Consider the following 57,671-nt stretch of genomic DNA (forward strand, 5'->3'; position numbering starts at 1 on the left):
ACATCGCCTTACACAGCTACAGCTGCAGGAACTTATGTTTTCAGAGTATCAGACAGCCAGGGATGCCAGGCGGTTTCGATACCTGTAGAGGTTACGCCGACAACGACACCGACAGCGACATTTGCTCAGACGAATGTTAGATGTATCGGAGGAAGCGACGGAAGCATCATCGTTACGGCTTCAAACGGCATTCTGCCTTATGAGTACAGCAACGATGGAGGAACGACATTCCAGGCTTCAAATATCTTCCCAGGATTGGCGGCAGGAACTTACAACATGGTTGTAAGAGATGCTAAAAACTGTGAGTACACAACTGGAACGGTTACCATTACCCAGCCGTCTGCTCTTGCTGCGACAGCAGCGTTGACTCAGGGCTTGACATGCGGAGCAGGAAATGCTTCTCAGGCCGCAGTGGTTACGGTTAATGTTACGGCAGGTACGGGAACATCGCCTTACTATTACAGCTTCAATGGAGGAGCAGATTACACTTCGACAAATACGTACACGACTTTGACTGCAGGAACAGTTACTGCCTACGTGAGAGATGCGAACGGATGTGTGATCGCAGTACCGGTTTCTGTAACGATTCCGGCACTAGATGCACCAGTAATCGATACCATCACAGGTACTCCAATTTACTGTGCACCTTCAGCAAGCACAACAAGTACAGTAACTGTAGCAGTTTCTCATGGTGTTGGAGCATTGAATTATGAAATCCTTTCTCCTTCTACTGCAACAGGAAATGTTACAGGTGCTTCTAATGGAATATTCACAGGCCTTACAGCAGGTACTTACATATTCCAGGTAACAGATGCGAACGGATGTAAAGACGAAGCATCATATACAGTTGAACCATTAGTAAATATTACTATCGCTGGTCAGTTGGTAAATGATGTAAGTTGTAACGGAGGTTCTAACGGTTCTGTTAAATTTGATGTAGACAACTTTGATGGTGCTTATACAGCAACATTAATAGGAGGTCCAACAACAGGAACACTTACTCAGACAGGAAAAGTAGTTACTTTAACTAATTTACCTATCGGAAATTATACAATTGAAGTTGTTGACAATACAACTCAATGTAGAGCTTCAGCTTCAGTAGCTGTAACTCAACCACCAGTATTGACATTAGCACTAGCAACAAATGTTAATGCAAATTGTAACTCTGGTGCAAAAGTTACTGTTACAGCTGCAGGCGGAACTCCAAATTACCAATATGCATTTATAGCAGGTACTGGTACTCCGACAGCAGGAAGTTATACAAACAGTAATAACGCAGTTTTAGATCCTGCGGTAAGTACGACATGGAGAGCCTATGTGATAGATGCTAAAGGTTGCGAAACTTTCATACCTATTACAATTGGAACAGATCCATTACCAACTGCAGTAACTGCAAGTGTACCAAGCCAGTGTCCATCTGCAACAGGTGAATATACATTTACTGTTAACGTGGGTTCAGGTGTAGCGCCTTATGAATACAGTATCGGAAATGGTTTCCAAACTAGTCCGACATTTACTGTAAACGCTTCAGGAACTTATGATGTAACAGTGAGAGATGCTAATGCATGTACGGTAACAGTACCAGCTTTAGTAAACATTTCTCCTGCATTGCAAGTGCAGACAGTTGTTACGGCTTTACCAAGCTGTACACTTAATAACGGTAGTATTACTGCAACAGCAACCGGAGGTTCTGGAACAGCTAATTACAGATACACATTAGACGGTGGTGTTATTGTAACAACAACTCCGGCAGTATTCAACAACGTAGCACCGGGAACACATATTATCCGTGTCCGTGATGTGGCTACTAACTGTGTTGTTAATGTTACTATCGAAGTAGCTCCAGCTACGGTTATTACAGGATTTGCTTTACAACCAACACACGTATCTTGTAGAGGTGGTTCAGACGGATCAATCACAGCTACTTTAGCACCAAATGCTTCAGGAGTAAATGATAACCCAGTTTACACTTACACATTAACAGGAACATCAGTTTCTGGTGCGGCTGTAAACAGACCAGCTCAGACAAACAATGTGTTTACTAATCTTGAAGCTGGAGATTATACAGTAACAGTGACTTCAGGAAGAGGATGTGTTGATTCTGAAGATATCAGAATTTTACAGCCACAACCAATCACTATTGCAACTCCAGTAATTGCTCAGTACGGATGTCCTTCTGGATCAAATACTTCTAGTTATGCAACAATTACTGTTAATTCAGTGACTGGAGGTTCTGGAATCTACACTATTTATGAGTTCTTCAAAAATGGTGTATCAGTACAGAGAGGTGCTCAAAATGTTTATACAGAATCTGACTATACAGGAGGAGATTATACTGTAAATGTTTATGACGATAAAGGTTGTATGGGATCAAGTACAGGAATTATCAGAGTGAATCCATTCATTAGACTAGACGCTGTGAATGTTACTGTAAATGCACCAGTTACTTGCTTATCTAATGAAGATATTACCGTAACGGTGACAAGTACAGGCGGTACTCCAGTCCTTTTAAATTATAACATTGCTGGTACAGATGGCAATACATACAACCAATCAAATACTAGCGGAGTATTTACTGGATTAACAATTGGAAATTATCTAATTACAGTTACAAATCCAGCGACAGGATGTTCTATTCAAAGAGTACATTATGTTAACAATGCTAATACTTTTGAAATTAGAGCGGTTGCAACAAATGGCAAAATCTGTTACGGAACATCAGCTGGTTCTGTAGAGCTTACTTTTGTTGATACTCAATTAGATCCAACAAATGATGCAGGTGTATTTAATTATGTAATCACTGGTCCGGTTCCAAGTTCAGGAACTTCAGTAAACGCAGGGCCGGTTACTATTTCAAACTTAACTGCTGGTCAGTACACAGTACAGGCTACATTAGTAGGAAGACCATATTGTACGGTAACAACTGTGTTCTCTATCGAACAACCAAATGCAGCATTAAGTGTAGCGCTTAATAAATCTGATATCACTTGCGTATCTGGAAACAGTGACGGGGAGATTTCGGCTGCTGCAACTGGCGGATGGGATACAGCTTATCAGTATCAATTATTAAATGGAACTACTGTAATAGTAGATTACTCTACTCAGTCTACATTTACTGGTTTACCTGCTGGTAATTACACAGTAAATGTTAGAGATAGTCAAGGTTGTATTGCAAGCGCAACAGAAACTCTTGTAGTTCCTGCTCCAATTGCCTTCACTGCTGCTGCAAATGTTACAGTATTGCCTTGTTACGGTGATAACAGTGGTGTAATTACTGTAGCACAGCCAACAGGCGGACAAGGAAGCAACTACTTGTATACATTAACAGTAGTTTCTGATGATCCGGTTAGTATTGTAGGACCACAGATTGATCCAGTATTCAGTGGATTATCAGCTGGAAGATACGTAGTAACTGTTACAGACGGATTTAATTGTCAGGCAGCTCATGCTGAAATAACGATCAGCAACCCGACAAGAGTAGAAGGAGCAATTGTATTGTCAAGAACTCAAACCTGTTTAACACTGTCTCAACTTACATTGAGCGCTGTTGGAGGAACAGGTTCTTACACTTACAGTTTAGACGGAACTACAGCTTTAGGTTCGTTTACATCTGCTGCTCCAATTACATTTGATGTTCCTGTAGGTATCTACAAATATTATATTACAGATACTAACGGATGTACATCATTCGTAACAAATGAAATTGAGATTGACCCATTAACGCCGCTTAACCTTGATATCAACACTTCTAGTGCAGTCATCAAATGTAAAGGAGAAGCTACGGCATCAATCCTTGCAGAAGCGATTGGTGGTATTGGTAACTATGTTTACTCTTTACTGGATACAGCTGGTGGTGTTGTGAGACCAGACCAGGCTGATGGAAGATTCGATGACTTGTTGGTAGGAAGCTACAGAGTACGTGTAGTGAGCGGTGACTGTAATTACACTAGTGCTGTGGTTACTATTGCTGAACCTGCAACACCAATACAGGCACAGTTTAATCCACGCAACGTAACTTGTTTTGGAGCAAACAATGGTAGTATAGAAATCATTGCTTCTGGAGGAACAGGAAAAATCCAATACGCAATTTCTCCTGATCTAGATAAATTTGATTCAATCAATGTGTTCACGAATTTAGAACCAGGCGACTATCAAATAGTAGTGAAAGATGATAACGGATGTAGTATTGTAGAGACAGTTACAATTTCGCAACCACAATTATTAAGAGCTTCTGAAATTGCAGGTTCTATTGTTCCTGAAATTTGCTCTGGTGAGAGAAATGGTGCATTTGCAATTGAGATTAGAGGCGGTACTGCTCCTTACAGTGTAAGTCTAGATAACTCAAATGGTCCGTTTACTGTTGGTACAGTTACTCAGACAGAATTTGATTTCACAGGTCTAACAGGAGGTAAACATACGGTATACTTTAAAGATGCTGCAGGTTGTGAAAACTTGATTGATGTTACACTTCCAGATTCTGTAACCCTAAATCCTTCTAATGAAGTAACTTATGACTGTGTTAACAATCAAGCTGCTAACAGAGTTGAAGTTGATCCTGGTTATGCAGATCATAGTGAAATTGATTACAGCCTTGATGGTGTAGGTCCAATTCAGATGAGTAACATCTTTACAAATGTAGCTCCAGGTCAGCATTTCATTAGAGTAAGACATTTAAATGGATGTACTGCAGATACAGCTTTTGAAATTACAGCTGTTGCTCCGTTACAATTAACAGTAATCGAAGAGCCAGGTGTTTGGAATACGCTTATTGCTACAGCTGTTGGCGGAGGTGGAGATTATCAGTACAGTATTGACGGTGTAAACTTTAGTTCAGACAACAAGTTTATAATCTACAAAACTGGAACGTACACGATCACAGTTAGAGATAAAAACGGTTGTACAGATAGTAAACAACATTATATCGAATATGTTGATGTTTGTATACCAAACTATTTCACGCCGAATGGAGCAAATAGTACATGGGCTCCAGGATGTACAAATATTTACACTAATTTGATCTTCTCTATCTTTGACAGATACGGTCGTGAAATCGCGAAGTATCGTTATGGTCAAAGCTGGGATGGACGTTACAAAGGTGAAGAATTACCATCTGGTGATTACTGGTATGTTCTGAAACTAAATGACGCGAAAGATGCAAGAGAGTTTGTTGGACATTTCACTTTATACAGATAACATCATATCGCCCCTATTATGTTGTCTAAAAAAATTATTACAATGAAAAAGTTTATTTTATCCTTAGTACTCATGGCTGTAACATCAGGTTACAGCCAAGAGTTAAACCTACCAGTGTTTACCCAGTATTTGGCAGACAACCCTTTTATTCTTTCTCCTGCGTATGCCGGTATTGGTGACAACCTTAGAATTAGAGCTAACGGTCTTACACAATGGGTCGGAATAAAAGATGCGCCAGATAACCAGTCATTGTATGCCGATTTTAGGGTTTTGGATCGTTCCGGAGTCGGAATCTCGTTGTACAATGACAAAAACGGTTATACAAGACAAACCGGTGCTAAAGTCTCTTTTGCACATCACCTGATTTTAGATTATTATTCTAAACAGTATTTGTCATTCGGTATTTCGTATAACTTCAATAGCTTTAGAATTGACATCGATGAATTTAACAATACAATCGAACGTCCGATTTTAGATCCATCGGTTACCGATAATCGTTATACCAGTAACAACAACTTCGATATTAGTGCGCTTTATCGTAACAAGGGGTTTTATTTTAGTTTTAATGCCAACAACGTATTGAAGAAAAATACCAACAGATACCGTGGTGTAGAACCAGATTTGCTTTCAAACTATCAAGTGTATAGCGGTTTTACTTTTAGAGACGGAGAAAACAGCCGTATCGAGTACGAGCCGTCTGTATTCTATCAATACTTTGCGAGTGATAAACGTTCGACTACAGATTTTAACTTTAAGTACAGACGTTACAATCGTTACGAAGATTATTATTGGATCGGAGTTTCGTACCGTTTCCTAAACGATCAGTTTCCTAAGCCTTTATCACTTGGGCCAATGGCAGGTTTTATGAAATCCAAATTTTATTTTGCATACTCTTATCAGCTGATGTTTAATGATCTTGCCGGATATAATACAGGTACGCATTCTATTACAATTGGTTTCGATTTTCTACAAGCCATCAGTAATTGTCCTTGTACACAAAGTCCGGTTCACGATTAAGCAAGTTATTTTGTCAATTTTAAAACTTAATTTGTTTATTTTCATAATTTACAACGTTTTCGTTTTTATTGATTGATATTTTTTGCTTTTTTGAAATTTGAACTACTGTAAAAGTTCTATATTTGTTATTCTTTCAAAAAATTATAAAAAAAAAGATAACAGATGAAAACTTTAAACGATTTCGATTTTAAAAATAAAAAAGCAGTTATTCGTGTTGACTTCAACGTTCCGTTGGATGAAAATTTTAATGTAACTGATACAACACGTATTGAAGCCGCAAAGCCAACTATCGATGCTATTTTAGCTCAAGGCGGAAGCGTAGTTTTAATGTCGCATTTAGGAAGACCAAAAGGGGCTGAAGAAAAGTACTCTTTAAAACATATTTTAAAAACGGCTTCTGAAATTTTAGGAGTTCAGGTAAAATTTGCTGAAAACTGTGTTGGAGAACCAGCTCAGAACGCTGCAAAAGATTTAAAACCTGGAGAAGTTCTTTTATTAGAAAACCTTCGTTTTCATGCCGAAGAAGAGGCTGGAGATGTAGCTTTCGCTAAAGAATTAGCTTCTCTTGGAGACATCTACGTAAACGATGCATTCGGAACTGCTCACAGAGCGCACGCATCGACGACCATTATTGCGCAATTTTTTCCAAACGACAAATGTTTCGGAACTTTATTGGCAAAAGAAATTGAGAGTTTAAACAAAGTTCTTAAAAACAGCGAAAAACCGGTTACAGCAGTCCTTGGAGGTTCTAAAGTTTCTTCTAAAATCACCGTTATCGAAAATATACTTGATAAGGTAGATCACATGATTATTGGAGGTGGAATGACTTTTACTTTCATTAAAGCGCAAGGCGGAAAAATCGGTGAATCGATCTGTGAAGACGATAAATTGGATTTGGCTCTTGACATCTTAAAACTTGCAAAAGAAAAAGGTGTTCAGGTTCATATTCCAGTTGATGTTGTTGCTGCAGACGATTTTTCTAACACTGCCAATACCCAAGTAGTAGACGTTACTGCAATTCCTGACGGATGGCAAGGACTAGATGCAGGGCCAAAATCTTTAGAGAACTTCAAAAAAGTAATTTTAGAGTCAAAAACAATTCTTTGGAACGGTCCATTGGGAGTTTTTGAAATGGAAACTTTCTCAAAAGGAACTATTGCACTAGGAGATTATATTGCTGAGGCTACTGCTAATGGAGCATTTTCTTTAGTAGGAGGAGGCGATTCTGTTGCTGCTGTAAAACAATTCGGTTTTGAAGAAAAAATGAGCTATGTTTCTACCGGAGGCGGTGCTATGCTTGAAATGTTAGAAGGAAAAGTTTTGCCTGGAATCGCTGCGATTTTAGACTAAAATATCACAATTAACATTTTTTTACATAGTTTTTTTCAACAAACGCCTTATGTTTGCAAAAATAACAATTCTATAATGGGTTGATTTATAGAATTTTAAATAAATGTTATATGATTGTAATGAAAAGATTATCATTAGTGGTTTCGGCTTTATTCTCAATAACGATGTTTGCGCAGGAAACTGCAAAGGCAGAATTTGAAAGTAAGCCAATTGTTAAACTTTCTTATCTTGATTCTATAAAAAGTACATTCAAAAAAGACGATTTAGCTTCTAAAGTTGACAGTCTATGGATGAACGAATTAGTGAGTCTGGATATTTACGACGACCTGACAAAAGACATCCAAACCATAAATAAGGATGTATCTGTTGATCAGGAACTGCCGACAGAATTGCTGAAACAGCGTTTGGCAGCGATGAACGGGAAATCACCTTTTGAAATCGAATACAATCAAGGTTTAGAAAATGTAATTAAGTCATTTCTCAAGAATCGTAAAAAATCGTTCTCAAGATTAATGGCCTTATCAGAATATTATTTCCCAATCTTCGAGGAAACTTTTGCTAGACAAAATATTCCTTTGGAAATAAAATATTTAGCCGTTGTAGAATCTGCTTTAAATCCTAAAGCAGTTTCTAAAATGGGCGCCACCGGACTTTGGCAGTTTATGTACGGAACCGGTAAACAATACGCTTTAAAAATCGATTCTTATATTGACGAAAGAAGCGATCCTCTTAAAGCTACAGCAGCTTGTTCTGACTATATGAACAAAATGTTCAGCATCTTTGGAGACTGGGAGCTGGTTTTGGCTTCTTATAATTCAGGCCCTGGAAATGTTACTAAAGCAATTCGTCGTTCTGGCGGAAAAACTAGTTATTGGGACATCAGAAATTATCTTCCAAAAGAAACACAAGGATACGTTCCGGCTTTCTTAGCAACAATGTATCTTTTTGAATACCATAAAGAACACGGAATTAATCCGGAGAGAGCTGTGGTTAAGAATTTTGAAACAGATACGGTTTGTGTCAAAAATCAAATTTCTTTCAAACAGTTGGCAGATTTGCTAGATATGCCGCAATCTCAAATTCAGCTTCTTAATCCTTCTTATAAAATGAATGTCGTTCCGTTTTATCAGGGCGAACAACATTTTATCCGTCTTCCGAAAGACAAGATCGCGACTTTTGTTTCCAACGAAAGCCAGATTTATGCTTATGCGAAGTACGATACAGAAATGAAATCAGCTAACTCAAGACTGGCTGTAAAATATGCTCCGAAAGTGAAACCGGCCACTATAAAACCATCTAATGGAGATGCAGACGATTTTGAGTTTTATAAAGTCAGAAAAGGAGATAATCTCGGAGCTATCGCAGATAAATACAATGTCTCGGTTGCCAATATCAAGAAATGGAATAATCTAAAAACAAATGCAGTTGCAATCGGAAGAAGTTTAAAGATTAAACCGGAAGAAGAAACTCCTGCCAAAGCAGCTCCAATTGTTGATAAAAGAGAAGAAGCTATCGCTTCTAATGACGATAAAGCTAAGCCTACAGCAGTAGATATGGACTATGTTGTGGTAGCTGGTGATAATTTAGGCAGCATTGCAAAGAAATTCGGTACGACTATTGCGGAGTTAAAAGAACTTAACAATTTAACTTCAAATAATATTGGTTTAGGTAAAACGCTGATTATTTCTAAAGCTGCTATCGTTATTGAAGAACCTGCTACAACTGCAATTGCATCAAACTCGGTAGATACGTTCAAGAAAAAAGCTCCTTCTAAAAATATGAGTGAAGATTATTATGTTAAGAAAGGAGATTCTTTATACAGCATTTCTAAAAAATATCCTGGAGTAACAATTTCAGATATTAAAAAATGGAATGGTATTAAAGATGAAGATATTAAACCGGGAATGAAGCTTAAAATAAACGGATAATTCAAAATCTTATTTAAATTTGGGTTTTATTTCATAAATTAAAAAAATGAATAAAACCCATTTTTTATTCCTAATACTTTCGTTGCTGTTAGTTTCTTGTTTTAAAAGCGAGAAGCAGAATCAGCACGTTTCTGGAAAACCGAACACTATTTCGATTATTATTGACGATCAGCTTTGGTATGGTGAAGTAGGAGACAGCATCAGAAATAAATTTGCATCGCCGGTCCTCGGCCTTACGCAAGAAGAACCTCTTTTTACAATCAATCAATATCCAGCTAGACTGCTCGAGGGTTTTGTAACCGACAGTCGAAGCATAATCGTGGTAAAAAAAACGACAACTGAAAAATTCGAAGTCATTCGAAGCAAAAATTTACCACACAACACTTTTAGAATTTACGGCAAATCTGTAGACGATCTTATCTGCAGCATCGAATTGAATTCGGCAGAAATTATCAGAATGATTCGAAATGCCGAAATCCAAAAGATTCAAGATGACAATAGAAAATCGCTTTTAAACCCGGCAGTTATCAAGAATAAATTCCATATTGGTCTTGAGATTCCGACTGGTTACGAATATATGTTGCATCGAAAGAATTTCATATGGCTAAAAAAGGATATTATCAGCGGTAACACCAGTTTGTTAATTTATCAGATTCCGCTAAGGAGCTTTAATACGAAAAATAATGTTGTAAACAGCATAATTCGTATGAGAGATTCGATCGGCCGCAATATAAAAGGGCGTGAACCTAATACTAGAATGATTACTGGAGAAGCCTATGCGCCGTATTTTTCTACTACAATTCTAGACGGTAAAAAGGCTTTTGAAACCAAAGGTACGTGGGAATTAAAAAACGATTTTATGGCTGGTCCTTATATCAATTATTCTATTATAGATCCTGTTTATAATCGAATTTTGGTCATCGAAGGATTTTGTTACTCTCCGTCAAACCAAGAGCGTGATCTTATGCTTGATTTAGAAGCAATCATAAAATCGGTTAAGATTGATAGGAGATAGTTTTTTGTTTTACGTTTCAGATTTCAGGTTTCAAGTTTCAAGTTTGTTGTGCGGACTGATTAGTGCAACTAAAATTTATCCATATTTAACCGGTTGGGTCAAATAGAAGCTAAATAGCTCCATTCAAGTATTAAAATCTAATTTGATCTGCTGAAATACTTTTGATTAGAAATTTTTCACGCAGATTTATACAGATTAAAGCAGATTTAGACAGATTTTTATCTAAGCTGATTTTAGTAGAATTGAAAAAAGTAATTCCACCCAACGAAATCATATTTATTGAAAATATAGCCCAATGTTTCAACCTTAGGAAGCGTTCCAATGTTCTATGTCGTAATTTCTCTGTAAATCTCTCCCAAAGTTGAACTGCCGACTTTGTTCCCTAGAACAATATTCATTTTAACGGAGAAGAATACAATACAAAAGTATAGAAATTGTGATGAAACGTAGGTAGGGCAACAATTTCATTTAACTTTAAAAAAGCGATTGCAACTTTGTAATTACCCTATTATATTACTTAAAAAACTTATAGAGGCTCTATTTCAAAACTGGATGATGTTTCTTTGAAGCAAAGTAATTTTTTCCATAATAAAAAAAAGTTTTTAAAGTAAACTAATTTTTCTAACCAAAACCATTGTTTTTAGAACCGATTGAATTTATCAGTCGGTTTTTTATTTTGGATAATTCGAAAAATACCCAGAAACCTATTCAGCAACTTTGTTGCAATATGGTTTTTTGGCTTGGATTTGTAGAATGATAATTTTAGTATAATTATTTGGAAAATAACAAATTACTTACATTATTTTGAAGTATCACTTAACATATTAGTTTTTGAAAAAAATAGTTGTCCAAGAACGAAAACTAAACTTTCGTAATAATAAATTCAACTCGACGATCATAATTGTCACCTTTTCCTAGCGGATATTTATTCCCGCATCCTTGATAACTCATTCTATTTTTAGAAACTTTTTTAGAGCTCAAATAGTTAAAAACCATTTTAGCTCTGTTCCAGGAAAGTTTTCTATCCTTGGTTTCCTTATCGATTCCGTCGCTGTAAATTTCTGGAGTGCAACACACATGGCCTCTAATCTCAAAACGAATGTTTTTGTGCTTTAAAAGAGTGACCGCCATTTTGTCGAGTTCTTTTTTGGCTGTAAGAGTTAATTTTGCGCTTCCCAGATCAAAAAGAATGCTTTCAATGCAAATCCTATCACCGACCTTAAGTTTGTCTTTAAAAGAAGAATAAACGTCTTTTCCGAAACTGTTTTTCTTGACCACAATCAAATCGACTCTTCGGTTTTTGAGTCGTGTTTCGTGAAGATTCTCTACAGTATCGCGTCTAATTACCACACGACCTTTTCCTTCGAGAATGACGATCTTGCTATGGTTAAAACCATTTTCAACCAAAAGATCTTGAATCGTTCTTGCACGGTTGTTAGACAGCCGCATATTGTAGTCATCAGCGCCTCGGTCATCGCAGTATCCGTATATCTGAATAGATTCTACTTTGGCAGTATCTATATTTTTTATAAAATCAACAACAGCTTTTTTCTGTGAACTTGTCAAATCAAATCTGTCAAACTCAAAATAAAGGGTCTGAACAGGTTTTTGCTGTGCCGATACTGTACAAAAAAATAAAGAAAGTAAGGCCAAAGTTATCTTCATTCACTACATTTTTAAAATCGTTTTATATTCTGTCTGATTATTTAGTACACTCACTGCTCTTTTAATTTCTGAATTGTTTTTGATCAAATACTGATACAAACCTTCCTGGTACTGGTATCTCTTAATCAATTCTTCCAAAATCATGTTTTTAATCTCTTTTTGGTTTTTATCCAGCAATGTCGTTTCGCTTTTTTCTAAAGCATTCAACAATTGTTGGTATTCAGCAGTTATAGTCTCGTCTATTTTTTCTTTTTTGGCTGCTGCTAAAGTGTTTTTCAAAGCCACTTCGGTTTCAGTATCAAAAGTGATTTTGTTGGTTTTGAGATACTGTTTAAAAGCGGCATAATCTGCATCGCTAAGGGTCGGAATTTTATCGCCCAAATTCGGATTTTTGTAATAATACGTGGTGGCATAATCAAAAACACCGTCGTTTTTAATTAGGGCGTTTGCGATAGCACTTGTTTTGGCTTCTTCAAGCTCGATATCCGGCAAGACACCGCCGCCATCATAAACCGTTCTTCCTTTTCTGGTCTTAAAAGCATTATAGTTTTTGGCGTCGGTTTTCTGAGCAACGCCATTTTTATCTTTATGCGCATAATCTAAAGCTTGAATGCATCTTCCTGAAGGAGTATAATATCTCGAAATGGTAACTTTCAATTGTGTTCCATAGGTCAAATCAACTGAGCGTTGTACCAAGCCTTTTCCGAAACTTCTGCTGCCGAGAACAACTGCGCGATCTAAATCCTGCAAAGCTCCTGAAACAATTTCAGAGGCAGAAGCGCTTCGTCCGTTTACCAAAATAGCAAGCGGAATTTCGGTATCAATAGGTTCTTTCTGAGTTTTATAGGTGTTATTGTGTTTTTCTATTCTTGATTTTGTGGTTACGATTACCTCATTTTTGGGAACAAATAAGTTGCAGATATCGATTGCTTCGTTTAATAACCCTCCAGGATTTCCTCTCAAATCTAGAACGATTTGTTTTGCGCCATCTGCCTTGAGTTTTTCCAAAGCCTCTTTTACTTCTGCAGATGCTTTTCTGCTGAAATGCGCCAAAACGATATATCCTGTTTTATCGTCAATTTTTCCATAAAACGGAACCGATTTGATATCGACTTCATCCAAAACCAAAACAGTAGTATTTGGTTTTCCTTGACGCAAGTACTTGATGTTGATTTTGGTGTTTTTAGTTCCTTTGAGCAATTGTGATGCATCGTCTTTAAAATCGGCAATCAAAACATCGCCAATCTGGATAATTTCGTCTCCGGCTTTAAGTCCGGCCTTATCAGCAGGATAATTTTTATAAGGTTCACGAACAATCAGACGGTCTTTTTTTCTAGAAATTAGTGCACCGATTCCGGTATATTCTCCTGTATTGTTTATTTTGAAATTAACAACATCCTGTTCGTTAAAATAAACCGTATAAGGATCGAGGCTGCCCAGCATGCTTTTGATGGCTTTGTCCATCAAATCTCCGGGATTGGTATCGTCTACATAGTTCGTGTTTACGGCTTTGAACAAGGTCGTAAAAATTTCGATCTGCTTTGCAATTTCAAAAAAATCCTCTTTAAAACTGGTTCCAACAAACAACATTCCCGCCGCAGCGACTGGTATAATAAATTTCTTTTTGAAATACGGATACATGATTATTCTTTTTTTCTTCTTTTTAATCTTTTTCTAATAAAATAGGCTAATACAAAAAATATAATGACAAACGGCCAAATGCTGATTAATGAAATTAAAAAATCAGACAAACTGAAAAATCCCGACTTAACGGCAGTCCAAAGTTTGAAGCCATACGATATTTTAACGCCTTCTTTTTCGGCTACTGTTTTGTAAAATTCTATTGTGATCGTGCTTTCAGAAACACGGCTTTCCAAATATTTAAGTTGTCCTTCTTTGGCTTCGATTTCTTCGCGAATGGCCGAAATCTGTTTTTCAATTTCTAAAATCTCACTGACTTTTGTTGCTTTTTGTAAGATTTGCAGATAACGCTCTTCTAGTTTTTTCTTTGTTTTTAATCTTGATGTCAGGTCAATAAACTGTTCTGTGACGTCTTCTGCCGAGATGTTTTTTACTTCAAAATAAGAAACACCTTTGGAAATATCATTGATAAAACGGTCAAAATTCTGGCTTGGTATTTTTACAGTAAGGTTTCTGTAGACACTAGCATAATCTTTTCCTTCAGAATCGTTTATGATTCTTGCTTTGTTATTTGAAACTGCATTTTGAATTTGATTGAAAGTGTTTTCTAAATTATCAGTTTCAAACCTTAAAGTCGCTTCTTTAATGATTTTTTGCTCCACTTGTTCATCAACTTTAGAAGGTGGTGGAGGAGGTGCATTTTGTTCAACAGAAAGCATTTTGTCCTTAGATTCATGTTTTGGAGGAAGTTCAACCGTGGCGATAGCCATGTCATGTGATACCGATTCGTGAGATTGATTGCAACCCGAAAGAATGAAAAGAAAAAGAAATAAAGAAAAAATAGACCTCATAAAATTTCGATTTAGAGCTAAAACTACGATTTTTTTGTCTAAGTTGCTTATTAATCTTATGTTTTGGGATTTACGATTCGGTTTTCGGTTCAGAATCTGGTGTTTTGTTTATCTGAGCTGTAAATTTCTCAAATAACTGAATCGTTTTGGTATTGATTTCTTCAAAAGATAAACGGTCTTTGCTTTGATAAAAAAGCATAATCGAATACGACTGATCCAGATTATCCAAAAGCAAATGTTTGTTCAAACGATACGTTTCTCTCAACACTCTTTTGAAGTAATTTCGGTCAACGGCTTTCTTGAAATATTTCTTCGAAACCGAAACGCCAATTTTAGTCCCTTCTGAATTGTCTTTCGCTTGACGATAAACCAAACGAAGCGGATATTTGGAAACCGATTTTCCTTCAGAAAACAGTAATCCAATAGCCGTTCTGCTTTTTAAGCGCTCGTTTTTAGGGTAAGTGAAGTTCATTTAATTCAGAAAATAATTGCAATTTGAGATGCAAAGGTACAATTAAACCAGAAAAACAGTGTTTGTTTCCAATTTTAATAAGTCTAAAAATATATTTACTACTTTTGCGCATTAATTTTTTAAGCATGGAAAAAATAATTTCGTATCCAATATCCGTAATTTATTATTTGTTATTTGGTTTGTGTCTGGCGGTTTTTCATCCGATACAATGGATTTGCTTAAATTTGTTTGGTTATCAAGCACACAAAAAAAGTGTAGACTATCTCAATTTCTGTCTTTTAAAATGCACCAACCTTGTCGGAACGACTTATAAAGTAACAGGAGTAGAAGGAATTCCGAAAGGTGCTCCCATCATTTTTGTTGCCAATCACCAAAGTATGTACGATATCGTAGCAATGATTTGGTATTTTAGACGTTTTCATTGTAAATTTGTAAGTAAGAAGGAATTAGGCAGCGGTATTCCGAGTGTTTCGTTTAATTTACGTCACGGAGGCTCTGTGTTAATTGACCGAAAAGACCCTAAACAAGCGATTCCAGTAATCAAAGGCTTGTCTGAATATATAGAAAAAAATACTAGATCTGCAGTAATTTTTCCAGAAGGAACCCGAAGCAAAACAGGTAAGCCAAAGGAGTTTGCACAAAGCGGCTTAAAAATCTTATGCAAATATGCGCCTTCTGCGTATGTTGTGCCAGTAAGCATCAATAATTCATGGAAGATGGTGCGTTACGGAATGTTTCCGGTTGGTTTAGGAAACCGATTGACTTTTACTGCCCACAAAGCTTTGGCTGTAAAAGATTATAAGTTTGAAGAACTGATGGAAATTACTGAAAAAACAGTGAAAGAGGGAATAAATGAGTATAAACAGGTTTAAGTTTTAGTCCGAGCTGAAACATAAGACCCAAATTTAAAATAAGTAATGTCTATAAAAAACATTAGATTAGAAGTAATGCAGTTTTTGGAAAAAAACGTAGATAGCTTCGTTGAACAGTATTTAATTCCGGTGGAAAAAATTTGGCAGCCGACCGATTTTTTGCCTAATTCTCAAGGAGATAATTTCTTTGAAGAGGTGAGAGAATTGCGTGAAATTGCCAAAGAACTTCCTTATGACTTCTGGGTAACACTCGTTGGAGATACGATTACCGAAGAAGCGCTTCCGACATATGAATCTTGGTTAATGGATGTTGAAGGTATCGATCAGGTTGAAAATGGAGGAAACGGCTGGGCCAAATGGGTAAGACAATGGACTGGCGAAGAAAACCGACACGGAGATCTTTTGAATAAATATTTGTATTTGTCTGGTCGTGTGAATATGCGTGAAATCGAAATGACGACACAGCATTTAATCAACGACGGTTTTGATATTGGAACTGGAACTGATCCGTACAAAAATTTTGTGTACACAAGTTTCCAGGAATTGGCAACATATGTTTCGCACAACAGAGTAGCACAGATGGCTAAAAAGTTCGGAGACAATAAACTGTCAAAAATGTGTAAAATGATTGCAGGCGACGAAATGCGTCATCATCATGCCTATAGCGAATTTGTAACAAGAATTTTCCAAGTTGATCCAAGCGAAATGATGTTGGCTTTTCAATACATGATGAAACAGAAAATCGTTATGCCAGCACATTTCTTGAGAGAATCTGGACAAAAAATAAGCGCAGCTTTCGAGCATTTCTCTGATTCGGCACAGCGTATTGGTGTTTACACTGCAAATGACTACGTTGAGATTCTACAGAAATTAATCAATAAATGGGAAATCGATAAAATTTCAAATCTAACTGATGAAGCTGAAAAGGCACGCGACTATCTAATGAAACTTCCAGCGAGAATGGCAAGGATTTCTGAAAGATTGGTAATCCCAGCAGAATCTCATATTTTTAAATGGGTAGAACCAGCGAAGCTTTAGATTTTAATTAGAGAATAGAAAATAGATTGAACTTAGGAATTTAATAGAGTAAGACTCAAGAAACTATAAACTAAGAACTAGGGACTAAGAACTAAGGACTAAAAACTAAAAAAAACATATCTGTTGATTGTTGGAGATTTCACTCTTTGGCAATCAACATTTTTTATAGACGTAAAAACTTCTTTATGAGCAACTCAGAGCTTATTACTAAAACCATTGCTTTTGTAAAGGAAAAACTAAATGATGCCGAAGGCGGACATGATTGGTTTCATATTGAACGGGTATACAAAAATGCTTTGCTGATTGCAAAAGATACTGATTGTAATCTAACAGTAGTACAATTAGGAGCTTTATTGCATGATATCGCGGATAGCAAATTTCATAATGGAGACGAAACCATCGGACCAAAGACAGCACGTTTGTTTTTAGAGGCACAAAATGTTTCTGAGGACATTATCCTGCATGTAGTGAATATTATTGAAAATATCTCTTATAAAGGCGGAAATTTCGAGAGGAAATTCTCGTCGGTAGAATTGGATATTGTTCAGGATGCCGATCGTCTGGATGCAATCGGTGCAATTGGTGTTGCAAGAGCCTTTAATTATGGCGGATTTAAGAATAGAGCGCTGTACAATCCCGAAATCGCTCCTGTAACCAATATGACTAAGGAAGAGTATAAAAATAATAATGCCCCGACCATCAATCATTTTTATGAAAAGCTTTTGCTTTTAAAAGACAAAATGAATACAGAAAAGGGAAAAGAAATTGCCGCAGAAAGACATCGCTTTATGGAATCTTTCTTGGCGCAGTTTTATGCAGAATGGGAAGGAGTGAAGTAGTTTCAATAACATCACCTTACTAATAAAAAACAAACGGCTTCAAATTTTTGAAGCCGTTTGTCTTTGTGAGAGTTTGTAATGTTTCAAGAACATTATTGAATTTTAGAATCTAGATTTTAAAATGAAATTCATAGCGAAAGCGCATAGAAATCCAACGGAAAACCATAGTAGCCTTGAAACTCTATTGTCTCTTACAATTTCGTTTTTTTCGAATTGTGTCATCTTGATGATTTTTGATTTACAAAAATAATTAGCGCATATATGAAATTTGTGCCCTAAAAGTTTTTTAAACAATAGAAAAAGACATTTTTAACCAAGGTAAAAATACAAAAGCCTCGCAAAGAATTACGAATCTCTGTGAAGCTTTATATTGAATTTTGTGAATATGTGCGGAATTAAACAATTAACTACATCCGCAATCTGTACCGTTGCCGCAGTCTTTTTTCTTTTTCGATTTCCAAAAGAATTTTCTAATCAAAAAAGCAACGGCAAATCCTAATATCGCAAAGGCAATAATTTCCTGAAACATAATTTTAATTTAATAATTGATAAGCAATCAAAGCACTAAAATAGGCTAGTCCGCTCATAAATACTAGCTGCATGGCCGGCCATTTCCATGAATTGGTTTCCTTCTTGGTAATTGCAAGCGTACTGGCGCACTGCATCGCAAAGGCATAAAAAAGTAGCAACGATATTCCTGTAGCAAAATTAAAGACTTTTTCTCCTGTTTCTGGATGAATTTCAGCCTGCATTTTGCTTTTTATGGTGGTTTCGTTTTCAGTATCACCAACACTATAAATGGTTGCTAGTGTTCCAACAAAAACCTCACGTGCTGCAAACGAACTGATTAAAGCAATTCCGATTTTCCAGTCATAACCCAAAGGTTCGATAGCAGGTTCTATGGCACGACCCATTAATCCGATATACGAATTTTCGAGTTTCTGAGAAGCTACTTCATTTTCGAACTGCGCTTCATCCAAAGTTGTATTGGCAAATCTTTCTTTAACAATTGTTTCGGCCTCGTTAAATTCTTTTCCAGGACCGTATGAAGCCAAAAACCATAAAATGATTGAGATAGCTAAGATAATTTTACCGGCACCCACCACAAACGCTTTTGTTTTTTCGACTACATTGATTCCGACATTCTTAAAAAGCGGCAGTTTATAACTCGGCATTTCGACCACAAAATAAGTTTTTGATTGCAGTTTGAGTACTTTGTTTAAAATGTAAGCCGATAAAATAGCTGTTGCAAATCCTAAAACGTATAAAAACATTAAGGTTAATCCTTGAAGATTTAGAATGCCGAATACACGCTGACTCGGAACTACGAGTGAAATAATAATTGCATAGACCGGCAACCTGGCAGAACAAGTGGTGAAAGGCGTTACTAAAATAGTTATAAGACGTTCTTTCCAATTTTCGATATTTCGAGTGGCCATAATAGCTGGAATCGCACAGGCTGTTCCTGAAATCAAAGGCACAACGCTTTTTCCTGAAAGCCCGAATCGTCTCATAATTTTATCCATCAGAAAAACAACACGGCTCATATAACCGCTTTCTTCTAGAATTGAAATGAATAAAAACAGAAAGGCAATTTGCGGAATAAAGATAATCACACCGCCAATTCCCGGAATAATTCCCTGTGAAAGCAGGTCGGTAAGAATGCCGCTTGGAAGTTCTTCTGCAGCCCAACTGCTCAAAGAAGCAAAAGTGCTATCGATAAAATCCATCGGAATGGCGGACCAGCTGAAAATAGATTGGAAGATCAAAAACAAAATCGCGAAGAAAATGGCATAACCCCAGATTTTGTGTGTTAAGACACGATCGAGTTTTGCACGCACATCTTTTGCCATTGAGGCATCTACTTTTAATCCTTCTTTAAGGACATCATTGATAAACTGATATCTTTTGATGGTTTCCTTTTGCTGCAGACGTTTTAATTCTGAATTGGATTTAGTGAAAGTGTTCCTGATTTCATTTCGGTCAAGGTTCGAAAAATTAACATCCTGCGTAATCACCAGCCATAATTTGTAGATCAACTGATTCGGAAAAGCGTGCTTTAATTTTTCAAAATATTCAGGATCAATAACAGAAGCGTTGAGGCAAGGTTCGTTTGGAAGCGTTTTGTACGAAACAATAAGTTCTTTTAAAGCATTAATTCCTAATCCTTTTCTTGAGCTGACCAACGCAATTTTGGTTTTCAGTTTTTCTTCTAAATAAGGAATATCCAAACTTATACCTTTTCGTTCCATTTGATCAGACATATTGATGACTAATATGGTCGGAATCTCGAGGTCTTTGATTTGAGTGTAAATCAGTAAATTTCTTTTCAGATTTTCTACATCCGTTACAACAACTGCAACGTCTGGATATAATTTGTCGTTTTTATTCAGTAAAAGTTCGATTACCACGCTTTCATCCATCGAACTAGCGTTTAAGCTGTACGTTCCAGGTAAATCTAGGATATTGGCTTTAACGTTGTTTGGCAATTTGCAGAATCCCATTTTTTTCTCAACAGTGATTCCTGGGTAATTACCAACTTGTTGGTTTAAACCTGTCAGCTGATTAAAAACTGAAGTTTTTCCGGTATTCGGATTTCCGATAAGGGCAACATTTATATTCTGTACGCTCATTATAAATTGTTTTGAATAAGTTCAACTTCAATTTCACGAGCGGTTTCAACCCTGATTGCCACATGCGAACCGTTTATGTCCAAATACAAAGGGTCTCCAAAAGGAGCAATCTGGAGCAATTCAACTAAGCTGCCCGGCAGACAACCCATTTCTAATAATTTTAGAGGAATAAGATCGATATCAAAATCTTTGATAATGGCTTTATCGCCTTTTTTCAGGGTGTGTACTGTATTTTGCAAGCTTATTTAGATTGAATTTAGATTGCAAAAATAGGCAATTATTCTATATTTCAAGGTATTTTGCAGTTGGACAAATGCTAAATGTTTCTAAAAATAAGAGTTTTTATTCTTTAGATAAGAACTCAATATCTTCTAAAAGGCGTTTGATGTCTTCTTTGTTTGTTCCGTCATAAAATCCGCGGACACGTCTTTTCTGATCGACCAAAACAAAATTCTCGGTATGCACCATATCATAAAGCTGGTCTGGTCTTCCAAGTTTTACCGCCAAATAAGATTTTCGGGCCATTTTATAAATTTCTTTTTTATTGCCGGTAACCAAATTCCATTTGCTGTCTACCACGCCGTATTTTATCGCATAAGCTTTTAAAACCGATACGCTGTCTACTTCTGGGAAAACAGTGTGAGAGAGCAACATCACTTTCGGATTGTTTAAAACTGCCTTCTGAACTTCAGAAAGATTGGTTGACATTTTTGGACAGATTGAGCCACAAGTTGTAAAAAAGAAATCGGCAACATAAATTTTTCCTTCGTAATTCTTTTGCGTAATAGTATCTCCGTTCTGGTTTATAAAAGAAAAATCGGCAATGGTATGATATTTACTTTTATATTGAATCGTACTGTCCACCAATTCTGGATTTACATCAGAAGGATTGTAAATTGGAAGTGTTTTTTTAGGCTTTAATGCATTATAAAATAAGGATATGGTAACGGCAGAAAATATAATTAGTACAATAAAGAATGTGCGGTACTTATAGAGAAGCGATTTCATAAAAATAATTTGGCACAAAAATACGAAAAAGCACTTTTTATAACCTTAATTAAGCTTTTATTTAACGATGTTTCGCTCTGGAAAATGTAAGCAAAGAGAATTCTGTTGTTGATTTTAACGAATTAATACCACAAAGCTGTATTGAAACGTGTAACAAATAAAACAATAACGATACTAACTAATTTAATGTTCTTCAATTAAACATTTTTAAAATTAACTTAACTCGTGCTTATTGTTAAATAATGTGAAATTTTAACACTATATTCAAATTAATAACAATAAGTTTGTGTTTTACCTAAAACAATAAACAATTATGAAAAGACAGCTTGTAAAACCTGTGTTTTGTGTTGTTTCTGCAATGTTCTCTCTTGCAACGCTGCAGGCTCAAAATAGCACGCCAAAAGAACCCGGTATCAATGTTTCGAACATGGATACTAAAGTTAGTCCAAAACAAGATTTTTTCCGTTATGTAAACGGAGCATGGTTAGACAAAACTGAAATTCCTAGCGATAGAAACGCATGGGGAAGTTTCAATGAGCTTCGTCAGAAAACAGATGAGAATTCACTTGCTATCTTAAAAGAAGCTTCTAAAGATCCAAAGTATAAATCAAATACCGATCAAGGAAAAGCGATTGCTTTATTTAATACAATTATGGATACGGTTGGAAGAAACAAAAGAGGTGTGGCTCCTTTACAACCTTATCTGAAAAAAATCGATGCGATTAAAAATGTTGCAGATTTACAGAATTTCTTAACTGAAATGCAGCTTCAGGGCGGTCTCGGATTTTTTGGCGTGTATGTAAGTGCAGATGCTAAAAACAGTAACAAAAATACCGTAACCTTAACTCCAGGAGGTTTAGGTTTGTCTGATAAAGATTACTACAACTCTGATGATAAAGATTCTAAAGAAAAACGTGAGAAATATGAAGTTCACGTAGCAAGAATGCTTCAGTTTATCGGCGAGTCTCCTGCAAAAGCAAAAGAAAGCGCAAAACAGATTCTGGCTTTGGAGGTTGAAATGTCTGCTCCAAGATTAGATCGTGTCGAAAGAAGAGACAGAAGAAAACAATACAATCCGACAGCTGTTGCCGATTTGAAGAAAAATACACCTTCTATTCAGTGGGAAAAATATTTTGCTGGAATCGGAATGGCAAAAGTGGATACTGTAAATGTTGCGCAGCCGCGTTATATGATTGCGCTTGAAAAAATCTTTACAGAGAAAAAAGTAGAAGCTTGGAAAGAGTATTTAAAATGGTCTGCATTAAACAGAACAGCATCAACTTTAAGCACTGATGTTGAAAATGCGAATTTTGATTTCTACGGAAAAACATTGACGGGAGCTTTAAAACAACGTCCGCGCGAAGAGGTTGCTTTACAAGTTATCAATACCACTACAGGAGAAGCGTTAGGAAAATTGTATGTAGAGAAATTATTCCCTGCTGAAGCAAAAGCAAAAGCAAAAGACATGATTGCCAATGTAATGCTGGCTTACGAAAACAGAATCAATGCATTGCCTTGGATGTCTGCAGAAACTAAGGTTAAAGCAATTGAAAAACTGAAAAAACTTACCGTTAAAATCGGATACCCTGATAAATGGAAAGATTATTCTAAACTAGAACTTAAAAACGTTAAAGAAGGAGGTACTTATTTTGATAATATGAGAAATTTATCAAAATGGGCTTATGCTGAAAACTTAGCAAAACTAGGTAAACCAGTTGATAAAACAGAATGGGGCATGTCTCCGCAAACAGTTAACGCTTATTTTAATCCTTCATATAACGAAATTGTATTCCCTGCAGCAATCTTGCAGCCGCCGTTCTACAATTACCAAGCTGACGAAGCTGTAAATTATGGTGGAATCGGAGCCGTGATCGGTCACGAAATCTCTCATGGTTTTGATGATTCTGGTGCGCGTTACAATGCAGACGGAAACTTAGTTGACTGGTGGACTCCAGAAGATTTAAAACAATTTACTGCTCTTGGAGGAGAATTGGCTGCTCAATACAGCGCTTTAGAACCGCTTCCTGGAATTTTTGTGGATGGTAAATTTACTTTAGGAGAAAATATCGGAGATTTAGGAGGTACTAATGCGGCTTACGACGGATTACAATTGTATTTGAAAAAACACGGAAATCCAGGCCTAATCGACGGATTTACTCCAGAACAAAGATTCTTTATTTCTTGGGCTACGGTTTGGAGAACGAAATCTCGCGACGAAGCAATCAAAAGTCAGGTGAAAACAGATCCGCATTCTCCTGGAATGTACAGAGCTGTTGTGCCAATTAAAAACTTAGATTCTTTTTATGAGGCATTCGGAATCAAAAAAGGGGATGCTATGTATCTAGAACCTGAAAAACGAGTAAAAATCTGGTAATCTTATTTTTATAGATATAAAAAACGGCGCTTATTACAGCGCCGTTTTTTTGTTTATTTCAAATTCATTTATTTCAAATGACTGTTTATATAAGTTTCAATTGCTTTTAATTCTTCGTCAGACATTTCTTTTGTTATAGCAAAATTGGTTTTCATAACCTCAAACTGACTCGGATCTACAATCGGCGCTGCATTTCCTTTTAGGAAAGTAACCATATCGCCTTTTTTGTCTTTGTAGATTTTGGCAATTTCCTGAATACTTGGCCCGATTATCTTTTGATCCGGTTGATGGCAAGCCGTACAGTTTCCTCTTCCCTCAAAAATTTCTTTTCCTAACTCTTCGGGAGTTTTGGCCTTTGCTGATTGTCCTTCGGAATAATTTTCGGTTGAGGTTGCATTATTTTCGGCAGTTTCTTTTTTACAGGCTGTAAAAGCTAAAACTGCAGCTAAGAACAGTATTTTTTTCATTGTTATTTGTTTAAAAGAATAGCAGCTTCTTTTGCAAAATAAGTTGAAATCAGACTCGCACCCGAACGTTTAATGCACATTAATTGTTCCATCATGATTTTATCATTGTCCAGCCATCCTCTTTCGGCGGCAGCTTTGATCATGGCATACTCTCCAGAAACATGATAAACCGTTACCGGAACGTTTACAGCATTTTTAACTTCACGAACAATATCCAAATAAGCAATTCCTGGTTTTACCATTACCATATCGGCACCTTCTTCTACATCATACAAAGCTTCTTTGATGGCTTCTATACGATTGGCATAATCCATTTGATAGGTTTTTTTATCTTTTGGAACCACAACATCAGCTTCTCTTGGGGCAGAATCTAGAGCATCTCTAAAAGGTCCGTAAAACGCTGAAGCATATTTAGCAGCATAACTCATAATACCCACATTCTGAAATCCGGCAGCATCTAGACCTTCGCGAAGGCGCAAAACTCTTCCGTCCATCATATCGCTTGGCGCTACAAAATCGGCACCAGCTTCTGCATGAGAAACGGCCATTTTTACCAGCGCTTCAACAGTACTGTCGTTTTCGATATCACCATTTTTGATGATACCGTCATGACCATAAATTGAATAGGGATCTAATGCGACATCTGGCATTACAATCATTTCTGGACAGGCTTGCTTAATGGCGCGAATGGCTTGTTGCATCAAACCATCTTTGTTCCAAGCTTCTTTTCCGGTATTGTCTTTAAGATTTTCGCTGACTTTTACATAAATATTTACGGCACGGATTCCCAAAGCAAAGATTTCTTTTACTTCTTCTACAGTTAAGTCAATTGATCTGCGGAATATTCCCGGCATAGAGGGAATTTCTGCTTTGTAATTTTCGCCTTCTGCAATAAACATCGGGAACATAAAATCTGACGGACTTAAACTGGTTTCGCGAACTAATGAACGGATAGATTCGTTTACTCTTAATCTTCGGCCTCTGTGTAGTGGGAACATATCATTTAGATTTTAGATTTTAGATTTCAGATTGATTAATCTTTGTTTCTAAAAATGAAGTTGTGTTTTTGTTTTTTAAAGTTGTGTTGCTTTTTTAAGCGTTGCAAAGTTAAAGAAAAAGGAATAGAATAAGGCTTTTAGCACGAACTGGAATCCGTTAATATTATCTAAAATTTTACTCGTTGGGTGAAATTATTTTCAACACATAGAAACATAGTTTAACTAAACTTAAAAAAGGCGTTTCACTACTCTAAATGCACATAGTTTAGCTATGTGTGGAAACTTGTTTCTTCCATTTTCTTTTTTCGGCACAAAAAACTATGCTTCTATGTGTTAAAATACTTTTATTTTTTAATTACACCCAACGGGTTAAAATTTTGTTTTTTATTGTTCGTAGTGAAATTGTGGATTTTTAAAAAATTCCGTCTAAATTTGTGTAATGAAGAAAATTCTCGCTTTATTTTGCTGTCTGCTCCTAACAAGCTGTTTCGAGATTACAGAAAGAATCAAACATCACGACGATCAAAGTGGCGAATACACATTAATGATCGATTTCTCAAAATCGTGGTTTAAAACCAAATCGGCTATTTTTTTGGAAGAAGTTGATGGCGTTAAGATTCCGAACGAACAGGAAATTACCCAAAAATTAGATGATTTTAAAGTAAAAGCATTGAAGATTGATGGTATTTCTAATGTAACAACCAAAACCGATTTTAGCAATTATGTTTTCATTATCAAACTGAACTATGCCAACCTGAAAGCATTAAACGCAGTTGTTAATACCATAAACAATCAGCGCGACCAGATTCACTTTAGCGGAAGCGGCAAAACTTTTGAAAGAATTGCATCTTATCCGGTTCCAGAAAAAGTAGTCAATGATCCCAAGAAGAAGAAAGATCTTGAGGAAGCAAGCATTACGTCTATTTATACTTTTGATCGAGATATTTTAACTGCTGACAATGCAAACAGCAAAATTTCGAAAAACAAAAAAACAGTTTTCCTGAAACACAGTATGTACAGCGTTTTTAAGAAATCGACCCTAATGAACAATACAATACAATTAACGCCTTAATTTATGAAGCAGCTTTATTCCTTATTTTTATTATTCGCCTCAATACTGACTTTTGGTCAAGCTAATTTAGACAAATACGATTATTTTGTACAGTTTAACGGAAATCAGCTTTCGAAGAAAGTAGAGGTTGATCAAGTGCTGAATCATCCGATTATTACAAAATTTACCAGTAAAACACCCGATTTTGATTTTCGAAAATATACTTCAATTATCAAATTAGACCAGAAGATTACCATTCACGGAAGTTTTCTCGACAGCGTTCCTTATTATCAAGTTACGATTCCGATAAAAAACAAAGAAGATGTAAAGCAATTTCTAGTGGAGAATTTAAAAGCAGAACAAAATGCAATTCAGGATTTTGGGAAATATGCTGTTTTTACGCCAAAAGGAGTAAAGAGAACTTTAGCTTGGAATGATAATTTTTTCGTGATTTTCGAATTAACCAAAAGGCTTCCGACGAAATTTTACAAGGAAGAAAGTGCTATAAGCGCAGTCGATTCTGTTGCAACAATAGATTATTTTGAAAATGATACGATTGCAGAAGCTCCCGCTGTTTATGATGTTCCAGCACCGCCGGTTTATACATCTCCAAAAGATGAAGCACCAGCTGTTACTGAAGTTTCTCCAAAAGCATCAGATATTATCTTAGATGTCGATCCATACGACCAGAATCCGTATGAAACATATTCAGCAGAACAAGCAGAATTTGATAGAAAATTGGCAGAGAATCAAAGTAAAATCATAAAACAATTATTTGAAAACGGTTTTACAGCGCCAACTTCTTCTAAAATTACGATTGGAGCAGATATTTCTTCTTGGGTAGATTATGGCGGCATGATTTCGACTTTGTATTCTGCTTACAGTTATCCGATGAGACTATTCGGAGGCTTTGATAAATACCTGCCGATGCAGAAGAACTTTGGGAATTTTGTAAAAGGAATAAACCTTGACTTCTATTTTGATAATGACAATGCCAGAATCGAAGAAATCGTAGAATATTCTAAAGAAATTGCTGAAGCAGTAAGCAAAATAGGAAATCGAAAAATCAACAAAAATATCTTTAATTATTTCCCAGCCAATAAGCCATTGGGATATATGTCTTATCATTTTAACACGGAAGAGGCACTTGAGAAGTTTCCGTCATTAATGACCGATATGTTTCAAAATCCAAAATTTACAAAAGAGGATATCGTTGTTATAACTGATTTAATTTCTACCATTGTTGATGAAAAAGCCACAGCGAAGCTTTTTGATGGCGATTTAAGCGCTTTTTTGCACGATGTGAAAGAAGTTGAGGTAATGACCAAAAAATATGGTTATGACGAAAATTACGAAGAGAAAATTACGGAAGAGAAAGAGAAGAAAACAATTCCGTTGTTTACAGTAGTTTTTACCTCCACACATCCAACTTTTGGTGACAAATTGTTGCAGTTAGGTGTTCGAAAAAAACTGCTGGCGCAAAACGGAAATTATTACCAGATTTTAGGAACTAAGGAATATGGAGATATGTATATCCTGAAAGATAAAGATGTTGTAGCGGTAAGCAATACATTGGATTATTTTGGTAAAGGAAACGGTTCTTTTGTAAAAGAAACCAAGAAAGATTTAAGTAGGAATGCTATTTTCGGACAATTAAATATTTCGCAGACAATTAAAGCTTTTGGACAAAACGCTAAAGATGATGAATTAAATAAAATGAATAGATTCGCATCACAATTTTCAGATTTTACCATGGAATCACCTAAAAAGCTGATTGACAATAAATTTAAATTTGTTTTTAAATTGAATTCATTACAAAACGATAAAAATATTATTTTGCAGACATTAGATTTGGCCAATGATATGATGGCTTCAAAATAAAGTTTAAAACCAAAAAAGGCTGTGCAAAATTTAGGACAGCCTTTTTTAGTTAAAGCCCCAGCGAGGCATAATATTTATAGGCATACAGTCATACAGATTCAAAGGAGCTCCAGAGGAGCGAAATAAACAAGCATTGTGAAAAAATATACCGCTCCTCTGGAGCTTTATTATTGGTGATAAATATGATTTCTATAAATATTTAGCTTCTCCGAAGCTAATCTTTGGTTATTCAATATTTCTTCGAATTGTCTTATTTTTATTTTAAGTAATGGAAGCTTCGTAAATGGTTTTTATAGTATCGCCAAGCACGGCATTAAAATCATCATCAGACTGATTTGTGCTGAGGCCCTCGGATAATGCTCTTGAAAAACTGGCAATTAAGCCGTGATTTTGTGCGAGTTTAGTATTGGCTTCTTCTCTAGAATAACCCCCAGACAATGCAACAACACGCACCACATGAGGATTTGATATTAGTTCGCTGTAAAAATCATTTATTGTTGGGATAGAAAGCTTCAACATCACTTTTACTTCTTTGTCTAAAGCATTAAGCTGTTTTATGATTTCATCTTTAAGAATCTGTTCTGATTTTTGTTTGTCTGGACTATAAATATCAATTTCAGGCTCAATTATCGGAATAAGGCCTTTTTGATAGATTTGCAAACCGACTCTAAACTGCTGTTCTACTATATCACGGATTCCTTCTGGATTTGCTTCTTTAATTACAGAACGCATTTTGGTTCCAAATACGTTTCGTTCTACTGCTCTGGTCAGCAATTCGTCTAAATTCGGAATCGGTTTCATGAGTTGAACGCCACTGGCTACGTCGGCAAGACCTTTGTCGACTTTAAGAAAAGGAACGATTTTTTTCTTTTCCCATAAATAATCTGCTGTCCATTGGCCGTCAATTTTTCGGTCCATAGTGTTTTCAAACAAAATAGCTCCTAGTATGTATTTGCTGTCAAAAGACGGACTTTTGATAATTCTAGTTCTCATTTCATGTACAAGAGTGTACATTTCCTCGTCATTTGAATAACTTTTTTCTTCAACGCCATATTGTGATAAAGCCTTTGGTGTGCTTCCGCCGCTCTGATCCAATGCGGCAATAAATCCTTTTCCGGATTGCATGAGATTTAACTGTTCGGTATTTATGTTTTTCATAACGATAAATTTTAGTGTATAAATTCCAGTTAAATTACGCAATTTTTTTGTGACTGCTTATAAATCAATGATTAACATTTTAAAGTCCGATTTTCTTATTTACTTTTTCATAGACTTCTTTTACTTTTTTGGGAGGGTTAAATCGATAACCAACAGAAAGTTTTACAGTGACGATATTATCATTCAGACGCGGGTCGACTTTATCATCTTGTGCAAAGCTTACGGTATTAAGACTTGCAAAACCGAAGAAACGGTCTTTATTATAGGCCAGTTTTAAATTGAAATCGGCCTGATACAGAGCTGAGGTATCTTTGTCAATGACATTCAGCCCAGCGCCTAAAGCAAGTCCGGCTCCGATCAAAACTCTATCATTAATTACAAAATTATAAAAATAGGAAGGTGCCAGCGTAAATACATACATATCTCCAGGTGACGAATCGGACGTATTTAAATCGAGATTGGTATAATAAAATGAAAAAGACGGAATAAAACTTCCCGAACTTTTGGTTTGCCATTCGTTTTGACTTACTAATGATTTAAAAGAAAATTTCTCATTGAAAATATATGAAGTAGACCCGCCAATTTTTGTGGTTCGCATATTGGGCAACTGAGCCGTTATATTATCATCACTAATATAAAACCCTTTTTGATTGATGAAAGTAAATGACTGCATCCATTTTTTATAATAAAAACGGGTGTTGAAATTAAAGTGTTTGGAATTAGAGTCGCCTTTGTTTTGACTTAGAAATTTAGGAGCAAAACCAAAACTAATGTCAATGATTTTGTAATTGAGGTTGAAACCAATCTGCTCTCTTCGATTCGGAATAAGATTTACAAATATTTTAGGGTCTTGAGTGTCTGAAGCAATCTGAAAACTATTGGAAGTGTCTAAATAATAGATACTGGCAGTAATTTTATCATTGTAGGATTTGAAATAGGGGTTTTGCAAAGTGTCATTTTGGGCGAAACATCCAAAAATGCTGATAAAGAATGTAGTGTAAATGGTTTTTAAACACATAGAAACATAGTTTTTGGATTGTTTTAAAAAGACATTTCATTCAAAATAAATCACATAGCTTATGCCAAAAAAATGTAGTTTTTAAAATCACCTCTAAGATAGGTCTTTAAATTTATGTTTCTATGGGTTAAATAAATTTTTGTGATGAAAGTTAAACCCAATCAATTGGATTTTGCAATACATTTATCAATTTCTCCTCTTCGCTTCCTGCTTCTGGATGATGGTCGTAAACCCATTGCACATGTGGAGGCAAACTCATCAAAATACTTTCAATTCTTCCGTTGGTTTTTAATCCGAATAAAGTTCCTTTGTCGTGAACTAAATTAAATTCGACATAACGGCCACGACGAATTTCCTGCCAGGTTCTTTGTTCTGGAGTATAAGGAAGATTTTTTCTTCTTTCCACAATTGGAACATAGGCTTCAAGGAAACTATTTCCGACTTCAGTTACAAAATCGTACCAGTTTTCCATTGACATTTGGTCATTTGTTTTGCAATAATCAAAGAACAAGCCGCCAAGTCCGCGGGCTTCATTTCTATGTGCATTCCAGAAATACGAATCGCATTGTTTTTTATATTTTGGATAAAACTCTGGATTATGTTTGTCGCAAGCTGTTTTACAAATTTGATGAAAGTGTTTTGCATCTTCTTCAAACAAATAATAAGGCGTTAAATCCTGTCCGCCGCCAAACCATTGATTGATTACTTTTCCAGATTCATCATACATTTCAAAATAGCGCCAATTTGCGTGAACGGTTGGAACCATTGGATTTTTCGGGTGAATTACCAAACTTAATCCGCAGGCAAAGAAATCGGCTTCACCAACATTGAACATTTTCTGCATCGTTTCAGGCAATTTTCCGTGAACGGCCGAAATGTTTACACCTCCTTTTTCGAAAACAGCCCCGTTTTCGATAACGCGTGTTCTTCCGCCACCGCCTTCCGGACGTTTCCATAAGTCTTCACGGAATTTTGCCGTTCCGTCAACAGCTTCTAATCCAGCACAGATTTGGTCTTGTAGATTTTGTATGTATGCGTAAAATTGGTCTTTCATTTAATTATTTTTTTGCTTTCGCAGAAGTAATTTTAGTATTTATTCCAAAAGAAAAAACCTTACTTTCCTGTTGAATATAGTGATAAATAGCCAAAGCTTTTTCTTCAAACGGATAATTTTCTTCTTTTGAAAATTCTAGCAATAAATCACCGAATTGTTCTAATTGTTCCCAATCAAAATGAAGACGAGTTAGTAAAGTGATTAATTCTTCATTTGAATAATTAATCAAGCTTTCGATGTTTAATCCGAATTCTTTTAATTGGTTTTCGATGTCAGATTTCTGTAAACTATTTAAAGGATAAGGAACATAAACAAGTGTTCGTAACGTCTTGAGGACATTATCGATTCTGATTTTTTCTTCGTCTCTTAAGCCTTTGTTGAGCATGATTATGTTTTTCGTTCTCCTGCAAGGTTTTTAAAACCTTGCAGGACAAGTGAAACCGAATCACTCAAAAGTATACGTTTCATTTAAAGAATCATTCTTTTGATTATGACAAAAGATAAAATTTTCAAAATCTCCAAACAAATTTAAAACCTCATTACGTTCTATTTTGGTTTCTTTATTTGATAAAAAAGATTGATAAGACGAAAATCTAAAATTCGTAAAATCCAAATCAAAATGATGTTTCGGATTTAAATGTACATAAAGAATCAGTCGTCTTAAATAATTTTCATCTTTTAACCTTATTCTTTTAAAATGCTTTTCGAATAAACTTCCCGTTCTATTGGTTTGTTTATTAAATGCCTTAGCATAAGAATTAAATAAGTTCGAAAATGCTTGTGTAACTTCTTTCTCTTCTACATTTAGGCGAATCACTAAATGAAAGTGATTATTCATCAAGCAATAAGCAAAAACTGAAATTTTATGTTCTGTGTATTTAGCTAATTGTTTTAAGAAATAAAATTTGTTAGCGTCATTTTCAAAAACAGTTATTCCATTAATTCCTCTATTGTAAATATGATAATAACAATCTTTTTCCAAAACTTCCAATTTCATCTTTCAATTCATTTTTCATCTCCTGCAAGGTTTTCAAAACCTTGTAGGTGTTTTTCTTGTTTTACGATTGCTTATTATACCTACAAGGTTTTGGAAACCTTGCAGGAATGCCAATAAAGAATGAAAATTAGATGCTAATTCCCGTATTCCTTCACCGCGTCAATAAACGCTTTTGCGTGGTCTACAGGGATATTTGGTAAAATTCCGTGGCCTAAATTTACGATATATTTATCTTTTCCGAATTCGTCAATCATTTGGTGAACCATTTTTTTGATAGTCGGAATAGGAGAAAGCAATCTTGAAGGGTCAAAATTTCCTTGTAATGTAATGTTTCCTCCAGACAAATAGCGAGCATTTCTAGCCGAACATGTCCAGTCAACTCCTAATGCAGAAGCACGGCTTTTTCCCATTTCGCCAAGAGCAAACCAGCATCCTTTTCCGAAAACAATAACTGGTGTAATATCAGCTAAAGCGTCAACAATTTGATTGATGTATTTCCATGAAAATTCCTGATAATCAACAGGAGAAAGCATTCCTCCCCAAGAATCAAAAATCTGAACGGCATTTACTCCCGATTTTACTTTTTCTTTTAAGTATAAAATCGTTGTATCTGTAATTTTTTGCAATAAAGTATGCGCTGCGGCCGGATTAGAAAAACAGAAACCTTTTGCTGTATCAAAACTTTTAGAACCTTTTCCTTCAACAGCATAACAGAAAATGGTCCAAGGCGAACCAGCGAAACCAATTAATGGCACTTCGTCGTTCAGCATTTCCTTAGTCAATTTCACTGCGTCAAAAACGTAGCCTAAAGTTTCATTTACATCTGGAACGTAAACTTTGTGAACATCAGCCAAAGAACGAATCGGATTTGGAATAATCGGCCCTAAATTATCTTTCAATTCTACGTGAATTCCCATTGCGCGAGGCACAACCAGAATATCTGAGAATAAAATCGCAGCATCTGGAGCAATTCGGTGAATTGGTTGAACTGTAATTTCAGCGGCTAATTCTGGAGTTTCGCAACGTGTAAAAAAATCATATTTATCACGAAGTTCTCTAAATTCTGGCAAATATCTTCCGGCTTGACGCATCATCCATACTGGCGGGCGTTGCACTGTTTCTCCTTTTAATGCTTTTAAAAATAGGTCGTTTTTAAGCCCCCTAACCCCCGAAGGGGGAATTTGAATATCGTTATTGTTCATTTTAATTAATTTTTAAACTTATCGTAATGTTTTTGTTTTAGCCTTTCTAAATTCCCCCTTTGGGAGCCAGGGGCTTATTTATATTCTTGAATTACATCTTCAATCACATCTTCAATTGTTGGCTGGTCTGCAACGATGATGTTTTTTGTGATTTTTGATAGAGCTTCTGCGGTGGTTTCTCCAATACAGAAACAGATTTGTTTATTGATGCTATTATGTTTCAGATAACTTTTAACTCCAGACGGACTAAAGAACAAAATCGCTTCTGGATTTGCTTTTATTTTCTGAGGTTGCAACGTAGTTTCGTAAACCTGAATTTCGTTGAATTTTATTCCCGCTTCTTTTAAAGCTTCTGGCAAAGTGTCTCGTCTTAAGTTTCCGCTAAAGAAAGTGAAGCTTTCACTATTATAAATCAGAGTGATAATTTCGGCTAAATCCGAAGCGTAACCAGTATAAGCCACAACATTAAAACCATTTTCTTCTAAAAGAGCTTTGGTTTTAAGTCCAACACAATACGCGTTTTTCTTTTTTAGTTCTTCTGATTTTGGATTTGATAAAACACTGTGAACAGCATTCTGACTTGTAAAAATCAGACTTTCGTTGAGGTCTTTCAGTTCGAAAGGTTTGTTTTCTGTTTTAATGAAATCGGCTTCGATTAATTCAACGCCGTATTTCATCAACTCTTGTTTATAAAGAGGGGATAATATTTTTGTGGATACTATTTGGATTGATTTACTCATTTAATATGCTTTTAAATTCTTCTGAAGTTGGTAATTTACCTTCTAACTCTTTTGGTAATTCTTTACTTAAAGTGTATTGTGAAACACCAATAGGTTTGTTTACAGTTTTTAAAGCATATTCTACTTCTAAATGATTTTTTTCAGGAACTAATAAAATGCCTATAGATGGTTTGTCATCTTCTTGTTTAAGTTGTTCATCGATTAATTGAAGGTAAAAATCTAATTTTCCAACAAATTCCGGTTCAAATTCAACTATTTTTAATTCAACAGCAACTAAACATTTTAAGATTCTGTGATAAAAAAGCAAATCTATATAATAATCTTTATCACCTAATGATAATCGATATTGATTTCCGATAAAACAAAAACCATAACCAAGCTCTAACATTAATCTTTTGACCTTTTCGACCATTGAGTTTTCTAATTCTCTTTCGGTAATGGGTTTGTTTATGTCTAAGAAATCTAAACTGTAAACACTTTTAATGCTTTCCCTCGCCTGTTCCTGAAAATGTTCTGGTAAAGCTTTTGCAAAATTATGCTGAGATGGTTTTGATGTATAATGCTCGTAAGCATTTGCTTTTATTTGATGTAATAAAACTGTGTTACTATATCTGTTTTTAATTGTCTGTTCCAAATAAAATACACGAGCTTTGATATCTTTTACTTTCTGGAGAATAGTAATATTATGCTTCCAAGGTGTATTTAAAACCAATTTTTTTACATATTCCAAATGTGAAACCAGCGGTTTCACATTTGTATTTTCTAAATGTGAATCAAGCTGGTTCACATTTGAATATTCGGAAACTAATTGCTTCATAAATTGGAGATTTCGGGGTGACCAACTCACTCCCTCACCAATTAAGTGTGGTAAATCTCGGCTCAATAATAAAATAACCGATTTTCCCCAACCAAATTCCTCTTGTTTTTTAATAATTAATTCGCCAATATTCCAATACAACTGATTTGAAATAGTTTGCACCGATTGAATCGCTTGTACCCGATGTTGCTGAACTGCGGTAGCTACATCCGAAAGAAATTCGTTGTAAGCGTCTGGCGAGATATCTTTATTCAACTGGGGCATAACTGTTTCAACTACTGATTGAACTTGATTTTAAAATTTAAAAGTACTTTATTTTTTCAAGGATTCTTTAATCTGCTTCATTAATTCCGTTCCGCCATTATTCAAAATCTCCTGTGCAGAGTTGAAACCTAGTTTTTTCCATTCTGAAATATCAACCGTTTTGTCGATTTCAATTTTTTGTTTCCCATCGATAGAAAGTAAAACACCTTGAAAATGAAGTGTGTCTTCATCTTCATTATACGTTACTAAAGCTCCAATTGGGGCAGTACATCCACCTTCAAGCGTTCTTAAAAATTGGCGTTCGATATAGGTACATATTTCAGTTTCAATATCATTCAACTGAGAAAGTGCGTCAAGTGTATAATTATCATTTTCCATTGCCACCACAAGCATTGCGCCTTGTGCCGGTGCCGGAATCATCCAGTCTAAGTTGATGTAATTTTCAGGTTTTAAGTTGATTCGCTCCAAACCTGCAGCAGCAAAAACAGCCCCATCCCAATCATTGTCCTGAAGTTTTTGCATGCGGGTGTTTACGTTTCCGCGTAAATCCACTACAGTATGATTAGGGTGTTTATTGAACCATTGCGCCTGACGACGTAAACTTCCCGTCGCAATGGTACTTGGATTTGTAAAATCGGGATTTCCTTTATGAACCAAAATATCCAAAACATTGGCTCTTGGCAAAACAGCTCCCTGAACAATTCCTTTTGGCAAAGCAGTCGGAACATCTTTCATAGAATGCACAGCAATATCAACATCGCCATTAATCATCGCGATGTCAAGCGTTTTGGTGAAAATTCCAGTGATTCCTAATTCGTAAAGTGGCTTATCCAGAATAATATCACCTTGAGATTTTACCGCAACAATCGAAGTTTTATAACCTAAATCGTTTAGTTTTTTTTCTACTGTGTGTGCTTGCCAAAGTGCTAATTCGCTATCGCGTGTTCCAATTCTGATTGTTTTTTCTGCCATTTTTTGTTTTTTGAACCATATAAGTTATATAAGTAAATTTAAGCAGTTTGGGTAAAACAGAATTTAAATAATCTGATATAACTTTGTTTTTGAACCATATAAGTTATATAAGTAAATTTAAGCAGTTTGTGTAAAACAGAATTTAAATAATCTGATATAACTTTATTTTTGAACCATATAAGTTATATAAGTAAATTTAAGCAGTTTGTGTAAAACAGCAGTTTATATTAAATGAACTTATATAACTTATATGGTTTAAAAATTTATTTAAGATGCTTTTATTTTGAAGACTTTCTCGATCCATTCGATGCTTTCATCGACCATGGTGTCGTCGTCTTTTAAATGATTTGCAAAATGCGTAGTGATTTTCTGGATGATACGGTTACTGATGATTTCAGCTTGTGCCTCGTTGAAATCAGCGATTTTTTTGCTTTGAAAATCCAATTCTGAAGCTTTAATTGCGTTTAACTTTTCTTTTAAAGCATTAATAGTTGGAGCGAACTTTCTTCCTTTCATCCAAGTAACAAATTCTTCTTTGATTTCTTCAATAATTGCTTCGGCAGCCGGAATGTGTAATTTTCTGTTTTCCAGAGTTTCATCTGTCAATTGAGACAAATAATCCATGTGGATTAAAGTTACACCTTCTAATTCCTCTACATTTTCATTAACGTTTTTAGGAATAGACAAGTCCAGAATCAACAAAGGTTTTTTAAGATTCAAAATTGCTTTGTCAACCGTTGGGTTTTGCGCGCCGGTTGCTACAACCACAACATCAGCTTTTTGAAGTTCTAAATGCAATTCAGAATAATCTTTAACAATCAAATTTAGTTTTCCGGCCAATTTCTCAGCTTTATCTTTAGTTCGGTTGATTAAAGTAATATGTTCGTTTTTAGTATGTTTTACTAAATTTTCGCACGTATTTCTTCCGATTTTTCCAGTTCCGAAAAGTAAAATGTTTTTGTTGCTAATATCCTCAACGTTTTTAAGGATGTATTGTACAGAAGCAAAAGAAACCGATGTAGCACCAGAACTAATTTCTGTTTCTGTTTTAATTCTTTTACTTGCCTGAATTACCGCATTTACCAATCTTTCCATAAAAGCATTCGCTAATCCTAAAGATTTTGAATGAATAAAAGACGTTTTTATTTGAGATATAATTTCGAAGTCGCCCAAAATCTGACTATCTAAACCAGTTCCTACGCGAAATAAGTGATTGATGGCTTCTTGATTTTTGTAAACGAAACCTACTTTTTGAAAAGCGTCTACAGAACCGTTACTGTTGTCGCAGATAAGTTTTATTAATTGAAATGGATGTTCAGCAAAACCGTAGATTTCGGTTCTGTTGCAAGTTGAAGTAACTATTAAGCTTTCTATTCCTTCGTTTTTAGCCTGTTCCAGCAATCGCGTTTTCGCAACAGCATCCAAACTAAATTGACCTCTGACCTCAGCATCAGCTTTTTTATAACTCAGACCAACTGAGTAAAAATAAAGGTGTTTCGGTACGTTATTGTTTTCCATAAATTCACTTTCATAAAAGTGCAACAAAATTATTACTATAGCATTGATAAAAATAACGCTAAAAGTACTTTTTATGTCGCTGTATGTTTTTTTGATTCTAAACTGGTCTTTTTATTTAGAAATCAGCACTTTTATAGCAAAATCAAGTCGTTTGAAACGTTTTGTTTAGAGTCATTCTAAATAAATGAGAGCAAAAAGATAAAATTTATCTGAAAAAAAATATCGCTGAGGGTTCAAAAATTTAAAGCACAATTTTTCAAATTATTTACTATTCGATTGGCGTTATTTTTATTCTAAAATTGAATTGAATAAAAAGCGCCATCTTAAAAATTTAAAATAGCGCTTCAAGTAAAAACAAATTATTTTTGAACAATTGGAGTCCTTAACGACTCTAAAACAGCAACGATGTCTGTATAAAGTTCTGTGTTAGAAGCAACACCGTTTGCATTTGCAGCGGCGCCAACATATCCCACAAATTTTGTGTAATCTGCATTGCTTGATTTTGTCCCCATTCGAGGATTTCTCGCCGGATCGTGCGCGGCCGACATGTTCAAGCCTGAATAAGTGTTTACAGCATTTTTTCCTCCCGTGTTAAAAGAGAAAAAATCAGTAAGGTTATCTGATAATTTGGCAATATTGGTTGCCTGTGTGTTTCCTGTTTCTGCCAAAAGAGGAGCAAAGTGCGCCTGTAAATTGCCTGAAGCATTAGACTGGATATCTGCTACAATTAATCCTATAGTAGAATTTACAACCTTACGAAAGCTTAAACGGCCTTTCTCAATCATCTGTCCCGAATTATCTGGGTCCGAAACCATAACAGAACCGCCCAATCTCTCATAGATAGTTGCTTTTTCTGCTGGAGTTTTATCATCGTCGTTGCTGCAAGAAGTTAATGCCGCCGATGCAATAATTAATGCGCCAAGTGTAATTTTAGAAAAATTTTTCATAATAAATATTTAAAGGTTAATTAAAAAACTGATTGATTTTTTTTGACAATTTGTAACTGTAACTATTCTGGTCTACTGGACAAACTTCCTTATTTGCCAGACCAGCAGGAAGAATATAACGTTGAGCATCATAATCGCCTTTGCTCATCAATTCGTCAAATACTTTTTTAGAATTGGTAATCTTATTGTTATGAAAATAGACTACAACATTCCTTTTTACGATTATAGAATCGGTAGTTAATCCTTTTATGGACCTCAAATCTGAACAAATCTTTTTTGCGTACGCAGAATCTATGTTTTCTTGAAAATCAATCCTGCTTACTTGAAGATTCGGACTTTCATAAACGGCTGGTTTTGCTGTAATAATGTGGAATATCAAAATGGCGAAAAACAACACACCGGTTATTACAACCGCCCAAAGCCCCTTTTTTACTGTTTTGTTAATTTTCATAAAAAGCATTTATTTAATTGTTGATTTAGTTTTTTAGGAATCATTTACGTGAAGTTTTTGTAATTGGTTTTATTAAACGGCAACAAATCCTCAATTTAGAACAATTAAAAATAATGTAAGAAATAATTGATGTTTGTTTTTAGGAGCATTCAAGGAGAAAAATCAGTAAATTATCAGTATATAAAAAAGAGTGATGTCAAGAGTCTATGAAGGATTTGAGTCGAAAAACAGAGAATAGGACTTTGAAAGAATAAAGAAATTATAAATTTGGAAGCAAGTAAACGATAAACCCATCAAAAAGATTTAATTTTGAAAACCCAAATTATCGTTTCAATAAAATCAGTTACAACTTGAATAAGGAATCAAAATGGAGGAAGAAATAAAAATTGAAGACGACTTTACGCTAATCAGGTTTCAGAACGATAGCTCAGAGCCTTTTTTTGCGCAGCATGAAATAGGTACGGGACTAATTCAGTTTCACTTCGGGATAAAAGGAAATGCCAAATTTTTATTCAATCAAGGCAATTATGCTTTGGAACTGAAAGAAGAAAAATCGTTGCTTTTGTACAATCCGCAGAAAGAATTGCCTCTTAATCTGGAATTGGCTCCAAATTCTTGGGTGATTTCTGTAATTGTTTCCATCAAGAAATTTCACGCCTTATTTTCTGCCGAAGCCGATTATATCACTTTTTTAAGTCCAGATAATAAGGATAAAAAATATTATAACGAAGGAAATATCAGTCCGTCGATGGCGATAGTTTTGAGTCAGTTGTTTCATTACAATCTTCATCCATCGATAAAAAACCTTTATTATAAAGGAAAAGGATACGAATTGTTGAGTTTGTATTTCAACAGAACCGAAGACCCAAACGCAGAACAATGTCCGTTTCTGATTGATGAAGAAAACGTTCTGAAAATCCGAAAAGCCAAAGAAATCGTAATTGCTAATATGGCAGAGCCTCCGGGATTGCAGGAATTGGCAGATGAAATTGGTCTGAATTTGAAAAAACTCAAAATGGGTTTCAAACAAATTTACGGCGATACGGTTTATGGTTTTCTTTTTGATTATAAAATGGATTTCGCTAGAAAACTTTTAGACAGCGGTTCTTATAATGTAAACGAAGTAGGATTGAAGATTGGTTATAGCACGGGAAGTCATTTTATAGCGGCCTTCAAAAAGAAATTCGGAACAACACCTAAAAAATATTTGATGTCGATTAATGCTAATGTTTAATTGAGAATGAGAATATGACGATTGAAAATACACATTTGCAAACTATAAAAGAATTAAAATCGGCTATTTTAGCGAGCAGATATCGTGTTGCTGTTTTGGCGAATAAAGAAATGCTAGGGCTGTATTTTGCGGTTGGAAAGCTTATTTCGGAAAAAACACAACAAGAAAAATGGGGAGCGAAAGTTCTCGAAATTTTATCGAACGATTTGCAAAATGAATTACCAGGATTAAGAGGCTTTTCGGCATCTAATATTAAGAAAATGAGGATTTTTTACGAAACCTGGGAAGATTGTTTTACAATTGGTTCGTTACCATCGAACCAATTTGGTGAAGCACAAAATTCTGAAAATCAAATAATTGTAATTGGTTCGATGGTGTCGAACCAATTTGCGATTGAGTTTCAAAAAGTTGGATTCTCACACCATTTCGAGATATCATCAAAAACAAAAAAACTAGAAGAACGTATTTTTTATATTCAGAAAATAGCCTCTGAATTTTGGAGTATTACAACTTTAAGACATCATTTAAAATCCAATTTATTCAGGCAACAGGGTACTTTGCCTAATAATTTTGCCAAAGTAATTACACAAGATGATTTACGAGCTAAGGCTTTAATGGCTTTTAAAGATGAATATTTATTAGATTTTATCAATATAGAAGACCCCGAAGAGGAAAATGAAAGATTAATTGAGAATGAGATTGTTAGAAACATCAAAAAGTTTTTACTTTCTTTAGGGACCGACTTTGCTTTTATTGCCAATCAGTATCGATTCATTTTAGATGATACAGAATATTTTGTTGATTTACTTTTTTACAATCGAAAAATGCAATGTTTAGTGGTTTTTGATTTAAAAAAGGGAAAATTTATTCCAGAGTATTTAGGTAAAATGAATTTTTATCTTTCAGCATTAGACGAAATGGTCAAATTGCCTCATGAAAATCCTTCAGTAGGAATTATCCTTTGTAAAGAGAAAAACAATAAAGTTGTGGAGTTTTCTTTTCGTGATGTTAATAAAGCAATGGGGGTTTCAACTTATAAAACAGCAAATGAATTGCCAAAAGAATATAAAGGATTACTGCCAGATGCAGAAATGCTTAAAAAATTGATGGATTAAGAAGCATCACTTTTATAAATAACAACATAATTAAAAAGTAATAATTATCATATTTCGAAAAAGTTACAAGTTCTACTTTTGCCGAAATTTTAAAAACAAATTAAAAGCTTAAAAGCAAAAACATAATGAAAGGCGTATTATTAGTAAACTTAGGTTCTCCAGACAGTCCAACTCCAAAAGATGTAAAACCGTATTTAGATGAATTTTTAATGGATAAATACGTGATTGACGTTCCGTATTTATTGAGAGCATTATTGGTTCGCGGCATTATTTTAAGAAAAAGACCAGAAGAATCGGCACATGCTTATTCGAAAATCTGGTGGGAAGAAGGTTCGCCATTAGTCGTTCTTTCAGAAAGAATGCAACAAAAAGTGCAGCCACTTGTAAATGTTCCTGTTTCGCTGGCAATGCGTTACGGAAGCATGACAATCGAAAAAGGACTTCAGGAATTGAGTGATAAAGGAGTTACTGATGTACTACTTTTTCCGCTATATCCGCAATATGCAATGGCTTCGACTTTGACGATTTTGGTTAAAGCAGAAGAAATTCGCAAGAAGAAGTTCCCTCACATGAAATTTACTGATGTTCCGGCATTTTATAACAAACCGGATTATATCAAAAACTTAGCAGATTCTATTCAGAAACATTTGGTTGGATTTGAATATGACCATTTATTGTTTTCGTATCATGGAATTCCAGAGCGTCACATCCGCAAAACCGATGTAACAAAATCGCATTGTAAAATTGACGGTTCATGCTGTAACACACCATCTCCGGCGCATGAATTCTGTTACCGTCACCAATGTTATGAAACCACAAGACAAGTTGTGAAATTATTAGGGCTTCCAGAAGACAAATACAGTTTAACTTTCCAGTCTCGTTTAGCAGGAGATAAATGGCTAGAGCCTTATACAGACGTTGAAATTGATAATATGCCTGCAAAAGGAATTAAAAAATTAGCAGTTGTAACGCCGGCTTTCGTATCCGATTGTTTAGAAACTTTGGAAGAAATCGCAATGCGTGCCAAAGAAGATTTTGAAGCAAATGGAGGAGAAGAATTCTTGGCAATTCCTTGCTTAAATGACGATGACGAATGGTGCCAGACGGTTTCTAATTGGATTAATGATTGGGCTAAGTAAATTTTAGTTTAAGGTTTAAAGTTTCAGGTTTTTCTCAAAGTTGATTAACTTGAAACCTGAAACCTGAAACCTGAAACAAAACAACAATGGAATATTATAACTATCTAAAATCACTGCATCTTATTTTTGTAATAACTTGGTTTGCAGGTTTGTTTTATATCGTGCGTTTGTTTGTTTATCAAATTGAAGCAAGTGAGAAACCATCTCCAGAAAAGGAAATTTTGCAGGCACAATATAAAATTATGGCCTATCGTTTGTGGTACATTATCACATGGCCGTCGGCGGTTCTGGCAAGTATTTTTGCTTTTTGGATGCTGTTTTTTACAGATGCAGGACATATTTGGATAAAAATGCCGTGGATGCACGTAAAATTATGTTTCGTTTTCCTATTGTATTTATACCACGGAAAATGCCATCAGATTTTTAAGCAACTCCAAAGAGATGAGGTAAAATATTCCAATAATTTCATGCGTTTATGGAATGAAGGCGCAACGATTATTTTGTTTGCCGTTGTATTTTTAGTAGTTTTAAAAAGCGCCATCAACTGGATTTACGGCGTAATCGGAATTATTTTATTCTCAGTTTTAATTATGCTGGGATTCCGATTTTATAAACGAATAAGAGAAAAAAAATAAAAAAGGTTGCCACAAATTACACGAATTAGCACAAATTTCTTTTTGTAATATTTGCCACAGATTAAAGGATTATTTGGATTAAAAAGAATCATTTAAATCCTTTTTAATCTGTGGCTAAAATAAAAATTAGTGAGAATTAGTGTAATTCGTGGCAAAAAAACAAAACTATGTTTAACAACTTCAAAATGTCAATGCTTTCCCTTCGTACCAGGATTTTCCTGTCGATGATTGTATTGATTGTTGTGGCATCTTTTTTATTGGCTTCGATTTCGATTATTCAGTTTAAGACTGAGGCCAAAGAATACCATCAGGAACGGTTGGAACGAAAAGAAAATGCCGTAAAAGAACATATCAATTATGTTCTGGCAACTACAACTTATCCGCTGAAAACCCAGAATCTGGATTTGATTTTTAAAGACAAAATCCACGAGCTGGCTCAGATTCACAAAATCGAAATCAATATTTACAGTCTCGACGGAAAACTGCTTAAATCATCCAAAGAATCTTTCGCTGTTGATAAAGTGGCACCGCCAATTCCCGAATATATCTTGAAACTGGTTCGCTCTTCTATCGAAAAACGTTTTGTAGACATTAAAACGATTGACGGAGTCAAAAACCGTTCATCCTACAGTTTAATCAAAGACGAAAAATTCAAACCACTCGGCATTTTAAACCTTCCCTATTTAGAAGACGATGGTTATTACGACAATGAGCTGAATACTTTCCTGATTCGTCTGAGTCAGGTTTATTCTTTTATGCTGATTGTGGCTTTTGCATTGGCGTATTTCCTTTCGACCTATATCACAAAATCATTAAAAACCATTTCCGACCGTTTGGAAGAAACCAATCTGGACCAGAAAAACGAGAAAATTGTTCTGGAAGCGAATAGCAAGGAAGTCAATTTCCTTATCAAAGCGTATAACGGAATGGTCGATAAACTCGAAACGAGTGCCATTAAGTTGGCACAAAGCGAACGTGAAGAAGCTTGGCGCGAAATGGCAAAACAAGTCGCACACGAAATCAAAAATCCGCTTACACCAATGCGTTTGACGGTTCAGAGTTTCCAGAGAAAATTTGACCCAAATGACCCTGACGTGAAGCAGAAAATGAATGATTATTCCGAAACCTTAATTCAGCAGATTGATACGATGACATCGGTGGCTTCGGCGTTTTCGAACTTTGCTTCGATGCCTGCGCAACAAAATGAAACTTTGAATGTTGTTGAGGTTGTTGAACTGGCTTTGGATATTTTCAACGAAGATTATATTGTTTTCGAAAAAGAAGAAGAAGAGATTATTTCCAAAATGGACCGTACACAATTAATTCGTGTTATTACCAATTTGGTTAAAAATGCAACTCAGGCCATTCCGGAAAGTCAGTTCCAAAAATCGATTGTGGTGACAGTTAAAAGAATAAACGACAATGTTGAAATTGCCGTAAAAGACAACGGAATCGGAATCCAAAGACAAGATATCGGCAGAATCTTCGAACCTAAATTCACCACCAAAACCAGCGGTATGGGACTCGGACTCGGAATTATCAAAAACATCATCGAAAATTACAAAGGAACAATTACCTTTGAGTCAACTTACGGAAAAGGAACGACTTTTACAGTTACGCTTCCTATCACTAACTCATAAAACCAATACCATGAATTACGAAAATATTTTAGTTTCCATAGAAGAAAAAATAGCAACCATTACTATAAACAGACCCACGAAACTCAATGCTTTAAACAAAGCAACCATCAGTGATTTGAGTAAAGCTATAAGTGCCTTGGGAGGCGATGAAAATGTTCGCGTAATCATTATAACCGGAAGCGGAGAAAAAGCTTTTGTGGCCGGAGCAGATATTTCGGAATTTGCGAATTACACGACTGTTGAGGGCGCTCAACTGGCAGCAGAAGGACAAGAATCTTTATTTGATTTTATAGAAAATCTAAGAAAACCAGTTATTGCAGCTGTAAACGGTTTTGCTCTTGGCGGCGGATTAGAATTGGCGATGGCGTGTCATTTCAGAGTCGCTTCTGACAATGCAAAAATGGGATTGCCAGAAGTAACTTTAGGATTAATTCCAGGTTACGGAGGAACACAGCGTTTACCGCAATTGGTAGGAAAAGGCCGTGCGATGGAAATGATTATGACCGCCGCAATGATTTCGGCCGAAGAAGCAAAACAATACGGTCTGGTAAATCACGTAGTGCCTCAAGCAGAACTTTTGTCGTTTACTACTGTTATAGCTCATAAAATCATTAAAAACGCACCTTTTGCAATAGGAAAAGCCATAAAATCAATTAATGCCAATTTCAAAGACGGCAAAAATGGTTTCGATACCGAAATAAAATCATTCGGAGAATGTTTCGGAACCCAGGATTTTAAAGAAGGAACAACAGCCTTTTTAGAAAAACGTAAAGCTGAATTTACAGGGAAATAATTTTTCTTAACCGCAAAGGTCGCAAGGGATTACGCAAAGCACACAAAGAAAATAAAAAACTTAGCGAACATTGCGTAAATCTTCGCGACCTTTGCGGTTAAAAACACAAAGATTGTAAAAACCTTAGAATCTCAGCATCTCAGAACCTCAGAACCTTAAAAAAAATGTACGAACCAATATTTGCCCTTTTTTGTGAACGAGTTAAAGAAAGCATCCAAAACGGAACTTTCGCTAAATTGACTTTAGCCAAAACCATGGGCGATACCGAAATTAAAAACATCTATTTTCGTTTGGTTCTCAACGAAGACAATACCTTTTCTATTTCCTTAACTTCCCGTTACAAAACGGAAGAAATCGAAAGCATTCATACTTTAGATGAAGCTTTACTGATTCTGGGAACTTACATCAAAAAGCCATTTTTAACCGCGCTTTTATTTACAACTGATAACGATGTTACTTTCAAAGTAAATAAAAAGAACGCTGGAAGTATTATCGAACAGCCACCGACATTTAAAAATGCTTCGCCAGTTATGCTGGAAATGATTGAGAAAGGAATTGTTTAGTTTTTTGGAGCTAATCCCGCTATCCGTTTCAATCTTTTGTGGCGAACCCCGCCACAAAAGGATTTTCACTTCTATCGGGGCTAGGGCACTCGGTTTCAAAATAACATTTTGGTTTTTCGAATGTTTTTAGAGCATTAAATATAATTAATATGTTCCGTTCCTTCAACGGATTAAAATCCGTTGCTACAATATATATCGTTCCTTCGGGACTTTTCACATTATATTTTTTTATATCCTAACAGGTTTTAAAAACCTGTTAGGTATCTGGATATTTATGTCCAATTTATAGATTAAATTAAAAAAGAGCCATAGGCTCGCTAAATTTTGTAGCGACGGATTTCAATCCGTCGTAATTGTCGATAAGGAAAAAAGAGAGCCGTAGGTTCGACCCATATAATTCTGAGCGTATCTCTGCGGAATAACCATCTTAAATCAGTTTCACAAACAAATTATAGGTTGCTACAATATTGTCCGTTCCTACGGAACTCTATTGGCATGTTTGCATTTGAACAACGGATTGAAATCCGTTGCTACAATATATATCGTTCCTTCGGAACTTTTCACATTATATTTTTTCATATCCTAACAGGTTTTAAAAACCTGTTAGGTATCTGGATATTTATGTCCAATTTATAAACTAAAATGAAAAAAAGAGCCGTAGGCTCGCTAAATTTTGTAGCGACAGATTTCAATCCGTCGTAATTGTCAATAAGGAAAAAAGAGAGCCGTAGATTCGACCCATATAATTCTGAGCGTATCTCTGCAGAATAACCCATCTTAAACCAGTTTCACAAACAAATTAGAAGCAATTTTATTCGAAATAGACAATTCCGTGTCATTAACCTTAATACGAACCGATAAATCGAAAGATTCTTTAGAAAGAAATTCAATCTTAGAACCCAGGGCAATTCCTTGTTTATCGAGATATTTCAAGAACTCAGAAGAAGTATCTTTTACGCCGACACAAACCCCAGTTTGATTATCTGATAATTCAGAAAGCAGTTGTTTTTCGATTTTAATTATTCGGCCGTTAGCATCTGGGATTGGGTCTCCGTGTGGGTCTTCTGTTGGATTTCCAAGAAAATCATCCAAACGGTTAATTAATTGTTCCGATTTGATGTGTTCTAATTGTTCTGCAATATCATGAACTTCATCCCAGCTGAAATTTAGCTTTTCAACCAAAAACACTTCCCACAAACGATGTTTACGAACAATCATTTTGGCTGCCAGTTTTCCGTTTTCAGTCAAAGAAACGCCTTGGTACTTTTTATAATTCACCAAATCTTTCTCCGCCAGTTTCTTCAACATATCCGTAACCGAGGAAGCTTTCGTTTCCATGATTTCAGCAATAGCATTGGTGCTCACTTCTGTTTCCAAAGTAGCAGTTAAGTGATAGATTGATTTAAGGTAGTTTTCTTCTGAAAAGGTCATTTCTTTTGAGGTTCTAAGGTTCTAAGGGGCTGAGGTCCTAAGGTTTTGTTTTAAGTTTCGAGAGAAAACTTAGAACCTTAGCAACTCAGTACCTCAGCACCTTTTATTTAACAATCAACAAAGGTATCGAAATTTTGTGTCTTAGTTTGTCTACCGTTGTGCCAAAAAGGATATCTTTCAGGCCAGTGTGGCCGTGGGTTCCCATTACCAGAATATCAAAAGTGCCTCCGTTGATGATTTCGGGGATTGTCTTATCCGGTTTTCCAAAGCCAAGTTCTGTATCTATTTTGAAACCTTTTGACGAAAGCATTTTCTTATATTCCAACAACAGTTTTTCGTCGATTGTGGTTTCGTGGTCGTGAGTGTGTATGCCATACATTAACGCACCAACGGTTTCGACAATATGAATAAGCGTATATTGGGCATCCATTCCGCCTAATTCGAAGGCGTGGTTTAGGGCGGCTTCATCGGCATTAGAAAAATCGACAGAAATCGCTATATTTTTTACTTCCTGAGTTTTCTTTGGAGAAAAATGCAGTTTTAGGTTGTGTGGCGAATGATTGATGTTTTTTGATTTGGCTCTGGCAATAAACGGTTTAAAAACGATGTAAAGCAACAAAGCTAAAAAGCCAAACGCAAGAGGTACCACCGTAAGCCATAAAACCGTCGGATGACTGGATTCGGCTAGCCATGAAGTGATTTCGTCATAAACCAATTTAGCATTCAGCGAGACGATAGTAGTAGCGATAATCCAAGAAACAACTTGAGTGGTTTTCGAAATATGAAAACCATTCATTTTCGATTTGTCACTTACAAAATGAATCAGCGGAATAATAGCGAAGCCCAATTGCAAACTTAGAATAACTTGACTCAGGATAAGAAGTTTGCCCGTTACGCTTTCGCCATATATCCAAATGACAATCAATGCGGGAACAATCGCAATCAAACGTGTTATAATTCGACGAACCCAAGGCTGAATTCTTAAATGTAAATAACCTTCCATAACAATTTGTCCTGCAAGAGTTCCCGTTACAGTAGAACTTTGCCCGGCGGCAATGAGAGCGACAGCAAACAGAATTGGTGCCCATTTGGTTCCAAGTAAAGGTTCTAGAAACTGATGTGCATCCTGAATTTCGGCAACTTCAAACATGCCATTTTTATGAAACGTTGCCGCCGCAAGAATTAAAATCGCTGCATTGACAAAGAAAGCCAGATTTAAAGCGATAGTTGAATCTATGAAGTTGTATTTTAAAGCCTGTTTGATTCCAGCGGGCGTTCTGTCAAACTTTCTGGTCTGTACCAAAGAGGAGTGCAGATACAGATTGTGTGGCATTACGGTCGCCCCGATAATTCCGATAGCAATATATAAGGCTGCCGAATTTGGAATAGAAGGAACCAACCCTTCAATAATCTTATGAATTTCGGGTTCTGCAAATATCATTTCGAAAATAAATGAAAAACCTATGATTGCAACCAAAGCAATAATAAAAGCTTCCATTTTTCGAATTCCCTTATTAATCAGGAAAAGAAGAATGAAGGTGTCAAGAACAGTAATCAGCACGCCTTCAAAAAGCGGAATGCCAAAAAGCAGGTTGATTCCGATTGCCATTCCGAGCACTTCTGCCAAATCGCAGGCTGCTATCGCTATTTCTGCCAGAAAGTATAAAATGTAGTTGATGTATTTAGAATACGTCTCTCGCGAAGCCTGTGCCAAGTCACGCTGCGTTACAATTCCGAGGCGGGCGCTTAAACTCTGTAAGAGCAAAGCCATTAAATTACTCATTAATAAAACCCAGACCAAAGTGTAGCCGAATTGGCTTCCGCCGGCAATATCTGTTGCCCAGTTTCCTGGGTCCATATAGCCGACACTTACGAGATAGGCCGGGCCTAAAAATGCCAGTATTTTTCTAAAACCTTTTTTTTTGTTTTCAGTAGAGACTGATTCGTGTACTTCTTCTAAAGATTTACCCATTGTAAAAGTATTGTTTTCACAAATATATAGAAAAATGATATTCGCGGAACAATATTTTTAGGCAAGTCTAAAATTTAAATGTTAGAATTCAAACATTTTGGGCATAATCCTGATAGTGTAAAGTTTATTTCGTTTACTTTATAGTTGTGCGGCATAATATAACTTGGTTTTACATTTTCAAGACAAGTAATTTCATGACAGTTTTCACAGCTGAAATGCGCATGATTATGAATGTGCACACGCTGATGCGAATGATTGCATTTTGCATATTTTACGGTTCCGTCTAGATTGGATATTTTATGAATGATATCTTCATTGACCAAACGGTCCAAAATTCTATAAATGGTAACGCGGTCGCAGACATCGTTTAACTGCTTCTGGATTTCGGTGTGAGACAATGCGGTTTTAGAGTTTTCAAAGACTTCTAAAACAGCGGTTTTTGCGGTAGTATTACGAGTTGTTTTCATTATGAATACGATAAAAAATAACGCAACAATGTTGCGATTAAAATAAATATGTATATTTGCAACAAAATTGCATTAAGCAAAAATACTAGAAATGAAGAAATTAACCACGCCCTTTTACGATATTTTAGGAGTTTCAAGTGCGGCCATCTGTTTGGTGCATTGCTTGATTTTTCCATTGTTAACTATTCTGCCATTAGGCTTAAGTCACAATCCGTTTATCGATTTGATTTTTGCTTCAATAGGTTTATTTGCCATTTTCAAAATTACAAAAAAATCAACTGTATTGGTTTCTTCGCTATTGATTGTTTCGATAACGTTGGTTATGGTCAGTATTTTGAGCGAAATCTTTTTTGATGAGCATAACGATTTAATCTATTTTGGCGGAATCGGAATGATTGCAGGACACTTACTAAATTACAAGCTACACAAAGTAAATCATCATTAACATAAATATGAATTCTAATAATTTTGAAGTAATCATTATAGGAGGGAGTTATAGCGGTCTTTCGGCCGCGATGAGTCTCGGACGTTCTTTACGCCGTATTTTGGTAATCGACAGCGGTAGACCCTGCAATCGACAGACGCCTCATTCTCATAATTTTATTACGCATGATGGAGAAAAACCAGCGGCAATTTCGGCGAAAGCCAAACTGCAGGTTGAACTGTATCCATCTGTTCAGTTTTATAACGGACTTGCCCTAAAAGCATTAAAAATCGGTCAAGGTTTTGAAATCACTACCGAATCGGGAGAAATTTTTACTTGCAGAAAAATTCTGTTTGCAACTGGAGTTAAAGATTTACTCCCAGAAATCAAAGGTTTTGCAGATTGCTGGGGAATTTCAGTACTGCATTGTCCGTATTGCCATGGTTATGAAGTTAAAAATGAAAAAACTGCTATTATTGCCAATGGAGAAATGGCTTTTGAATATGCCAAACTGATTTCGAATTGGACCAAAGATTTACGATTATGCACCAACGGAAAATCAGAACTGACTTTGGAACAAACAGAAACTTTACATAATCATGGTGTTCAAATTTTCGAACAAGAGATAGATTTTTTGGAACATGATGAAGGCTATATTTCGAATATCGTTTTTAAAAATGGAGAAAAAGTTGGCGTAAAAGCTGTTTATGCCAGACCGCCATTTGAACAGCATTGTCCAATTCCTGAAGCTTTAGGTTGTGAGCTCAACGAACAAAGTTTGGTAAAAGTTGATGCTATGCAAAAAACAAATGTAACGGGAGTTTTTGCAAGCGGCGACTGCACAACTCCAATGCGATCTGTTGCAATTGCGGTTTCTACTGGTTCTTTCGCAGGAGCGGTCATCAATAAAGAATTAATCGACGAAGATTACGCGAAGTGAGAATAAACCATATAAGTTATATAAGAGAATGTAAGTCTAGTTTTTAAAGGAACTTAACTCGTTGGGTGAAATTATTTTCAACACATAGAAACATAGTTTACTAAAGTTAAAAAAGGCGTTTCACTAGTCTAAATGCACATAGTTTGGCTATGTGTGTAACTTATTTGTTCCATTTTCTTTTTTCGTCACAAAAAACTATGCTTCTATGTGTAAATTCTTTTATTTTTTAATTACACCCAACGGGTTGAACTGATATAATATGGTTTAAAAAGTTTGTGTTTGTGTGACTTTGCTCGTTCGAAAGCAAAATTCTAACATATTGAATTCATTACGTTTGAAAAATTTTGTTTTTAGAATCATTGTTTGTCAAATTTAATTTTTAGTTTTGTCTAAATTTAATTTTAAAAAAATGAAATATTTATTTTTGACAATATTAATAATTTCAACAAAAAGCATTTACTCCCAAAATATATCAGGAAAAATAACTACAAATAATCCTGTTATACAGCAAATTAATGTTAGTTTGTTAAATACAAACTTTAAAACTCAAACAGACTCTTTAGGGTTTTATAAACTTCAAAATATTCCAAAGGGAACTTATAAAATTTACGTGACCGCGGAAGGGTTCGAACCTCAAACCCAAAAAATATCTCTTTTAGAAAATCAGGATCTAAACTTTGATTTTGAATTAAAAGAGGATCAGAACGAACTAAATGAAGTAGTGGTTTCTGGAACTTTAAAACCAGTAAAAAGATTAGAAAGTGCCGTTCCGGTTGAGGTATATTCTCCGGTTTTCTTCAAAAAAAATCCAACTCCGAGTATTTATGATGCATTGCAGAATATAAATGGAGTTCGTCCGCAGCTCAATTGCGGGGTCTGCAATACGGGAGATATTCATATTAACGGATTAGAAGGTCCGTACACCTTGGTCATGATTGACGGAATGCCAATTGTAAGCAGTCTTTCGACTGTTTACGGTTTGTCTGGAATTCCGAATTCGCTGGTAGAAAGAATCGAAATTGTAAAAGGTCCAGCTTCTTCTCTCTACGGAAGTGAAGCCATAGGAGGCTTAATCAACATCATCACTAAAAATCCGACCAGCACGCCGACTTTTTCAGCCGATTATTTTACGACTTCTTATTTTGAAAGCAATCTCGATTTGGGAATGAAGTTTAACGCTGGGAAAAAAGCAACTTCGCTTATCGGAATTAATTATTTCAATTACGACCAGATTATTGATAAAGACAAAGACAATTTTACGGATGTCACGCTTTCGGAGCGAATTTCGATTTTCAATAAATGGAGTTTTAAGCGAAACCATAATCGCCTTTTTACGATTGCAGCCCGCGGAATGTACGAAGATCGCTGGGGAGGAGATATTCGATGGGAAAAAAAATACCGTGGTGGAGCTGAAATTTACGGAGAAAGCATTTATACCAAAAGAGCAGAATTAATTGGAAGCTACCAATTGCCTTTTCAAGAAAAACTGATGCTTTCATTTTCGGGAAATGTTCATTATCAGGACAGTCGTTACGGAACAACATCTTATATCGCCAATCAGAAAATTGGATTTTTGCAATTGACTTGGGATAAAAAAATCGGACGAAACGATTTGCTTGCGGGAATTGCGAGTCGATATACGTATTATGATGACAATACTCCTGCGACCAAAGATGCTGAAAGCACGTGGTTACCTGGAATTTTTGTTCAGGATGAAATCACATTTTCGCCCAAAAGCCAGATTTTGCTGGGAGCGAGATACGATTACAACTCCATTCACGGTTCGATATTTACACCAAGATTAGCTTATCGTTTCAAAGCCAACGAAAATACTATTTTTAGATTAAATGCCGGAACTGGATTTCGTGTAGTGAACTTATTTACCGAAGACCATGCCGCCTTAACAGGTTCGAGAGATGTGGTGATTGAAAGCGATTTGAAACCAGAGAAATCGGTCAACGTGAATTTGAATTATATCCAGAAAATCAATTTCGGAAACGGAACTTTTATGGGAATAGAAACGACGGCTTTTTATACGAGATTCAGCAATAAGATAATTACCGATTACGAGACTAATCCGAACGAGATTATTTACAGCAATATCGATGGTTATGCAATAAGCCAAGGAATAAGTGCCAATGTTGATTTAAATTTACCGTCGGGACTAAAATTTATTGTAGGCGCTACGGTTTTAGACAATAAGAATGTAGAAAACGGAATTTCAGAAAGGCCTTATCTTACAGAGAATTTTACAGGAACTTGGAGTATTTCCTATAAAATCCAACCTTGGAATTTGTCTTTAGATTATACAGGAAATGTTTACAGTCCGATGAAATTGCCGTTGTTAAGCGAATACGATCCAAGAAGCCCCAAATCGCCTTGGTACAGTATTCAGAACATTCAGTTTACTTATTCAGGATGGAAGGATTTTGAAGTCTACGGTGGCGTTAAAAACCTGTTGAATTTTAGACCGAAACAAAACAATCCGTTTTTGATTTCAAGAACGAATGACCCTTTTGATAAAAATGTGCAATACGATGCAAACGGAAAAGTAATGGTCACGCCCGATAATCCGTACGGTTTGACTTTTGACACCACTTATGTTTATGGGCAAAACCAAACGATTCGTGGGTTTTTTGGATTGAGATATACTTTGAGATGATTTTTATAGCCACAGATTTTACAGATTAAAGGGTTATTTGGTTTTGCGCAAAATTTTTCGCCACGAATTTAATGATAACCGTTCGCTAAAAATTAGTGTTAATTTGTGAAATTTGTGGCAAAAGAAAAATTCATTTAATCTGTGAAATCTGTGGCAGAAAAAACAAAAAACAATGAAAAAGCTATTTGTATTAATCTTCTTCATCGGAATTTCAGCAACAGGTTTTGGTCAGCTGAAGAGCTATTCTTTTGAGGAAGTAGACGGTTTACAGCAAACTCAAAAACGAAAAATCATTGTTTTTATCCATACCGATTGGTGTCAGTTCTGTCAGCGGATGAAAGCCACAACCTTTAAAAATCAGGAAATCATCCAAAAATTAAACTCCGATTTCTATTTTATTGATTTGAATGCCGAAGAAAAACGAGATATTCAATTTCAGAATCAGGTATTTAAGCATCTGCCTTCGGGGAATAATGTAGGCGTTCATCAATTGGCTTTAGAGCTCGGAACCCAGAATAGTCAAATTGTATATCCCGTTTTGTGTGTTTTGAATGAAAAGTATGAAATTATTTTTCAGTATTCGAATTATTTATCTCCAAAGGATTTTAAAATAGTTTTGGAAAAACTAAAAGAATAAAATTCTTATTTTTGAGAATGAAATCCGCACAAATCCAACATTTCGATTACATTTTTACAGGAACAGGTCTTTCGGCTTTGATGACCGTTTATAAGATGATTTTGTCTGGAAAATTCTCCGATAAATCGATTTTGCTTCTGGATCAGGATTCAAAAAAAAGCAACGACAGAACTTGGTGTTTTTGGGAAAAGGAAGAGAGTATCTGGAATCTGGTTATTTCAAAGAAATGGGATGTTGCTTTGTTTGCCAATCAGGAATTTAAGCGCGATTTGGCATTGACGCCTTATCAATACAATCAAATCCGTGGATTAGATTTCTACAATTTTGTTTTTACTGCTATTTCCAAGCATCCAAACATTACTTTTAAAAACGAAAAAGTTACTGATATTAACGAACTTGAGACACACGTTTTTGTTGGTACAGAAGAAAACCGTTTTACCTGCAATTATCTTTTCAACAGCATTTACAATAAAGCTTTTGCTGAAAATCAGACCCAATATCCTGTTTTAAAACAGCATTTTGTCGGATGGTTTGTAAAAACAGAAGCAACAGTATTCAAGTCAGACGAAGTCACCTTTATGGACTTTTCGGTAGAACAAAGAGGCAATACAAGATTTATGTATGTTCTTCCAACTTCAAAAACTGAAGCTTTGGTTGAATATACTTTGTTCTCGGAGAATCTTCTCCCAAAAGAAGAATATGAAAATGAGATTAAGGTTTATCTAAAAAAACTTGGAGCTGTTGAATGCCAAATTGTTGAAAAAGAGGAGGGAAGCATTCCAATGACTTGTTTTCCATTTTGGAAAAGAAATACCCAAAGGGTTTTAAATATAGGCACCGCTGGAGGTTGGACAAAAGCGAGCACAGGCTATACTTTTAAAAATTCCGATAAAAAATCGACAGAGTTAATTGAGTTCCTGCAACAAAATGATTCTACTTCTCTTAATATGAAATTGTTTTACAAGAAAAGCCGTTTCTGGTTTTACGATTTGCTGCTTTTGGATATTTTGTATCGCAGTAATGAATTGGGAAGTGCTATTTTTTCTTCTTTGTTTAAAAAAGGGAATCCACAGTTGATTTTTAAATTTTTAGATGAAGAAACTACTCTTATCGAAGACTTGAGGGTAATTTTAAAATGTCCGAAAGGGCCATTTATAAAGGCTTTGTTCCGAAGGATTTTTTTGTAAAACGATTTTGTGTCACGCAGTTATTTTTTGATGATTTGCAATCGGGAAAAGTTTAAAATCTGTAATTATCTGCTTAAATCGGTCTAATCTGCGTTAAATAGTGTTCCCAAATAAATACCAATTCAACTATAACAAAACTTTATGCTTCAAATTAAGTAGTTGCGAGTAAACTTTGTAACTTTGCATTTCAAAAGTAAAATTTAAAAACATAAGAATATGTATCCACTAGACATGGTAAAACCAATGGAAGCTGAATTAACTTCTGCAGGTTTTCAAGATTTACATAGTGCTGAAGCTGTTGAAAATGCTATCAAAGCTGAAGGTACCACTTTAGTTGTTGTAAACTCGGTATGCGGTTGTGCCGCAAGAAATGCACGTCCGGGAGCAAAAATGAGTTTGCAAGGGGCTAAAAAACCAGATCACCTAGTAACCGTTTTCGCTGGTGTTGACAAAGAAGCAGTTGATGCTGCAAGACAACATATGTTTCCTTTTCCTCCATCATCGCCATCTATGGCTTTGTTCAAAAACGGAGAATTAGTTCACATGTTAGAGCGTCACCACATCGAAGGTCGTCCAGCTGAAATGATTGCTGAGAATTTGCAAGATGCGTTCAACGAGTTTTGCTAATTTTTTAAGTTGCTAAGGTTCTGAGATGCTGAGGTTCTAAGATTAGGGGCAAAGGTTCAAAGTGACAAAGATTTATAAAAGCACCGTTGGGTGCTTTTTTTATGCATAAAAGCTTAGCATCTTAGCCCTTTGTAACTTTGCACCTTTTTCCTTACCTTTGCACCTTCAAAAAAAATAATTTCTCACTTAAAACTGTTTATAGCATGCAACTGTACAACACTTTAAGCGCAGAAGAAAGAGCCATCATGATCGATGATGCCGGTAAACAACGACTAACGTTGTCTTTCTATGCGTATGCCAAAATTCAAGATCCACAAAAATTTCGTAACGACTTATTCATTGCCTGGAATGCGCTAGATGCATTAGGAAGAATTTATGTTGCCCATGAAGGAATAAATGCTCAAATGAGTGTTCCTTCCGAAAATTTTGAAGCTTTTAGAGAAACCCTAGAAGCCTATGATTTCATGAAAGGCATACGATTGAATGTTGCCGTAGAACAAGATGATCATTCCTTCTTAAAATTGACCATCAAAGTGCGTCATAAAATTGTTGCCGACGGTTTAAACGATGATACTTTTGATGTTACTAATATTGGCGTTCACTTAAAAGCCAAAGAATTCAATGAAATCCTTGATGACCCAAATACGATTGTAGTAGATTTTAGAAATCACTATGAAAGCGAAGTCGGACATTTTAAAGGTGCGATTACTCCAGATGTGGAAACTTTCAGAGAAAGTCTGCCTATTATTAACGAACAGCTTAAAGATTACAAAG

50 protein-coding genes (1 of these 50 running past the window's edge) are annotated in these 57,671 nt (G+C 35.5%); 25 read left to right on the forward strand and 25 right to left on the reverse strand.

The window, feature by feature from the left end:
* From E0W73_RS18655 to E0W73_RS18675, 5 genes are all read left to right on the forward strand, one after another.
* Positions 1–5,193: T9SS type B sorting domain-containing protein (locus E0W73_RS18655; RefSeq protein WP_135223555.1), on the forward strand; the 5,193-nt coding region annotated here is incomplete at its 5' end.
* A 42-nt stretch (positions 5,194–5,235) separates the two neighbouring features.
* The gene (locus tag E0W73_RS18660) at positions 5,236–6,210 is read left to right on the forward strand and encodes a PorP/SprF family type IX secretion system membrane protein (RefSeq protein ID WP_162847731.1); all 975 of its coding nucleotides are present in this window, start codon (positions 5,236–5,238) and stop codon (positions 6,208–6,210) included.
* Between the two features lie 162 nt (positions 6,211–6,372).
* Complete coding sequence (locus tag E0W73_RS18665) at positions 6,373–7,560, forward strand: phosphoglycerate kinase (protein WP_135223557.1); 1,188 nt, start codon at positions 6,373–6,375, stop codon at positions 7,558–7,560.
* Between the two features lie 110 nt (positions 7,561–7,670).
* Positions 7,671–9,488, forward strand: a complete 1,818-nt coding sequence (locus tag E0W73_RS18670) for a LysM peptidoglycan-binding domain-containing protein (protein ID WP_394345998.1) — start codon at positions 7,671–7,673, stop codon at positions 9,486–9,488.
* A gap of 46 nt (positions 9,489–9,534) precedes the next feature.
* The gene (locus E0W73_RS18675) at positions 9,535–10,503 is read left to right on the forward strand and encodes a DUF4837 family protein (protein WP_135223558.1); all 969 of its coding nucleotides are present in this window, start codon (positions 9,535–9,537) and stop codon (positions 10,501–10,503) included.
* Positions 10,504–11,364: 861 nt separating this feature from the next.
* Here E0W73_RS18675 and E0W73_RS18680 read toward each other — a convergent pair.
* The 4 genes from E0W73_RS18680 to rnpA all read right to left on the reverse strand — a co-directional run bounded on the left by E0W73_RS18680 (position 11,365) and on the right by rnpA (position 15,132).
* Positions 11,365–12,168 carry an OmpA family protein gene (locus E0W73_RS18680; protein ID WP_135223559.1) on the reverse strand — a complete coding sequence of 268 codons (804 nt, stop codon included), beginning with the start codon at positions 12,166–12,168 and terminating at the stop codon, positions 11,365–11,367.
* A gap of 3 nt (positions 12,169–12,171) precedes the next feature.
* Positions 12,172–13,809 carry a S41 family peptidase gene (locus E0W73_RS18685; protein ID WP_135223560.1) on the reverse strand — a complete coding sequence of 546 codons (1,638 nt, stop codon included), beginning with the start codon at positions 13,807–13,809 and terminating at the stop codon, positions 12,172–12,174.
* A 2-nt stretch (positions 13,810–13,811) separates the two neighbouring features.
* The gene (locus E0W73_RS18690; protein ID WP_135223561.1) at positions 13,812–14,660 is read right to left on the reverse strand and encodes a DUF4349 domain-containing protein; all 849 of its coding nucleotides are present in this window, start codon (positions 14,658–14,660) and stop codon (positions 13,812–13,814) included.
* A 70-nt stretch (positions 14,661–14,730) separates the two neighbouring features.
* Positions 14,731–15,132 (reverse strand): ribonuclease P protein component, encoded by a 402-nt coding sequence (gene rnpA, locus E0W73_RS18695; protein WP_135223562.1) that lies wholly within the window; start codon positions 15,130–15,132, stop codon positions 14,731–14,733.
* A gap of 125 nt (positions 15,133–15,257) precedes the next feature.
* Between rnpA and E0W73_RS18700 the strand changes: the two genes are divergently transcribed.
* The 3 genes from E0W73_RS18700 to E0W73_RS18710 all read left to right on the forward strand — a co-directional run bounded on the left by E0W73_RS18700 (position 15,258) and on the right by E0W73_RS18710 (position 17,881).
* Positions 15,258–16,004, forward strand: coding sequence for a lysophospholipid acyltransferase family protein (locus E0W73_RS18700; RefSeq protein WP_135223563.1), 747 nt, complete (start codon positions 15,258–15,260; stop codon positions 16,002–16,004).
* 45 nt (positions 16,005–16,049) lie between these two features.
* On the forward strand, positions 16,050–17,042 hold the full coding sequence (locus E0W73_RS18705) for an acyl-ACP desaturase (protein ID WP_135223564.1): 993 nt from the start codon (positions 16,050–16,052) through the stop codon (positions 17,040–17,042).
* 185 nt (positions 17,043–17,227) lie between these two features.
* Positions 17,228–17,881 carry an HD domain-containing protein gene (locus E0W73_RS18710; RefSeq protein ID WP_135223565.1) on the forward strand — a complete coding sequence of 218 codons (654 nt, stop codon included), beginning with the start codon at positions 17,228–17,230 and terminating at the stop codon, positions 17,879–17,881.
* 403 nt (positions 17,882–18,284) lie between these two features.
* On the opposite strand, the gene E0W73_RS18715 is transcribed toward E0W73_RS18710, so the two are convergent.
* The 4 genes from E0W73_RS18715 to E0W73_RS18730 form a co-directional block, all read right to left on the reverse strand.
* Positions 18,285–18,410, reverse strand: coding sequence for a FeoB-associated Cys-rich membrane protein (locus E0W73_RS18715; protein ID WP_135223566.1), 126 nt, complete (start codon positions 18,408–18,410; stop codon positions 18,285–18,287).
* Positions 18,411–18,414: 4 nt separating this feature from the next.
* A complete protein-coding gene (feoB, locus tag E0W73_RS18720) occupies positions 18,415–20,514 on the reverse strand; it encodes a ferrous iron transport protein B (RefSeq protein ID WP_135223567.1) in 2,100 nt (699 codons plus the stop codon).
* On the reverse strand, positions 20,514–20,753 hold the full coding sequence (locus E0W73_RS18725; protein ID WP_135223568.1) for a FeoA family protein: 240 nt from the start codon (positions 20,751–20,753) through the stop codon (positions 20,514–20,516). The genes feoB and E0W73_RS18725 overlap by 1 nt, the downstream gene beginning before the upstream one ends.
* A gap of 103 nt (positions 20,754–20,856) precedes the next feature.
* Positions 20,857–21,522 (reverse strand): SCO family protein, encoded by a 666-nt coding sequence (locus E0W73_RS18730; RefSeq protein ID WP_135223569.1) that lies wholly within the window; start codon positions 21,520–21,522, stop codon positions 20,857–20,859.
* 313 nt (positions 21,523–21,835) lie between these two features.
* Between E0W73_RS18730 and E0W73_RS18735 the strand changes: the two genes are divergently transcribed.
* Positions 21,836–23,896 carry a M13 family metallopeptidase gene (locus E0W73_RS18735; RefSeq protein WP_135223570.1) on the forward strand — a complete coding sequence of 687 codons (2,061 nt, stop codon included), beginning with the start codon at positions 21,836–21,838 and terminating at the stop codon, positions 23,894–23,896.
* Between the two features lie 68 nt (positions 23,897–23,964).
* On the opposite strand, the gene E0W73_RS18740 is transcribed toward E0W73_RS18735, so the two are convergent.
* Positions 23,965–24,363: a c-type cytochrome gene (locus tag E0W73_RS18740; protein ID WP_135223571.1), complete on the reverse strand. Its 399-nt coding sequence runs from the start codon at positions 24,361–24,363 to the stop codon at positions 23,965–23,967.
* Positions 24,364–24,365: 2 nt separating this feature from the next.
* Positions 24,366–25,361, reverse strand: coding sequence for a porphobilinogen synthase (gene hemB / locus E0W73_RS18745; protein WP_135223572.1), 996 nt, complete (start codon positions 25,359–25,361; stop codon positions 24,366–24,368).
* A gap of 439 nt (positions 25,362–25,800) precedes the next feature.
* On the opposite strand from hemB, the gene E0W73_RS18750 reads away from it, so the two are divergent.
* A complete protein-coding gene (locus E0W73_RS18750; RefSeq protein ID WP_135223573.1) occupies positions 25,801–26,433 on the forward strand; it encodes a hypothetical protein in 633 nt (210 codons plus the stop codon).
* Positions 26,434–26,436: 3 nt separating this feature from the next.
* Positions 26,437–28,293, forward strand: coding sequence for a hypothetical protein (locus E0W73_RS18755; RefSeq protein WP_135223574.1), 1,857 nt, complete (start codon positions 26,437–26,439; stop codon positions 28,291–28,293).
* A 261-nt stretch (positions 28,294–28,554) separates the two neighbouring features.
* Here the strand turns inward: E0W73_RS18755 and E0W73_RS18760 are convergent, their stop codons facing one another.
* From E0W73_RS18760 to E0W73_RS18815, 12 genes are all read right to left on the reverse strand, one after another.
* The gene (locus E0W73_RS18760) at positions 28,555–29,442 is read right to left on the reverse strand and encodes a fructose bisphosphate aldolase (protein WP_135223665.1); all 888 of its coding nucleotides are present in this window, start codon (positions 29,440–29,442) and stop codon (positions 28,555–28,557) included.
* 88 nt (positions 29,443–29,530) lie between these two features.
* Positions 29,531–30,469, reverse strand: coding sequence for a DUF4421 family protein (locus E0W73_RS18765; protein WP_135223575.1), 939 nt, complete (start codon positions 30,467–30,469; stop codon positions 29,531–29,533).
* A 151-nt stretch (positions 30,470–30,620) separates the two neighbouring features.
* Positions 30,621–31,523, reverse strand: a complete 903-nt coding sequence (hemF, locus tag E0W73_RS18770) for an oxygen-dependent coproporphyrinogen oxidase (protein ID WP_135223576.1) — start codon at positions 31,521–31,523, stop codon at positions 30,621–30,623.
* 4 nt (positions 31,524–31,527) lie between these two features.
* The gene (locus E0W73_RS18775) at positions 31,528–31,908 is read right to left on the reverse strand and encodes a hypothetical protein (RefSeq protein WP_135223577.1); all 381 of its coding nucleotides are present in this window, start codon (positions 31,906–31,908) and stop codon (positions 31,528–31,530) included.
* A 60-nt stretch (positions 31,909–31,968) separates the two neighbouring features.
* Positions 31,969–32,520 carry a transposase gene (locus E0W73_RS18780; protein WP_135223578.1) on the reverse strand — a complete coding sequence of 184 codons (552 nt, stop codon included), beginning with the start codon at positions 32,518–32,520 and terminating at the stop codon, positions 31,969–31,971.
* A 134-nt stretch (positions 32,521–32,654) separates the two neighbouring features.
* Positions 32,655–33,722, reverse strand: a complete 1,068-nt coding sequence (hemE, locus tag E0W73_RS18785; RefSeq protein WP_135223579.1) for a uroporphyrinogen decarboxylase — start codon at positions 33,720–33,722, stop codon at positions 32,655–32,657.
* Positions 33,723–33,796: 74 nt separating this feature from the next.
* Complete coding sequence (locus E0W73_RS18790) at positions 33,797–34,462, reverse strand: uroporphyrinogen-III synthase (RefSeq protein WP_135223580.1); 666 nt, start codon at positions 34,460–34,462, stop codon at positions 33,797–33,799.
* Positions 34,455–35,534, reverse strand: a complete 1,080-nt coding sequence (locus E0W73_RS18795) for a PDDEXK nuclease domain-containing protein (RefSeq protein WP_208730551.1) — start codon at positions 35,532–35,534, stop codon at positions 34,455–34,457. Before E0W73_RS18795 ends, E0W73_RS18790 begins: the two co-directional genes overlap by 8 nt.
* A 57-nt stretch (positions 35,535–35,591) precedes the next feature.
* Positions 35,592–36,515 carry a hydroxymethylbilane synthase gene (gene hemC, locus E0W73_RS18800; RefSeq protein ID WP_135223582.1) on the reverse strand — a complete coding sequence of 308 codons (924 nt, stop codon included), beginning with the start codon at positions 36,513–36,515 and terminating at the stop codon, positions 35,592–35,594.
* 267 nt (positions 36,516–36,782) lie between these two features.
* The gene (gene hemA, locus E0W73_RS18805) at positions 36,783–38,033 is read right to left on the reverse strand and encodes a glutamyl-tRNA reductase (protein WP_135223583.1); all 1,251 of its coding nucleotides are present in this window, start codon (positions 38,031–38,033) and stop codon (positions 36,783–36,785) included.
* A gap of 359 nt (positions 38,034–38,392) precedes the next feature.
* Complete coding sequence (locus E0W73_RS18810) at positions 38,393–38,980, reverse strand: globin family protein (protein ID WP_135223584.1); 588 nt, start codon at positions 38,978–38,980, stop codon at positions 38,393–38,395.
* A 16-nt stretch (positions 38,981–38,996) separates the two neighbouring features.
* Positions 38,997–39,431: a hypothetical protein gene (locus E0W73_RS18815; protein ID WP_135223585.1), complete on the reverse strand. Its 435-nt coding sequence runs from the start codon at positions 39,429–39,431 to the stop codon at positions 38,997–38,999.
* Between the two features lie 367 nt (positions 39,432–39,798).
* Between E0W73_RS18815 and E0W73_RS18820 the strand changes: the two genes are divergently transcribed.
* The 7 genes from E0W73_RS18820 to E0W73_RS18850 all read left to right on the forward strand — a co-directional run bounded on the left by E0W73_RS18820 (position 39,799) and on the right by E0W73_RS18850 (position 46,550).
* Positions 39,799–40,665, forward strand: a complete 867-nt coding sequence (locus E0W73_RS18820) for an AraC family transcriptional regulator (protein ID WP_394345999.1) — start codon at positions 39,799–39,801, stop codon at positions 40,663–40,665.
* Positions 40,666–40,679: 14 nt separating this feature from the next.
* Entirely contained in the window at positions 40,680–41,780 is a 1,101-nt protein-coding gene (locus tag E0W73_RS18825; protein WP_135223587.1) for a PDDEXK nuclease domain-containing protein, read from the forward strand.
* 125 nt (positions 41,781–41,905) lie between these two features.
* Entirely contained in the window at positions 41,906–42,919 is a 1,014-nt protein-coding gene (hemH, locus tag E0W73_RS18830) for a ferrochelatase (protein WP_135223588.1), read from the forward strand.
* 86 nt (positions 42,920–43,005) lie between these two features.
* Positions 43,006–43,554: a CopD family protein gene (locus E0W73_RS18835; protein ID WP_135223589.1), complete on the forward strand. Its 549-nt coding sequence runs from the start codon at positions 43,006–43,008 to the stop codon at positions 43,552–43,554.
* A gap of 224 nt (positions 43,555–43,778) precedes the next feature.
* On the forward strand, positions 43,779–45,194 hold the full coding sequence (locus tag E0W73_RS18840) for an ATP-binding protein (protein WP_135223666.1): 1,416 nt from the start codon (positions 43,779–43,781) through the stop codon (positions 45,192–45,194).
* 10 nt (positions 45,195–45,204) lie between these two features.
* Positions 45,205–45,987, forward strand: a complete 783-nt coding sequence (locus tag E0W73_RS18845; protein WP_135223590.1) for an enoyl-CoA hydratase/isomerase family protein — start codon at positions 45,205–45,207, stop codon at positions 45,985–45,987.
* Between the two features lie 164 nt (positions 45,988–46,151).
* Positions 46,152–46,550 carry a hypothetical protein gene (locus E0W73_RS18850; RefSeq protein ID WP_135223591.1) on the forward strand — a complete coding sequence of 133 codons (399 nt, stop codon included), beginning with the start codon at positions 46,152–46,154 and terminating at the stop codon, positions 46,548–46,550.
* A 777-nt stretch (positions 46,551–47,327) separates the two neighbouring features.
* On the opposite strand, the gene E0W73_RS18855 is transcribed toward E0W73_RS18850, so the two are convergent.
* The 3 genes from E0W73_RS18855 to E0W73_RS18865 form a co-directional block, all read right to left on the reverse strand.
* Complete coding sequence (locus E0W73_RS18855; RefSeq protein ID WP_135223592.1) at positions 47,328–47,981, reverse strand: metal-dependent transcriptional regulator; 654 nt, start codon at positions 47,979–47,981, stop codon at positions 47,328–47,330.
* 103 nt (positions 47,982–48,084) lie between these two features.
* Positions 48,085–49,953 (reverse strand): Nramp family divalent metal transporter, encoded by a 1,869-nt coding sequence (locus E0W73_RS18860; protein WP_135223593.1) that lies wholly within the window; start codon positions 49,951–49,953, stop codon positions 48,085–48,087.
* 74 nt (positions 49,954–50,027) lie between these two features.
* Positions 50,028–50,420 carry a Fur family transcriptional regulator gene (locus tag E0W73_RS18865; protein ID WP_135223594.1) on the reverse strand — a complete coding sequence of 131 codons (393 nt, stop codon included), beginning with the start codon at positions 50,418–50,420 and terminating at the stop codon, positions 50,028–50,030.
* Between the two features lie 91 nt (positions 50,421–50,511).
* Here E0W73_RS18865 and E0W73_RS18870 point away from each other — a divergent pair, with 91 nt between their 5' ends.
* The 7 genes from E0W73_RS18870 to trhO all read left to right on the forward strand — a co-directional run.
* Positions 50,512–50,865, forward strand: coding sequence for a MerC domain-containing protein (locus E0W73_RS18870; protein ID WP_135223595.1), 354 nt, complete (start codon positions 50,512–50,514; stop codon positions 50,863–50,865).
* Between the two features lie 7 nt (positions 50,866–50,872).
* On the forward strand, positions 50,873–51,784 hold the full coding sequence (locus E0W73_RS18875; protein ID WP_135223596.1) for an NAD(P)/FAD-dependent oxidoreductase: 912 nt from the start codon (positions 50,873–50,875) through the stop codon (positions 51,782–51,784).
* A gap of 409 nt (positions 51,785–52,193) precedes the next feature.
* Entirely contained in the window at positions 52,194–54,446 is a 2,253-nt protein-coding gene (locus tag E0W73_RS18880; protein WP_135223597.1) for a TonB-dependent receptor, read from the forward strand.
* Positions 54,447–54,618: 172 nt separating this feature from the next.
* Positions 54,619–55,083, forward strand: a complete 465-nt coding sequence (locus tag E0W73_RS18885; protein WP_135223598.1) for a thioredoxin family protein — start codon at positions 54,619–54,621, stop codon at positions 55,081–55,083.
* A gap of 17 nt (positions 55,084–55,100) precedes the next feature.
* A complete protein-coding gene (locus E0W73_RS18890) occupies positions 55,101–56,270 on the forward strand; it encodes a lycopene cyclase family protein (RefSeq protein ID WP_135223599.1) in 1,170 nt (389 codons plus the stop codon).
* 216 nt (positions 56,271–56,486) lie between these two features.
* Positions 56,487–56,897, forward strand: a complete 411-nt coding sequence (locus E0W73_RS18895) for a BrxA/BrxB family bacilliredoxin (protein WP_135223600.1) — start codon at positions 56,487–56,489, stop codon at positions 56,895–56,897.
* A gap of 203 nt (positions 56,898–57,100) precedes the next feature.
* Positions 57,101–57,671, forward strand: partial view of an oxygen-dependent tRNA uridine(34) hydroxylase TrhO gene (gene trhO, locus E0W73_RS18900; RefSeq protein WP_135223601.1) — the 5' portion only. It continues 788 nt past the right edge of the window; the window shows 571 of its 1,359 coding nt (coding positions 1–571); it begins with the start codon at positions 57,101–57,103; the stop codon falls past the right edge of the window.

The organism is Flavobacterium foetidum (assembly GCF_004634245.1).
GTDB lineage: Bacteria > Bacteroidota > Bacteroidia > Flavobacteriales > Flavobacteriaceae > Flavobacterium > Flavobacterium foetidum.

What these genes read in the sequence shown, in the direction of transcription:
- E0W73_RS18660 (WP_162847731.1), top strand. Translation starts at nt 5,236, where the DNA reads ATGAAAAAGTTTATTTTATCCTTAGTACTCATGGCTGTAACATCAGGT.
- E0W73_RS18775 (WP_135223577.1), bottom strand. Translation starts at nt 31,908, where the DNA reads ATGCTCAACAAAGGCTTAAGAGACGAAGAAAAAATCAGAATCGATAAT.
- E0W73_RS18740 (WP_135223571.1), bottom strand. Translation starts at nt 24,363, where the DNA reads ATGAAAAAAATACTGTTCTTAGCTGCAGTTTTAGCTTTTACAGCCTGT.
- hemE (WP_135223579.1), bottom strand. Translation starts at nt 33,722, where the DNA reads ATGAACAATAACGATATTCAAATTCCCCCTTCGGGGGTTAGGGGGCTT.
- hemF (WP_135223576.1), bottom strand. Translation starts at nt 31,523, where the DNA reads ATGAAAGACCAATTTTACGCATACATACAAAATCTACAAGACCAAATC.
- E0W73_RS18875 (WP_135223596.1), top strand. Translation starts at nt 50,873, where the DNA reads ATGAATTCTAATAATTTTGAAGTAATCATTATAGGAGGGAGTTATAGC.
- hemC (WP_135223582.1), bottom strand. Translation starts at nt 36,515, where the DNA reads ATGGCAGAAAAAACAATCAGAATTGGAACACGCGATAGCGAATTAGCA.
- rnpA (WP_135223562.1), bottom strand. Translation starts at nt 15,132, where the DNA reads ATGAACTTCACTTACCCTAAAAACGAGCGCTTAAAAAGCAGAACGGCT.
- E0W73_RS18860 (WP_135223593.1), bottom strand. Translation starts at nt 49,953, where the DNA reads ATGGGTAAATCTTTAGAAGAAGTACACGAATCAGTCTCTACTGAAAAC.
- E0W73_RS18825 (WP_135223587.1), top strand. Translation starts at nt 40,680, where the DNA reads ATGACGATTGAAAATACACATTTGCAAACTATAAAAGAATTAAAATCG.
- E0W73_RS18700 (WP_135223563.1), top strand. Translation starts at nt 15,258, where the DNA reads ATGGAAAAAATAATTTCGTATCCAATATCCGTAATTTATTATTTGTTA.
- E0W73_RS18790 (WP_135223580.1), bottom strand. Translation starts at nt 34,462, where the DNA reads ATGAGTAAATCAATCCAAATAGTATCCACAAAAATATTATCCCCTCTT.
- E0W73_RS18815 (WP_135223585.1), bottom strand. Translation starts at nt 39,431, where the DNA reads ATGAAAATTAACAAAACAGTAAAAAAGGGGCTTTGGGCGGTTGTAATA.
- E0W73_RS18705 (WP_135223564.1), top strand. Translation starts at nt 16,050, where the DNA reads ATGTCTATAAAAAACATTAGATTAGAAGTAATGCAGTTTTTGGAAAAA.
- E0W73_RS18850 (WP_135223591.1), top strand. Translation starts at nt 46,152, where the DNA reads ATGTACGAACCAATATTTGCCCTTTTTTGTGAACGAGTTAAAGAAAGC.
- E0W73_RS18690 (WP_135223561.1), bottom strand. Translation starts at nt 14,660, where the DNA reads ATGAGGTCTATTTTTTCTTTATTTCTTTTTCTTTTCATTCTTTCGGGT.
- E0W73_RS18895 (WP_135223600.1), top strand. Translation starts at nt 56,487, where the DNA reads ATGTATCCACTAGACATGGTAAAACCAATGGAAGCTGAATTAACTTCT.
- E0W73_RS18885 (WP_135223598.1), top strand. Translation starts at nt 54,619, where the DNA reads ATGAAAAAGCTATTTGTATTAATCTTCTTCATCGGAATTTCAGCAACA.
- E0W73_RS18685 (WP_135223560.1), bottom strand. Translation starts at nt 13,809, where the DNA reads ATGTATCCGTATTTCAAAAAGAAATTTATTATACCAGTCGCTGCGGCG.
- E0W73_RS18835 (WP_135223589.1), top strand. Translation starts at nt 43,006, where the DNA reads ATGGAATATTATAACTATCTAAAATCACTGCATCTTATTTTTGTAATA.
- E0W73_RS18780 (WP_135223578.1), bottom strand. Translation starts at nt 32,520, where the DNA reads ATGAAATTGGAAGTTTTGGAAAAAGATTGTTATTATCATATTTACAAT.
- E0W73_RS18855 (WP_135223592.1), bottom strand. Translation starts at nt 47,981, where the DNA reads ATGACCTTTTCAGAAGAAAACTACCTTAAATCAATCTATCACTTAACT.
- hemA (WP_135223583.1), bottom strand. Translation starts at nt 38,033, where the DNA reads ATGGAAAACAATAACGTACCGAAACACCTTTATTTTTACTCAGTTGGT.
- hemB (WP_135223572.1), bottom strand. Translation starts at nt 25,361, where the DNA reads ATGTTCCCACTACACAGAGGCCGAAGATTAAGAGTAAACGAATCTATC.
- E0W73_RS18810 (WP_135223584.1), bottom strand. Translation starts at nt 38,980, where the DNA reads ATGAAAAATTTTTCTAAAATTACACTTGGCGCATTAATTATTGCATCG.
- E0W73_RS18670 (WP_394345998.1), top strand. Translation starts at nt 7,671, where the DNA reads ATGATTGTAATGAAAAGATTATCATTAGTGGTTTCGGCTTTATTCTCA.
- E0W73_RS18880 (WP_135223597.1), top strand. Translation starts at nt 52,194, where the DNA reads ATGAAATATTTATTTTTGACAATATTAATAATTTCAACAAAAAGCATT.
- E0W73_RS18730 (WP_135223569.1), bottom strand. Translation starts at nt 21,522, where the DNA reads ATGAAATCGCTTCTCTATAAGTACCGCACATTCTTTATTGTACTAATT.
- E0W73_RS18715 (WP_135223566.1), bottom strand. Translation starts at nt 18,410, where the DNA reads ATGTTTCAGGAAATTATTGCCTTTGCGATATTAGGATTTGCCGTTGCT.
- hemH (WP_135223588.1), top strand. Translation starts at nt 41,906, where the DNA reads ATGAAAGGCGTATTATTAGTAAACTTAGGTTCTCCAGACAGTCCAACT.
- E0W73_RS18755 (WP_135223574.1), top strand. Translation starts at nt 26,437, where the DNA reads ATGAAGCAGCTTTATTCCTTATTTTTATTATTCGCCTCAATACTGACT.
- feoB (WP_135223567.1), bottom strand. Translation starts at nt 20,514, where the DNA reads ATGAGCGTACAGAATATAAATGTTGCCCTTATCGGAAATCCGAATACC.
- E0W73_RS18665 (WP_135223557.1), top strand. Translation starts at nt 6,373, where the DNA reads ATGAAAACTTTAAACGATTTCGATTTTAAAAATAAAAAAGCAGTTATT.
- E0W73_RS18845 (WP_135223590.1), top strand. Translation starts at nt 45,205, where the DNA reads ATGAATTACGAAAATATTTTAGTTTCCATAGAAGAAAAAATAGCAACC.
- E0W73_RS18750 (WP_135223573.1), top strand. Translation starts at nt 25,801, where the DNA reads ATGAAGAAAATTCTCGCTTTATTTTGCTGTCTGCTCCTAACAAGCTGT.
- E0W73_RS18675 (WP_135223558.1), top strand. Translation starts at nt 9,535, where the DNA reads ATGAATAAAACCCATTTTTTATTCCTAATACTTTCGTTGCTGTTAGTT.
- E0W73_RS18865 (WP_135223594.1), bottom strand. Translation starts at nt 50,420, where the DNA reads ATGAAAACAACTCGTAATACTACCGCAAAAACCGCTGTTTTAGAAGTC.
- E0W73_RS18710 (WP_135223565.1), top strand. Translation starts at nt 17,228, where the DNA reads ATGAGCAACTCAGAGCTTATTACTAAAACCATTGCTTTTGTAAAGGAA.
- E0W73_RS18820 (WP_394345999.1), top strand. Translation starts at nt 39,799, where the DNA reads ATGGAGGAAGAAATAAAAATTGAAGACGACTTTACGCTAATCAGGTTT.
- E0W73_RS18890 (WP_135223599.1), top strand. Translation starts at nt 55,101, where the DNA reads ATGAAATCCGCACAAATCCAACATTTCGATTACATTTTTACAGGAACA.
- E0W73_RS18735 (WP_135223570.1), top strand. Translation starts at nt 21,836, where the DNA reads ATGAAAAGACAGCTTGTAAAACCTGTGTTTTGTGTTGTTTCTGCAATG.
- E0W73_RS18765 (WP_135223575.1), bottom strand. Translation starts at nt 30,469, where the DNA reads ATGTGTTTAAAAACCATTTACACTACATTCTTTATCAGCATTTTTGGA.
- E0W73_RS18680 (WP_135223559.1), bottom strand. Translation starts at nt 12,168, where the DNA reads ATGAAGATAACTTTGGCCTTACTTTCTTTATTTTTTTGTACAGTATCG.
- E0W73_RS18840 (WP_135223666.1), top strand. Translation starts at nt 43,779, where the DNA reads ATGATTGTATTGATTGTTGTGGCATCTTTTTTATTGGCTTCGATTTCG.
- E0W73_RS18870 (WP_135223595.1), top strand. Translation starts at nt 50,512, where the DNA reads ATGAAGAAATTAACCACGCCCTTTTACGATATTTTAGGAGTTTCAAGT.